Annotated in this window: 51 protein-coding genes and 1 riboswitch; of the genes, 28 read left to right on the forward strand and 23 right to left on the reverse strand. The window is 60.9% G+C overall.

Annotation, left to right across the window (positions count from 1 at the left end):
- Positions 1–204: 204 nt before the first annotated feature.
- From glgA to rsmC, 3 genes are all read right to left on the reverse strand, one after another.
- Complete coding sequence (gene glgA, locus G5315_RS10825) at positions 205–1,665, reverse strand: glycogen synthase GlgA (protein ID WP_216979571.1); 1,461 nt, start codon at positions 1,663–1,665, stop codon at positions 205–207.
- Positions 1,655–2,872, reverse strand: a complete 1,218-nt coding sequence (gene glgC, locus G5315_RS10830; protein ID WP_216952148.1) for a glucose-1-phosphate adenylyltransferase — start codon at positions 2,870–2,872, stop codon at positions 1,655–1,657. The genes glgA and glgC overlap by 11 nt, the downstream gene beginning before the upstream one ends.
- Positions 2,873–3,023: 151 nt before the next feature.
- The gene (gene rsmC, locus G5315_RS10835) at positions 3,024–4,052 is read right to left on the reverse strand and encodes a 16S rRNA (guanine(1207)-N(2))-methyltransferase RsmC (RefSeq protein ID WP_421333021.1); all 1,029 of its coding nucleotides are present in this window, start codon (positions 4,050–4,052) and stop codon (positions 3,024–3,026) included.
- Between the two features lie 280 nt (positions 4,053–4,332).
- On the opposite strand from rsmC, the gene dapA reads away from it, so the two are divergent.
- Positions 4,333–5,205: a 4-hydroxy-tetrahydrodipicolinate synthase gene (gene dapA / locus G5315_RS10840; protein ID WP_421333022.1), complete on the forward strand. Its 873-nt coding sequence runs from the start codon at positions 4,333–4,335 to the stop codon at positions 5,203–5,205.
- Between the two features lie 78 nt (positions 5,206–5,283).
- On the opposite strand, the gene G5315_RS10845 is transcribed toward dapA, so the two are convergent.
- Positions 5,284–6,252 (reverse strand): inorganic triphosphatase, encoded by a 969-nt coding sequence (locus tag G5315_RS10845; protein WP_421333023.1) that lies wholly within the window; start codon positions 6,250–6,252, stop codon positions 5,284–5,286.
- A 169-nt stretch (positions 6,253–6,421) separates the two neighbouring features.
- Between G5315_RS10845 and G5315_RS10850 the strand changes: the two genes are divergently transcribed.
- Entirely contained in the window at positions 6,422–7,102 is a 681-nt protein-coding gene (locus G5315_RS10850; RefSeq protein ID WP_005340244.1) for a TIGR00153 family protein, read from the forward strand.
- A 25-nt stretch (positions 7,103–7,127) separates the two neighbouring features.
- Positions 7,128–8,393: an inorganic phosphate transporter gene (locus tag G5315_RS10855; protein WP_421333024.1), complete on the forward strand. Its 1,266-nt coding sequence runs from the start codon at positions 7,128–7,130 to the stop codon at positions 8,391–8,393.
- Positions 8,394–8,485: 92 nt separating this feature from the next.
- Here the strand turns inward: G5315_RS10855 and G5315_RS10860 are convergent, their stop codons facing one another.
- Positions 8,486–10,942 carry a bifunctional aspartate kinase/homoserine dehydrogenase II gene (locus tag G5315_RS10860; RefSeq protein ID WP_421333025.1) on the reverse strand — a complete coding sequence of 819 codons (2,457 nt, stop codon included), beginning with the start codon at positions 10,940–10,942 and terminating at the stop codon, positions 8,486–8,488.
- Positions 10,942–12,114 carry a cystathionine gamma-synthase gene (gene metB, locus G5315_RS10865; RefSeq protein ID WP_421333026.1) on the reverse strand — a complete coding sequence of 391 codons (1,173 nt, stop codon included), beginning with the start codon at positions 12,112–12,114 and terminating at the stop codon, positions 10,942–10,944. Before metB ends, G5315_RS10860 begins: the two co-directional genes overlap by 1 nt.
- Before the next feature lie 205 nt (positions 12,115–12,319).
- Between metB and metJ the strand changes: the two genes are divergently transcribed.
- From metJ to G5315_RS10880, 3 genes are all read left to right on the forward strand, one after another.
- Entirely contained in the window at positions 12,320–12,643 is a 324-nt protein-coding gene (gene metJ, locus G5315_RS10870) for a met regulon transcriptional regulator MetJ (protein ID WP_005340251.1), read from the forward strand.
- 41 nt (positions 12,644–12,684) lie between these two features.
- Entirely contained in the window at positions 12,685–13,419 is a 735-nt protein-coding gene (locus tag G5315_RS10875; RefSeq protein WP_421244434.1) for a helix-turn-helix domain-containing protein, read from the forward strand.
- Between the two features lie 72 nt (positions 13,420–13,491).
- A complete protein-coding gene (locus G5315_RS10880; protein ID WP_040067328.1) occupies positions 13,492–13,830 on the forward strand; it encodes a tRNA-binding protein in 339 nt (112 codons plus the stop codon).
- A gap of 70 nt (positions 13,831–13,900) precedes the next feature.
- Here G5315_RS10880 and G5315_RS10885 read toward each other — a convergent pair whose 3' ends face one another.
- The 3 genes from G5315_RS10885 to nudE form a co-directional block, all read right to left on the reverse strand.
- A complete protein-coding gene (locus G5315_RS10885; protein ID WP_421333027.1) occupies positions 13,901–15,172 on the reverse strand; it encodes an aromatic amino acid transport family protein in 1,272 nt (423 codons plus the stop codon).
- Between the two features lie 437 nt (positions 15,173–15,609).
- Complete coding sequence (gene cysQ, locus G5315_RS10890; RefSeq protein ID WP_421333028.1) at positions 15,610–16,422, reverse strand: 3'(2'),5'-bisphosphate nucleotidase CysQ; 813 nt, start codon at positions 16,420–16,422, stop codon at positions 15,610–15,612.
- Between the two features lie 37 nt (positions 16,423–16,459).
- Positions 16,460–17,068 (reverse strand): ADP compounds hydrolase NudE, encoded by a 609-nt coding sequence (gene nudE, locus G5315_RS10895; RefSeq protein WP_421333029.1) that lies wholly within the window; start codon positions 17,066–17,068, stop codon positions 16,460–16,462.
- A 146-nt stretch (positions 17,069–17,214) separates the two neighbouring features.
- Here nudE and yrfG point away from each other — a divergent pair, with 146 nt between their 5' ends.
- The gene (gene yrfG / locus G5315_RS10900; protein ID WP_421333030.1) at positions 17,215–17,895 is read left to right on the forward strand and encodes a GMP/IMP nucleotidase; all 681 of its coding nucleotides are present in this window, start codon (positions 17,215–17,217) and stop codon (positions 17,893–17,895) included.
- An 85-nt stretch (positions 17,896–17,980) separates the two neighbouring features.
- On the opposite strand, the gene G5315_RS10905 is transcribed toward yrfG, so the two are convergent.
- From G5315_RS10905 to G5315_RS10920, 4 genes are all read right to left on the reverse strand, one after another.
- Positions 17,981–18,193, reverse strand: coding sequence for a hypothetical protein (locus tag G5315_RS10905; protein ID WP_421333031.1), 213 nt, complete (start codon positions 18,191–18,193; stop codon positions 17,981–17,983).
- A gap of 163 nt (positions 18,194–18,356) precedes the next feature.
- The gene (locus G5315_RS10910; RefSeq protein WP_421333032.1) at positions 18,357–18,695 is read right to left on the reverse strand and encodes a DUF1294 domain-containing protein; all 339 of its coding nucleotides are present in this window, start codon (positions 18,693–18,695) and stop codon (positions 18,357–18,359) included.
- On the reverse strand, positions 18,692–19,282 hold the full coding sequence (locus G5315_RS10915) for a sugar O-acetyltransferase (protein WP_421276720.1): 591 nt from the start codon (positions 19,280–19,282) through the stop codon (positions 18,692–18,694). Before G5315_RS10915 ends, G5315_RS10910 begins: the two co-directional genes overlap by 4 nt.
- 86 nt (positions 19,283–19,368) lie before the next feature.
- A complete protein-coding gene (locus G5315_RS10920) occupies positions 19,369–20,631 on the reverse strand; it encodes an MgtC/SapB family protein (protein ID WP_421333033.1) in 1,263 nt (420 codons plus the stop codon).
- Positions 20,632–20,848: 217 nt separating this feature from the next.
- Between G5315_RS10920 and G5315_RS10925 the strand changes: the two genes are divergently transcribed.
- The 11 genes from G5315_RS10925 (at position 20,849) to G5315_RS10975 (ending at position 31,054) form a co-directional block, all read left to right on the forward strand.
- The gene (locus G5315_RS10925) at positions 20,849–21,850 is read left to right on the forward strand and encodes a sulfate ABC transporter substrate-binding protein (RefSeq protein ID WP_421333034.1); all 1,002 of its coding nucleotides are present in this window, start codon (positions 20,849–20,851) and stop codon (positions 21,848–21,850) included.
- 56 nt (positions 21,851–21,906) lie between these two features.
- Entirely contained in the window at positions 21,907–22,482 is a 576-nt protein-coding gene (locus G5315_RS10930) for an RBBP9/YdeN family alpha/beta hydrolase (RefSeq protein WP_139747033.1), read from the forward strand.
- Between the two features lie 271 nt (positions 22,483–22,753).
- Positions 22,754–23,593: a sulfate ABC transporter permease subunit CysT gene (gene cysT / locus G5315_RS10935; protein ID WP_257691843.1), complete on the forward strand. Its 840-nt coding sequence runs from the start codon at positions 22,754–22,756 to the stop codon at positions 23,591–23,593.
- Complete coding sequence (cysW, locus tag G5315_RS10940; protein ID WP_201986186.1) at positions 23,590–24,480, forward strand: sulfate ABC transporter permease subunit CysW; 891 nt, start codon at positions 23,590–23,592, stop codon at positions 24,478–24,480. The genes cysT and cysW overlap by 4 nt, the downstream gene beginning before the upstream one ends.
- 22 nt (positions 24,481–24,502) lie before the next feature.
- Entirely contained in the window at positions 24,503–25,570 is a 1,068-nt protein-coding gene (locus G5315_RS10945) for a sulfate/molybdate ABC transporter ATP-binding protein (RefSeq protein WP_058058577.1), read from the forward strand.
- Positions 25,571–25,692: 122 nt separating this feature from the next.
- Positions 25,693–26,640 (forward strand): HTH-type transcriptional regulator Cbl, encoded by a 948-nt coding sequence (gene cbl / locus G5315_RS10950; RefSeq protein ID WP_159157696.1) that lies wholly within the window; start codon positions 25,693–25,695, stop codon positions 26,638–26,640.
- A gap of 194 nt (positions 26,641–26,834) precedes the next feature.
- On the forward strand, positions 26,835–28,046 hold the full coding sequence (locus tag G5315_RS10955; protein ID WP_421333035.1) for a threonine synthase: 1,212 nt from the start codon (positions 26,835–26,837) through the stop codon (positions 28,044–28,046).
- A complete protein-coding gene (locus G5315_RS10960; RefSeq protein WP_043850026.1) occupies positions 28,043–28,708 on the forward strand; it encodes an amino acid ABC transporter permease in 666 nt (221 codons plus the stop codon). The genes G5315_RS10955 and G5315_RS10960 overlap by 4 nt, the downstream gene beginning before the upstream one ends.
- 92 nt (positions 28,709–28,800) lie before the next feature.
- The gene (locus G5315_RS10965) at positions 28,801–29,463 is read left to right on the forward strand and encodes an amino acid ABC transporter permease (RefSeq protein ID WP_159142968.1); all 663 of its coding nucleotides are present in this window, start codon (positions 28,801–28,803) and stop codon (positions 29,461–29,463) included.
- Positions 29,460–30,221, forward strand: coding sequence for an amino acid ABC transporter ATP-binding protein (locus G5315_RS10970; protein WP_040067361.1), 762 nt, complete (start codon positions 29,460–29,462; stop codon positions 30,219–30,221). Before G5315_RS10965 ends, G5315_RS10970 begins: the two co-directional genes overlap by 4 nt.
- A complete protein-coding gene (locus G5315_RS10975; protein WP_040067363.1) occupies positions 30,218–31,054 on the forward strand; it encodes a transporter substrate-binding domain-containing protein in 837 nt (278 codons plus the stop codon). Before G5315_RS10970 ends, G5315_RS10975 begins: the two co-directional genes overlap by 4 nt.
- A gap of 150 nt (positions 31,055–31,204) precedes the next feature.
- Here the strand turns inward: G5315_RS10975 and gbpA are convergent, their stop codons facing one another.
- Together gbpA and G5315_RS10985 are read right to left on the reverse strand one after the other, a co-directional pair.
- Positions 31,205–32,626: an N-acetylglucosamine-binding protein GbpA gene (gbpA, locus tag G5315_RS10980; RefSeq protein ID WP_421333036.1), complete on the reverse strand. Its 1,422-nt coding sequence runs from the start codon at positions 32,624–32,626 to the stop codon at positions 31,205–31,207.
- Positions 32,627–32,691: 65 nt separating this feature from the next.
- Positions 32,692–32,777, reverse strand: a riboswitch (cyclic di-GMP riboswitch).
- A gap of 265 nt (positions 32,778–33,042) precedes the next feature.
- The gene (locus G5315_RS10985) at positions 33,043–34,725 is read right to left on the reverse strand and encodes a methyl-accepting chemotaxis protein (RefSeq protein ID WP_216952126.1); all 1,683 of its coding nucleotides are present in this window, start codon (positions 34,723–34,725) and stop codon (positions 33,043–33,045) included.
- Positions 34,726–34,998: 273 nt separating this feature from the next.
- Between G5315_RS10985 and G5315_RS10990 the strand changes: the two genes are divergently transcribed.
- The 4 genes from G5315_RS10990 (at position 34,999) to G5315_RS11005 (ending at position 41,190) form a co-directional block, all read left to right on the forward strand.
- Complete coding sequence (locus G5315_RS10990; RefSeq protein WP_421333037.1) at positions 34,999–36,843, forward strand: M3 family metallopeptidase; 1,845 nt, start codon at positions 34,999–35,001, stop codon at positions 36,841–36,843.
- A 621-nt stretch (positions 36,844–37,464) separates the two neighbouring features.
- Positions 37,465–38,808, forward strand: a complete 1,344-nt coding sequence (locus tag G5315_RS10995; RefSeq protein ID WP_227341458.1) for a diguanylate cyclase domain-containing protein — start codon at positions 37,465–37,467, stop codon at positions 38,806–38,808.
- A complete protein-coding gene (locus tag G5315_RS11000) occupies positions 38,801–40,141 on the forward strand; it encodes a glycosyltransferase family 2 protein (protein ID WP_323912496.1) in 1,341 nt (446 codons plus the stop codon). The genes G5315_RS10995 and G5315_RS11000 overlap by 8 nt, the downstream gene beginning before the upstream one ends.
- Positions 40,141–41,190 (forward strand): HlyD family secretion protein, encoded by a 1,050-nt coding sequence (locus G5315_RS11005; protein ID WP_216952122.1) that lies wholly within the window; start codon positions 40,141–40,143, stop codon positions 41,188–41,190. Before G5315_RS11000 ends, G5315_RS11005 begins: the two co-directional genes overlap by 1 nt.
- Before the next feature lie 99 nt (positions 41,191–41,289).
- On the opposite strand, the gene G5315_RS11010 is transcribed toward G5315_RS11005, so the two are convergent.
- On the reverse strand, positions 41,290–41,523 hold the full coding sequence (locus G5315_RS11010) for a hypothetical protein (RefSeq protein ID WP_421333038.1): 234 nt from the start codon (positions 41,521–41,523) through the stop codon (positions 41,290–41,292).
- 309 nt (positions 41,524–41,832) lie between these two features.
- Between G5315_RS11010 and G5315_RS11015 the strand changes: the two genes are divergently transcribed.
- Positions 41,833–43,125 (forward strand): ferric reductase-like transmembrane domain-containing protein, encoded by a 1,293-nt coding sequence (locus G5315_RS11015; RefSeq protein ID WP_421333039.1) that lies wholly within the window; start codon positions 41,833–41,835, stop codon positions 43,123–43,125.
- Between the two features lie 15 nt (positions 43,126–43,140).
- On the opposite strand, the gene G5315_RS11020 is transcribed toward G5315_RS11015, so the two are convergent.
- Positions 43,141–46,320, reverse strand: coding sequence for a S41 family peptidase (locus G5315_RS11020; RefSeq protein WP_421333040.1), 3,180 nt, complete (start codon positions 46,318–46,320; stop codon positions 43,141–43,143).
- 281 nt (positions 46,321–46,601) lie between these two features.
- On the opposite strand from G5315_RS11020, the gene G5315_RS11025 reads away from it, so the two are divergent.
- From G5315_RS11025 to G5315_RS11040, 4 genes are all read left to right on the forward strand, one after another.
- The gene (locus tag G5315_RS11025) at positions 46,602–47,081 is read left to right on the forward strand and encodes a L,D-transpeptidase family protein (protein WP_227341454.1); all 480 of its coding nucleotides are present in this window, start codon (positions 46,602–46,604) and stop codon (positions 47,079–47,081) included.
- A 164-nt stretch (positions 47,082–47,245) separates the two neighbouring features.
- Positions 47,246–48,772 carry a YjjI family glycine radical enzyme gene (locus tag G5315_RS11030; RefSeq protein WP_323936353.1) on the forward strand — a complete coding sequence of 509 codons (1,527 nt, stop codon included), beginning with the start codon at positions 47,246–47,248 and terminating at the stop codon, positions 48,770–48,772.
- A 10-nt stretch (positions 48,773–48,782) separates the two neighbouring features.
- On the forward strand, positions 48,783–49,667 hold the full coding sequence (locus tag G5315_RS11035; protein WP_216952119.1) for a YjjW family glycine radical enzyme activase: 885 nt from the start codon (positions 48,783–48,785) through the stop codon (positions 49,665–49,667).
- Positions 49,668–49,791: 124 nt separating this feature from the next.
- Complete coding sequence (locus G5315_RS11040; protein ID WP_216952118.1) at positions 49,792–50,115, forward strand: DUF1820 family protein; 324 nt, start codon at positions 49,792–49,794, stop codon at positions 50,113–50,115.
- A gap of 63 nt (positions 50,116–50,178) precedes the next feature.
- Here G5315_RS11040 and G5315_RS11045 read toward each other — a convergent pair whose 3' ends face one another.
- The 3 genes from G5315_RS11045 to G5315_RS11055 all read right to left on the reverse strand — a co-directional run bounded on the left by G5315_RS11045 (position 50,179) and on the right by G5315_RS11055 (position 52,777).
- The gene (locus tag G5315_RS11045; RefSeq protein WP_421333041.1) at positions 50,179–51,111 is read right to left on the reverse strand and encodes a LysR family transcriptional regulator; all 933 of its coding nucleotides are present in this window, start codon (positions 51,109–51,111) and stop codon (positions 50,179–50,181) included.
- A gap of 66 nt (positions 51,112–51,177) precedes the next feature.
- Entirely contained in the window at positions 51,178–52,374 is a 1,197-nt protein-coding gene (locus G5315_RS11050; RefSeq protein ID WP_421333042.1) for an aromatic amino acid transaminase, read from the reverse strand.
- Between the two features lie 127 nt (positions 52,375–52,501).
- The gene (locus G5315_RS11055; protein WP_421333043.1) at positions 52,502–52,777 is read right to left on the reverse strand and encodes a metal/formaldehyde-sensitive transcriptional repressor; all 276 of its coding nucleotides are present in this window, start codon (positions 52,775–52,777) and stop codon (positions 52,502–52,504) included.
- 71 nt (positions 52,778–52,848) lie between these two features.
- On the opposite strand from G5315_RS11055, the gene dmeF reads away from it, so the two are divergent.
- On the forward strand, positions 52,849–53,808 hold the full coding sequence (dmeF, locus tag G5315_RS11060; protein ID WP_421333044.1) for a CDF family Co(II)/Ni(II) efflux transporter DmeF: 960 nt from the start codon (positions 52,849–52,851) through the stop codon (positions 53,806–53,808).
- A gap of 160 nt (positions 53,809–53,968) precedes the next feature.
- On the opposite strand, the gene G5315_RS11065 is transcribed toward dmeF, so the two are convergent.
- The 3 genes from G5315_RS11065 to G5315_RS11075 all read right to left on the reverse strand — a co-directional run bounded on the left by G5315_RS11065 (position 53,969) and on the right by G5315_RS11075 (position 56,640).
- Positions 53,969–54,217 (reverse strand): hypothetical protein, encoded by a 249-nt coding sequence (locus tag G5315_RS11065; RefSeq protein WP_266135317.1) that lies wholly within the window; start codon positions 54,215–54,217, stop codon positions 53,969–53,971.
- 66 nt (positions 54,218–54,283) lie between these two features.
- Positions 54,284–54,856 (reverse strand): DNA-J related domain-containing protein, encoded by a 573-nt coding sequence (locus G5315_RS11070; RefSeq protein WP_421333045.1) that lies wholly within the window; start codon positions 54,854–54,856, stop codon positions 54,284–54,286.
- Entirely contained in the window at positions 54,853–56,640 is a 1,788-nt protein-coding gene (locus tag G5315_RS11075; protein WP_106844051.1) for a cation:proton antiporter, read from the reverse strand. The genes G5315_RS11070 and G5315_RS11075 overlap by 4 nt, the downstream gene beginning before the upstream one ends.
- Positions 56,641–56,683: the final 43 nt, after the last annotated feature.

Raw genomic sequence — 56,683 nt, forward strand, 5'->3', positions numbered from 1 at the left:
AGAGGGACTCGAACCCTCACATCCGTGGGACACTAACACCTGAAGCTAGCGCGTCTACCAATTCCGCCACCTTCGCATCACTGCGGAGGGGGATTCTATAGAGTTTTGGGGGAGCGTCAACAGCCAAAGGGGACTTTTTTCGCTGTTGACGCCCAAAGTGGCGCCAAGGGTACAAAACTTCAGCAATTAGCCGACGTCTGGCATTCAGTAACGGCCCAATGCGTTCTGATACATCCGTTCATACTGGGTGACCGAGTCAGGCCAGTTGAAGCGGGTGTTCATGGCATTGCGCTGCACCTTGGCAAAACGCTCCTTGTCCTGCAGGAAATAGAGCAGGCTGCGGCGCATGGTATCGAGCAGGATGGCGGCAGTCGGATCGTTGAAGCAGAAGCCGGTAGCATGCTCGGGATCCGCATCCCAATCCACCACGGTATCTTTCAGACCCCCCACGGCGCGCACCAGTGGCAGGGTGCCATAGGCGAGACTGTACATCTGGTTGAGGCCGCAAGGCTCGAACAGAGAGGGCATCAGGAAGAAGTCGGCACCGGCTTCGACCAGATGAGCCAGCCGATCGTCATAGGTGTTGATGAAGGCGAGCTTGCCCGGATAATCCCGGGCCATGGTTTGCAGTTGCGTGGCGAGCGCAGGATCGCCAGAGCCGACGATCACCACTTGTACCTGATGGTGGAGGAATTTCTCCAGCGCAGGGAGCAGCAGGGGAACGCCCTTCTGCTCGGTCAGGCGGCAAACCATGCCGTAGATGGGCAAGTCCGCCACGGCCAGCCCCGCCTCCTGCTGCAGGCTCTCTTTGCAGATCTGTTTGCCAGCCATGTTGTCGATGCTGTAGGTCGCAGGCAGGAATTCGTCGAACTCAGGATCCCAGTCCTTGTAGTCGCAGCCGTTGAGGATGCCGCAGAGATCTGCCGCCCGCTGCTGGAAGATATGCGCCATGCCGTGGGCGCCGAGGTGAGTCAACAGCTCCTGGGCATAGTTGGGACTGACCGCATTGATCTTGTCGGCGTAGAGCACCCCGCATTTGAGCAGATTGACGTGGCCGTAGTCGTAGTTGATGCGGCGTTCGTAGTCGGCGATCTCGGGCATGGCCCAGAACTGCTCCCGCCCGAATACTCCCTGAAACGCCGCATTGTGAATGCTGATCACGCTGCGAGTCTGCTGGAAGAAGGGGTTGTGGGCGTGACGGGTTTTCAGCAGCAGTGGCAGCAGGCCGGTGTGCCAGTCATTGCAGTGGGCGATATCCGGGGCAAAGCCGAGCTGCTCGCAGGCATGGAGGGCCGCGGCAGAGAAGAAGGCAAAGCGCTCGCCATTATCCGGATAGGCCTGATTGTTCTCGGCGTAGAGCTGGGGACGATCGAAATATTGCGGGCAATCGAGCAGATAGACGCAGACGCCATCCAGCTCCATCTGGTAGATGCGATAACCGATATCCGGCAGCCCGGGGTGGGTTGGCAACCAGCGAGAAGCGACCAGTCTGGCCTCATCCCGTCGCTTTATCGTCTTGTAGAAGGGGAGCATGATCCTGACATCATGCCCCTTCTGGGCCAGGTACATCGGCAGGGCTCTGGCGACATCCGCTAGGCCCCCGGTCTTGACCAGCCCCTCAACTTCCGAGGCAACAAACAGGATTTTCAGTGGGTTAATAGCCAACTCTTGCTCCCTTAGGTACCACCACGATACCGCCTTCGGATACGGTAAATCGCTCTCTATCGTGGTCCAGATTTTCACCGATAACGGTGCCGGGCGCAATTTCAACATTTTTATCTATAATCGCGCGCCGGATGGAGCACCCCTCACCAATCTTGATATCCCCCAGTAACACCGACTCACTGATGTGGCTGCAGGGGCCAATATTGCAGCGGAAACCGAGGATGGAGCGCTGGATCTGGCTGCCCTGAATGAAACAACCGGCGGAGATCAGGGAGTTGGCTATCTTCACCTTGCACTCGTCGCTGTCGATGAAGGTAGCTGGTGGCAGCGCCGGATAGTGGGTGTGCAGTGGCCACTTGCGGTTATAGAGGGAGAAGGGGGGATTGTCGGCCACCAGGTCCATGTGCGCTTGCCAATAAGAGTCGAGAGTGCCCACATCCCGCCAGTAGACGTGCGGTTTCTCGCCGGGGATGACGTTGGTGCTGTAGTCATAGACATAGACGGGGGCGCGCGGGTAGAGGCTCGGGATCACATCCTTGCCAAAGTCGTGGCTGGAGTTCTCCTCGGCGGCATCCCGCTTCAACTCACGGCAGAGGGCATCGGTCTCGAAGATGTAGTTGCCCATGGAGACCAGCGCCTGGGTCGGATCGCCGGGAATGTGCTTGGGCTGCTTCGGTTTCTCCTGAAAGCCGATCATCCGTCCTTCGGTATCTACCTCGATCACCCCGAAGGCGCTCGCCTCTTCGATGGGCATGCGCAGGGCCGCGACTGTCATGGCAGCATTTTTTTGTTTGTGGAAAGTGACCATCTGGCTCACATCCATCTTGTAGATGTGGTCGGAGCCGAAGATGCAGACGTGATCCGGTTCGGCCCGCTCGATAAAGCCGAGGTTCTGGTAGATGGCATCGGCGGTGCCGTCATACCAGCGTTTGCCCATCCGCATCTGGGCCGGGATGGGATCGATAAAGCGGTCGGTGATACCGACGATATTCCACCCCTTCTTCATGTGCAGATAGAGGGACTGGGATTTGAATTGGGTTAGTACATAGATGCGTAGAAAGTCTGCGTTGACGAAGTTGTTGAGGACAAAATCGATCAGCCGGTAGCTGCCACCGAAGGGGACGGAAGGCTTGCTGCGGGTGGTGGTCAGAGGCTGCAGGCGAGTACCTTCGCCACCAGCCAGGATCATGGTCAAAATGCCAGCCATCGTATTTCTCTCCCTGAATGAACAACATGAAAAGGTTTTCAAAGCTTGGTATAAAAACACCCCTAAAGGGGTGGTTTTTATCGTGCTCTTAGTACCTTACCAGATCCCGTATGGGGCTCTCTAGCTGTTTTCTTGTACTGCTTACACTTAATTACACTTTGCTCAGATAGACCTTGAATTTGGCATCACTGCTGATCACTTCAGTCCGTTTGAAGTGTGTCTCCAGTATAGGCTGGTAGCGCAAGAAGGCGTTGGCAACAATGGTCAGCGAACCATTTGGCAGCAAAAATTCCGGCGCCTTGGCCAGGAACTGCTCGGTCGCCGCATAGAAGGTTTTGAGACCCGCATGGAATGGCGGGTTGGAGACTATGTGCTGGAAACGGGTGGAGAGATCCGAATAGACATCGGAAGCGGTGACCTTGCCCTGCAGACCGTTGATCGCCAGGGTGCGGCGGCTCGATTCGAGCGCCAGCGCGCTGATATCCACCATGTTGACCCGCAGATCCGGATTGCGCTTGGCCAGCACAGACCCAATTACCCCGGCGCCGCAGCCAAAATCGAGCAGCTCGCCCTTCATCGGTGGCACGGCGGCCAGCAGCATCTGGGTGCCGAGATCCAGCTCGGCGGCGCTGAAGACGCCGGGCAGCGCCAGCACGGTCAGCTCGGTATCACCCGCCTTGCACTGATAGCGGCCAAACCAGCTATCCAGATTGAAAGGTTCAACCGGCTTGCTCAGCTCACCGTGATAGAGCGAGCAGCGGCGCGCCGAATCGCGCTTTATCGGCTTTTCGCCATAGGGGGCCAGCAGCTTGTCGGCGCCATTGATGCCGCCGCGGTTTTCACCGGCCAGGAACAGATCGGCACCCGCTTCCAGCAAGGGGGTCATCATGGCCAGCAGATATTGTGCCTCGGCCTTGGCCTTGGGCATCAGCAGCAACAGGGCATCGAAGCGGGGGGCACCACCTAGCTGGTGGTCAAACAGGATCGCCTCGCCGAGGGCGGCCTGCTGGCTGCGGTAGTAGCAGTAATCGGTGGTAAAGACGGTCAGGGGCCGGGCCAGGCTCGCCAGCTGGCGGGGGTAGTCATCCTCCAGCGCGCCACAGACAAGTAGCCGCTTGCCGACAAAGAGGGCTTGGTTTCGTTCCAGCATCTGGCTGACGGCACTGATAGGGCTGCTCATCGGGTCTCTCCACGCAATTTTGGGCGGCCATTATACATAGCCCCTTTCGCCTTGACATTTATGCCGTGTTCCCGAAATATGCCCAGACACCATTTTTTGACCAGAGATGACGAAATGCGGTTCAACGGGTTGAAACGAAAGCACAAAAAAAGCCTGAATTTCGGGCCTGCCGACGTTCGCGCGTAACCTCTCATCCCTGAGAAGCTTCAAACCCCGGTTGCGCACATCGTACCGGGGTTTTTTATTGCCATATGCGCGTCATTTAGGAGAAGGAGATCCCATGTTTCAAGGTTCAATCGTTGCGTTGATCACCCCGTTTCGACAGGGAAAGCTGGATGAAGAGGCGCTGCTGCGTCTGGTGGAGTGGCATATCGAACAGGGCACTCACGGCATTGTGCCGGTGGGTACCACGGGTGAGAGCCCGACCCTGACCCACGACGAGCACTGCCGGGTGGTGGAGCTGGTGGTCAAGCAGGTCGCTGGTCGCATTCCGGTGATTGCCGGAGCGGGCTCCAACAATCCGGTCGAAGCCATCGAGTACACCCTCCATGCCGAGCGGGTGGGCGCCGATGCCACCCTGCATGTGGCCGGTTACTATAACCGTCCCAATCAGGAGGGGCTCTACCACCACTTCAAGGCGGTACACGACTCCACCGCCAAGCCGATCATCGTTTACAACATTCCGCCGCGCGCCATCGTTGACGTGCAACCGGCGACCCTGGCCCGTCTGGCCGAACTGCCGCGCATTGCCGGGGTGAAAGATGCCACCGGCGACTTGGCCCGCCCCTGGACCGAGCGCCAGCTGATCAAAAAGCCCTTCGCCTGGCTCTCCGGTGAAGATGCCACTGCCGTGGCCTACAACATCGGCGGTGGTCAGGGCTGTATCTCTGTGACCGCCAATGTGGCCCCCAAGCTGGTAGCCGAGGTGCAGAACCTCACGCTGGCTGGCAAGTGGCAAGAAGCGCGTGAGCTGCAAGACAAGCTGATTCCGCTCCATCAGGCGATGTTTGCCGAGCCGAGCCCGGCTGGTGCCAAATATGCCGCTTCCCTGCTCGGTTTCTGCAGCGAGGAGTGCCGCCTGCCGGTGATGCCGCTGTCGGAGGCGACTCGCGAGCGCATTCGCAGCGCCATGCAGCAGCTCAACCTGCTGTAATGCAAAACGGGTGAGCCAAGGCTCACCCGTTTTGTTTTTGGCTTTTGTTTCTGGCCTTTATTTACGACATCGCCCCACTCAGGCTGCGTGATGCAGCCAGGCGGCGATGGCCAGCTGCAACTCGACATACGCCGGATAGAGGAAGAGATCGGCCAGTTCGGCAGGCCACTCGTTTTGCTCGTCCGATTGGGCTTGCAGATGGGCGTGCAGGCTGGTCAGAGCTGGCAGCCAGGGTGCGGGTTGTGGCAGCGCGGCCGCACTGCGGGCGACCAGATCGATCCCCTGGCACAGGGCTGCGAGTGCCTGCTGTTGAATGCCTTTATCCTGAGGATGCTCCAGCCTGAGCTGCTCGTGATGCTGCCAGTGGCGCAGCCCCTCGCTTACCCCCGTTATGCGATCCATACCTTCATGTTCGACCAGCGCCTGCAGGGCCAGCGGTTTGCCAAGACCAGCCAGTCGATAGCCGCGCTGGGCCTTGGATTGGGCGCCAAGGCGCAGCCCGCCGCTCCTGGCGAGGCGTTGGGCCAGTGCAAACAGCGCCACGGTGGCACCGGATTTGAGCTCCAGTTCCAGCTCGTTGATGGTGGTGCTGCCCTGACTGCCGACTATCTCTCCCTGATCCCAGGCCAGCTCAATCTCGGCCCCCTCGAAGGCGATCAGCCAGTGGCGGCGCAGGAAGTCGGTGCGAAACTGGGCGACCAGCTGCTGCTGAATGTGGTCGCGCTCGGTCAGGGTCGGCCAAATCTCATCGGGAAAGGCCGCGAGGGTCGGCAGATCGCCGCTCACGGGGGCGTTGTACTCGGGTCTGGCGTGCAGGCCGCCCACCACCTGACCGCGGCATTTGATGGTCTGCTCGGCGAAGGTGTCGCAGCGGCGAATGCGCAGTCCCATCTCCAGCTGGCGTAGAGCCAGGGTCGGCGTATCGAAATAGACGTTGCCGAGCTGCTGTTGTGATGATTCTTTAATCTCAAGAGAATTCAGCAGGTTGGATAACTCGGGTTGAATGTCGCGGGCGACAAAAAACTTTATCTCGATCTCAGTTTGCATAGTCATTCCGGGCTGGCAGGCAACTTTGGGGGGCAGGATTCGGGTCGCGGGGATATAATGCCCGCGAGACGACTAGATTAATTCGCGGTTTAATTGAGGGCGCAGTTCGGTTACCATGCGCGCCTCATAAAATCGTATCGAGTGTTTTTTCACCGACACAGGTTTGGCCATGCCAGTAAATACTATTTTGGGGCTTTTTGCCAAGTCCCCCATCAAGCCGCTGCAGAAGCATATCGTCAAGGTTCACCAGTGCTCCCAGCAGTTGGTTCCTTTCTTTGACGCCGTTGCCGAAGACCGTTGGGAAGATGCCGAGAAGATCCGGCAGCAGATCGCCCAGCTGGAAAAAGAGGCAGATACCCTCAAGCGTGAAATCCGTCTGAAACTGCCTCGCGGCCTGTTCCTGCCGGTTGCACGTACCGACCTGCTGGAGCTGTTGACCCAGCAAGACAAGATTGCCAACCGTGCCAAGGATATTTCCGGCCGCATGCTTGGCCGTCGCATGGAGTTCCCCGCCGAAATGCGGACGGATTTCATGGCTTACCTCAAACGTTGTATTGATGCGACCGCTCAGGCCGAGAAAGCGATCGGGGAGCTCGACGAGCTGCTCGAGACCGGCTTCAAAGGACGGGAAGTGGAAATGGTTGCCGAGATGATCCACCAGCTGGATCTGATCGAGGACGATACAGATACCATGCAGATCGGACTGCGCCAACAGCTGCAAGCGGTTGAGCACAATTACAATCCGATCGATGTGATGTTCCTTTACAAGATCCTCGAATGGGTAGGTGACCTGGCAGATCAGGCCGAGCGCGTAGGCGCCCGTCTGGAACTGATGCTGGCTCGTTCGTAATCGACTGATTGGGTAAACACTATTAATGGACATTATCGCGAATTACGGCACCACTCTGGTGCTCGTGGCGGCCTTGTTCGGCTTTTTGATGGCTTGGGGTATTGGCGCGAATGACGTGGCCAACGCTATGGGGACATCGGTCGGCACCAAATCCCTGACCATCCGTCAGGCGATCATCATTGCCATGATCTTCGAATTTGCCGGTGCCTATCTGGCCGGTGGCGAAGTGACGGCCACTATCCGTAACGGCATCATCGACAGCAACGCCTTTGCCGATACGCCGGATCTGCTGGTGCTCGGCATGATCGCCTCCCTGCTGGCGGCAGGCACCTGGTTGATCCTCGCCTCCTACTTCGGCTGGCCCGTCTCTACCACTCACTCCATCATCGGCGCCATCGTCGGTTTTGCGGTGGTGAGCATTGGCCCTGAAGCGGTGCAGTGGAGCAAGTTTGGCGGCATCGTCGGCTCCTGGGTCATCACCCCGGCCATCTCAGGTGTTATCGCCTACTTCATGTTCATCAGCGTGCAGAAGCTTATCTTCAACACCGATGATCCCCTGAACAACGCCAAGCGCTATGTGCCGTTCTACATGTTCCTGACTGCGCTGGTGATCTGTCTGGTGACCATCAAGAAGGGGCTGACCCACGTCGGTCTGCACCTGAGCGATGGCGAGGGCATTCTGCTCTCCATCGCCATCTCCATCGCAGTGGCGTTTGCCGGCTGGATCTACATTCGCGGCCAGAAGTACAACCCGCAGGATGACAGCAAGATGCACTTCGCCAACGTGGAGAAGGTGTTCGGCATCCTGATGGTGATCACTGCCTGTGCCATGGCCTTTGCCCACGGCTCCAACGACGTGGCCAACGCCATTGGCCCGCTCTCTGCGGTGGCCTCTATCGTGGCTTCCGGTGGCGAGATTTCCAGTCAGGCAGCCATTGCCTGGTGGATCCTGCCCCTCGGCGGTATCGGTATCGTGATCGGTCTGGCGACCATGGGCGAGAAGGTGATGGCGACGGTCGGTACAGGCATCACTCACCTGACCCCGAGCCGTGGTTTTGCTGCCCAGCTGGCCACTGCCGCGACTGTGGTGATTGCCTCCGGTACCGGTCTGCCCATCTCCACCACCCAGACCCTGGTCGGTGCTGTGATGGGGGTCGGTCTGGCGCGCGGTATTGCGGCGCTGAATCTGGGGGTACTGCGCAACATCGTGGTCTCCTGGATCATCACCCTGCCTGCCGGTGCCATTCTGGCTATCGCGATCTTCTACGTGCTGCAGGCCTGCTTCTCCTAATCGAAGCGACATTCAGCAAAAAGCCCGAGTCATCGACTCGGGCTTTTTTATTGCGCGCGGGAGAGAGGTGCTGCTCCCTTTGCACATCAGCCTTAGAGGCTGGCGCAGATCTGCCACAGATCGTACTGGATAGCGGCGGCGGTCACTTCCCGACCCGCCCCCGGTCCCTGGATCACCAGCGGGTTGGTGCGGTAGCTGTCGCTCTCGATGGCGAAGATGTTGTCGCATGGCAACAGGTTGGCAAACGGGTGGTGGGGCTCCAGCGCCTCCAGTCCGACCCGCGCCTTGCCGTCATGCTCGAAGCGGGCCACGTAGCGCAGCACCTTGCCGAGGCGCCTGGCCCCTTCGAAGGCGGTCTGGATCGGGCCATCCAGCTCTTTCAGTCTGTCCATGAACTGATCGGCGGTCACCTTGCGCAGCGTAACGGGCACCAGATTCTCCAGCTCGATATCGGCGGAGTCGAGCTCGAAGCCCGCCTCCCGCGCCAGGATGAGCAGCTTGCGGCGCACATCCTGACCGGAGAGATCCTCCCGGGGATCCGGCTCGGTCAGGCCGTGTTGCCACGCCTCGTCCACCAGTTCGGAGAAGGGGCGAGTGCCATCATACTGCTGGAACAGCCAGGAGAGGGTGCCGGAGAAGATGCCGGAAACCCCCTGGATGCGGTCACCGCTCTGGCGCAGCATCTGGATGCTGGACTGGATGGGCAGCCCGGCCCCCACGGTGGCGTTGTAGCGCCATTGCACCTGGTGGTCGCGACAGGTCTGCTTGATGCGCTGGTAAAACTCGCTGTCGGCGGCACCGGCAAACTTGTTGGCGGCGATGATGTGGATGCCGAGCTGGGCAAAGTCCGGGTAGTAGCGGCTCACCGTCTCGCTGGCGGTCATGTCCAGCGCAATCAGCGCATCGAAGCCGTGCTGTTCAAGCTGGGAGAGCAACTCCGGCCAGATCAGCGGCTTGGGATTGAAGTTGTCCTGTACCTTGAGGGGGTTGAGCCCCTCTTCATCCAGCAGGCCCCCTTCCGAGCTGAACACCCCGTAGAGGGTGAGCGCCAGATTGAGTTCATGTTCCAGCCGTGCCTTTTCGCGGGCGTAGAGGCTCAGCCAGTGGCCGCCGATATTGCCCTTGCCGAACACAACCAGTCCGACCCGGGTCGGGCGGCTGAAGAGGGCGCTGTGCAGGGCGATGAGCAGCGGCTCCAGCACCACTTGGCGCAGCACCGCCACCAGACTCAGGCCATCTCTGGCCACCTGTACGAACTCCAGCGGTTGATCTGCCAGTAGCTGATAGAAGCGGTGGCACTGCTCCGCGTTATCGGTGACACCGGCCCCCACCAGCGCCACCAGACTGTACCCCTCCTTCTGGATCAGGCCAGTGAAGCTCCCTTGCAGCTGGAAGTCGCGCAGCAGCTCGAACGCGCCTTGTGCCACCTCGAGGGTGTAGGCGAGGCGCAGGATCCGACGATCCGGCTGGCGCTGCAGGGTGAGCGGGTTAAGGCGGTGACGGGCCAGATGGGCCTCGATGGTGGCGACCGTCTGTTCATAGTTGGTTTGCGGCAGCACCTTCAGCTCGATGAGGGCGATTTGATCCACCGAGGAGACGATGCGGGCGCCACCGGAGCGGGGGGCGCGGCGCAGGATATGGGTACAGCCCTCGTCCGGGTTGTAGCTGCAGCGCAAAGTGAGGCGCTGGCGGCTGTCGGCCACCGGTTGCAGGGTGCGCGAGTGCAATACCGAAGAACCAAGGCGGGCCAGCTCGTTCGCTTCCGCGAGGCTCAGGCGTTCCAGCAGACGCGCTTCTTTCACCCGGCGCGGGTCGGCGCTATAGACACCGGCCACGTCGCTCCAGATGGTGGTGGATTCGCCGTCCGCCAGCAGGGCCAACAGGCTGGCGCTGTAGTCGGATCCATTGCGACCGAGCAGCAGGGAGCGCCCCTCCATGTCGGCGGCGATAAAGCCGGTTACCACGATGCGACCGGCATGCTCCGCCAGCCGCGCCTTGAGCAGTTCGCTGGAGAGGGCGGTATCCACCTTGACCAGAGCGCCATCCTCGGCGCGCAGGAAACTGCGGGCATCGAGCCAGATAGCCTTGTCGCCGCGGCTGGTGAGCAGGGCCGCCAGCAGGCGCGCCGACCACACTTCGCCAAAGGCGAGCAGTCCGTTGCGGGCGAAGCGGTCAAACTGTCCCTCCAGGGTTTTGGCGATGAGCTGCATGTCGTCGGCCAGCTGCTTGCTCAGATCAAGCTGTAGCTCGCCCTCCAGCAGGCCGTCGATCAGGCTCTGCTGATAGGCCTGCAGGGCCGAGATGGCTTCACCGGCGGCTTCGTCCCCCGCTTCGGCCAGCTCCACCAGCTGGATCAGCCGGTTGGTGGTCTTGCCGGCGGCGGAGACCACGATCAGTTCATCCCCGCCCACCTGTTGTTCAACGATACTGGCTACCCGGCGATAACAGACCGGATCCGCCAGACTGCTGCCACCAAATTTGTGGACGTGACGCCGCTTCAATCCTGCTTCTGTGGCCACCGCGATCTCTCCTTGTTGCTGCTGTTCCATTACTTCGCTACCTGTTCTGCCTGCTGCGCCTGTTCAAAAGCCTGAGCCAGATCGGCCACCAGGTCTTCACCGTGTTCAATACCGACCGACAACCGCAGCAGTTGGGCGCTGATGCCTGCTGCCTGCTGCGCCGCCGGGGTCATGGCCCTGTGGGTCATGCTGGCTGGATGGGCCACCAGACTCTCCACTCCGCCGAGGGACTCGGCCACCGAGAAGAGGGTGAGGGCCGTGAGGAAGGCGCGAATGCCGACCTCGCTGCAATCGAGTTCAAAACTTAGCATGGCGCCGAAGCCGGACTGTTGACTGCGCGCAATATCATGGCCCGGATGGCTCGGCAGGCTGGGGTGATAGATGCGTTTCACCAGTGGCTGCTGTTGCAGGAAGGCGAGGATGCGATCGGTGTTCTCCTGATGGGTGCGCAATCTGGGGGCCAGAGTGCGCAGGCCGCGCAGGGTGAGGTAGGAGTCGAACGCCCCGGAGGTGAGCCCCAGACAGTTGGCCCACCACACCAGCGACTCGGCCAGTGCTGCCTCCTTGGCAATCGCCACTCCGCCCACCACGTCGGAGTGACCGTTGATGTACTTGGTGGTGGAGTGCACCACCACGTCGGCACCAAGTACGAGCGGCTGTTGCAGCAGGGGGGAGAGGAAGGTGTTGTCCACCACTACCTGTGCACCCACCTCGTGGGCGGCGCTGGCAATGGCGCTGATATCCACCACCCGCAGCAGCGGGTTGGAGGGGGTCTCGACCCATACCAGCGCAGGCTTCTGTGCCAGCGCGGCGGCCAGTGCGGCCTCATCCCCCTGATCGACAAACTGCACTCGGTAGTGGCCCTTGGCCGCCAGATACTCGAACAGGCGCCAGGTGCCGCCGTAGCAGTCGTGAGGGGCGAGCAGCAGATCCCCCGCCTTGAGCAGTGCTGTGGTGACCAGATGGACGGCCCCCATGCCGGTGCTGGTGACCACGGCGCCTACGCCCCCTTCCAGCGCCGCCAGCGCGTCCGCCAGATTGGTGCGGGTCGGGTTGCCGGAGCGGGCATAATCGTATTGACGGGGCTCGCCAAAGTCGGCAAAGGTGTAGTTGCTGGAGAGGTAGATGGGGGGCACCACGGCACCGTGTTGCTGGTCTGTCTCAATCCCGGTGCGAACCGCCAGGGTAGCCTTGTGGGTCATATCACTCTCCTTGATGTCTCTTCACACGCCGGCATCTTGCTGCCACGCGCCATCCCGCCATTGCGGGCTCATGGTCAACCACACTACGCCAGCTTAAAAAAGCCGTCAACACTTCCAGACGTCTAAATGGCTTTGCTGTTGGATTGCCATTAATTTCCTTAAGGGTTAAAATCCGCGCTCACGGCTAAATGAGAACAGGTGAGTCATGGGAACAGAGTGGAACGGCGACTACGTCAGCCCCTACGCGGAACACGGTAAGAAGAGCGAACAGGTCAAGAAGATTACCGTCTCGATCCCGCTCAAGGTGTTGAAAGTGTTGACCGATGAGCGCACCCGCCGTCAGGTGAACAACCTGCGTCATGCGACCAACAGCGAGCTGCTCTGTGAAGCCTTCCTGCACGCTTTCACCGGCCAGCCGCTCCCTTGCGACGAAGACTTGCGCAAGGATCAACCGGACAGTGTCCCGGCCGAAGCGCGCGCCATCATGGAAGCGCTGGGCAAAGAGATCGAAGATTTCGACAAGGAATAACCCCCAATGACGCGGCCCTGGCCGCGTCATTGCTATCTGCTATGTCCCGCTTCAGCCTGCGCCACTATCACCACCACGTCTGCAGCCATAGCCACGACTTTGCCCAACTGGTGATCCCCCTCGATGGCCCCCTCGAGATCGAGGTGCAGGGCCATGGGCGCCGGCTTGCCCCCGGTTCTGCCTGCGTCATCGCCCCCGGCGAGCGGCACGACTACGCCGCCGATCCTGCGCTTTCGTTTTTGGTGCAGGAGAGCGACTGGCTGCCCGGAGATCTGGCAGCTCACCCCTTTATCGAGCTGGATGAACCCCAGCGCCACTACCTCGCGTTTCTGCACCGCATGGTGGCCGAAGGGCGGCAGGTGGCGGGCATGGAGCAGGTGTGGCTCTCCCTGCTGGCTGAAGGGCAGGGGATGCAGAGCGCTGTCATCCCACGCCTTGCCGCCCGCATCCTCAAGGTGCAACGCCATATCGATGCCAACCTCGCCGCCCCGCTGACCAATCAGCAACTCGCCGCCATCGCCTGTCTTGGCCAGAGCCAGTTCAAGCTCGCTTTTCGCCAGCAGTTGGGGGTGAGCGTCTCCCACTACATTCGCAGTCGGCGCATGGCGCGGGCGCGCACCCTGCTTGCCGGTACGCAACTGCCCGTTGGCGAGATTGCCAGCCGCTGCGGTTACCAGAATCAGGGGGCCTTCGGCGAGCGCTTCCTGGCCGAGACCGGGCTTACTCCGTCCCTCTGGCGCCAGCAAAACAGCCACCTGCCGCAACGAAACGGCTGATCGCCGAAGACAGGTTTCTCTCTTTGGGCCATGCTGCGGGTCATGCAAGGTGCACGATAAACAGGAGCAGAAATGGAGACGATTAGCTGGCAGGATTTCGAGATGGTGGAGCTGAGGGTGGGCACTCTGGTGCGGGTCGAGCCGTTTCCCGAGGCGCGCAAACCGGCCTACAAGGTGTGGGCGGATTTTGGCCCTGAACTGGGGATTCGCAAGAGCAGCGCCCAGATCACCGCACTCTACCAGCCAGAGCAGCTGGTGGGCCGCCAGATCATCGCCGTAGTCAACTTCCCGACCAAACAGATAGGGCCGTTTCAGTCTGAATTTCTGCTGACCGGTTTCTATCGGCCGGATGGCGCCGTAGTGATGGCCATTCCCGAGCGGGCGGTGGAGAACGGCGCCAAGCTGGGCTGAGTTCACACCCGAACAGAGACAAGAGAGGCGACCCAAGGTCGCCTCTCTTTTTGTTTTCTGCTGCGAGTCGTTACTTCAACAGGCTGAAGATCAGCGCCGATACCGCCAGCGAACCGGTCAGCAGGATAAAGCCGTTGGTCCAGCCGTGATGGAAGCGGGCCAGCGCCTCCACCTTGTAGATGGCAATTACCGGCATGATGAACAGGATCATGGCGATAACCGGGCCGGAGAGGGTCTCCATCAGCCCCAGAATGCCCGGGTTGATGACTGCAGCACCCCAGATAGAGAAGAACATCAGGGCGATACCGACTTTGTCCGCCTTGGCAAGCGGCAGGCCGGTGGGCTTGGCGATCAAGCTTTTGAGGCTTTCGCGGGCACCGAGGAAGTGACCGAGGAAGGAGGAGCTGATGGCGATAAAGGCGATGAGCGGCCCCAGAGTCACGATCACCGGGTTGTCGGTGATGTTGGCGAGATAGGAGAGCACAGAGACGTTCTGGGCCTTGGCTTCGGCCAGCTGGGCTGGCGAGAGGCTCAGCACGCAGGAGAAGACGAAGAACAGCACGAAGCCCACCAGCATTACTGTGGTGTTGCGCAGGATCAGGCCGCTCTTGGCTTCTGCCTGCTCGCCATATTCACGGCGCTGCACGTTGGCAAAGCCGGAGATGGCGGCGGCGTGGCTGAAGGCGAACACGGTGACCGGCAGCGCCAGCCAGACGGTGTTGAGGAAGCTGACTCCTTCAAACGCGGTCACTTCCGGCCACTGCCACTGAGGGATCAGGTAGCAGGAGAGAGCCGCCAGAATGGCCGCCAGCGGATAGACCATAAAGGCGAAGGCGCGCAGCATCGCTTTCTCACCCGCCAGCATCACGGCGATCATGGCAAACACCAGTACGCCGGAGAGCATCACCCGATCCGGGGTTGCCATGCCGAGCTGGTTGATCATAAAGCTCTCCACCGTGTTGGTCAGCCCGACCCCGTAGATGAGCAGGATCGGGAAGATGGAGAGGAAGTAGAGCGCCGAGATAAGGCGACCGGCCATCTTGCCGAAGTGCTCCTCCGCCACTTCGGTGAAGTCGGCGTGGGAGCGTGACGAGGAGAGCACGAAGCGCGCCAGCCCGCGGTGGGCGAGGAAGGTCATGGGCCCTGCCAGTACCGCGACGATGACGAGGGGCCAGATGCCGCCCAGACCCAGATTGATGGGCAGGAACAGGATGCCGGCGCCAACGGCGGTGCCAAACAGGCTGATGACCCAGTGGGTGTCGTGACGGCGCCAGCGGGTGGTGCTGGACGTGGTGGAGCAGGAACCGGATAGCTCCTTGGTAGCCTCTACAGATAAACTCATTACTAATTCACTTTTTGTTAGTGTTTTAATCTGAGTTCATTGTGGTTTATCGGGATTTAATTCTCAAAAAGCGAGGCTGAAACATATCACTGCCGTTGCGGGGTTTAGCCAGCGAGATTGGGAATGGAATCTGGTTCACAGAATGGAACAAAACTGATATTGGTGATTTTTGTGAAATATAAAACCAAAATTTGATCTACTATCATTTTTTTATTTTGGCTAATCAGGTGTTTTCAGGATTACGTGAAAAATTGCACTATTTCTCGCCGACCGATTGTGATGTTTCACTATCATTATGCCGCTTTGCCAGCGTATCACGCTGTTCAAGAGCGCCTTGACCAGCGGATCACACCGGCCATCACCCGGGGCAACTTCCCTGAAAAAGCAGGCGGCCATCGGGCCGCCTGCTTGTCTGGTGTGATGATATTGCTATCCGTCTAGTGGGCCAGAATGTTGTCCCAGGCGAGATCCGGATCTCCCATCACGATAAAGTCAGGGTTCTCCAGCGACTCGGTTTCGTTGTAACTGAGCGGCTGCAACGCCAGGCTGAGGATACGGCCACCGGCCGCCTCGACGATGCACTGGGCGGCGGCGGTGTCCCACTCGCCGGTGGGGCCGAGTCGCACGTAGCAATCGGCCGCCCCTTCCGCCACCAGACAGGATTTGAGGGAGCTGGAACCAAGCGGGATCAGCTCGTAGTTGATGGCCGGGTTGAGGCGGCGGGTGAGGTTTTCCAGCTTCTGGCGACGGCTGATGGCCACCACCAGCGAGTCAGGCTGGTCATGCTCGTGGTGCATGGCGCTGATGGGCAGTACCTCGCCATTCACCTCCTTGAAGGCGCCGTAGCCGCGCACCGCCCAGTAGAGCACGTTGGACTCGGGAGCATAGATGACCCCGAGCACCGGCACATTATCCCGCACCAGGGCGATCAGGGTGGCGAAGTCGCCGCTGCCCGCGATAAATTCGCCAGTGCCATCAAGGGGATCCACCAGCCAGTACTGCCGCCAGTTGGATCGCTGGCTGAAGGGGATGTCGGCTGCCTCTTCGGTCAGCACGGGAACGTGGGGAGTGAGCGCCGAGAGCGCCTGTTTGAGGTAGGCATCGGCAGCAAGATCGGCACTGGTGACCGGGGTCGCATCCTCCTTCAGCTGACGCTCGAACTGACCGCCGTGATAGATGTCGTGAAGGATCCTTCCGGCTTCGCGGGCAATCTCCTTGACCCCCGGCACCCAGGCCAACAACTCCTGCATCTCGTTATCCTCTGTCTGTTAACTGCCCGTCTGCGGGCTACTCTGCCTGCTCCGCCAGCCACTTCTGGGCCAAGAGCAGGGCACTGATGCTGCGCGACTCGGTGAAGTCGGGCCGTGCCAGCAATTCGTCGATCCGGTTTAGCGGCCAGGGGATTACCTCCAGCGGTTCGGGTTCGTCGCCGATCCGCTGCTCGGGTAAGAGATCCCGGGCCAGCAAAATATCCATCCGGCTGGAGAAGTACCCCGGCGCCAGCGACACCTGCTTGAGCAGGGTCAGGCTGTTGGCGCCAAAGCCCGCCTCCTCCATCAGCTCCCGGTTGCCCGCCTCGAAGGCATCTTCACCGGGGTCGATCAGCCCCTTGGGAAAGCCCAGCTCGTAGGAGTGGGTGCCGGCGGCATATTCGCGCACCAGCAGCAGGGTCTGCTCATCGAACAGCGGCACCACCATGACGGCGCCACGATTGCCGCCGCGCATCCGCTCGTAGACCCGCTCTTCGCCGTTGGAGAATTTGAGGTGTAGCGATTCCACCTTGAACAGTCGGCTCTCGGCTACGATATCGGCCTTGAGGATCTCCGGCTTGCTCTTGGGGTGATCCAGTTGGTCGGCAGAGATGTGCTCGGGTTTGCTCTTGTGGGGATCGCTCATCAGACGCTGGCTGCTCGTTAAAAAATCGTGCTTCAAGAGTAAACGACTCTCACAACGAACACCACGGGCCAGGGAGGGCAAAGGGGGAGGAAAATCCGCTATACTGCCGCTCCATTTCTTCCGCGACACCGAGATCAAGAGACCCGATGCCACACTCCCGCTCTACCACCTTGCCCTGGCACCAGATTGATACCGTCTTGCTCGATATGGATGGCACCCTGATCGATCTCCATTTTGACAACCACCTCTGGCAGCAGCTGGTGCCGGAGCGTTACGCCGAGCGGCTCGGCCTGCCGCTGGATGAAGCCAAAGCGCAGATCGATGTCCACTATCACGCCGTCAACGGCACCCTCAACTGGTACTGCGTGGATTACTGGAGCGAGACCCTGGGGCTCGATATTCGTGCCCTCAAGCAGGAGCTGCTGGCGAAGATCCAGTGGCGTCCCCATGCCATCCCTTTTCTGGCCGAGTTGCGTGCCGCGGGCAAGCAGCTGGTGCTTTTCACCAATGCCCACCCCGCCAGCCTGTCGGTGAAGGATGCGCAGTTGGGGCTGAGCGACCATCTGGATCTGATGGTGAGTACCCACGAACTGGGCTGGTCGAAGGAGAGCCAGCACTGCTGGCAGGCGCTGGCCGAGCGGCTGGCGTTCGATCCGGTCCGTACCCTGTTTGTGGATGACAGCGAGCGGATCCTGCGGGCCGCCGCCGACTATGGCATCGGCTATCAGCTGGCGATCCAGAATCCGGATAGCTGCAAGCCGGAGCAGAGCATCACCGCTTTTCCGGCGATCCGCGACTATGCCGAGTTGCTGCCGCTGGCAATCTGAGTCTGCTGAAACGACAGAGGGCTGCATCATGCAGCCCTCTTTCTTTGATTTGAATTTTGGTTATCTGACGCCTGATGGCGAAAAATCACAGCTCCCGAAACGGGCGCCGTTTCTCCTCTTCGATGACGATCGCCTCCAGATTGGCGATCCGCTCCTGCAGCTCCCGAATGACCAGATCCTGCTTGCCGAGGCGGTCGGTAATGCGGACATCCCCCATCTGATAGCGAGCCCGTTTGCCGAAATATCCGAACAATAGGCTGATAAATACGATCAGGACTATGCCTGTCCACATGGTCATGTCACGACTCCTTGTCGTCTATAAACGGCGAAAACGCTGATGGATCAGCCCTGTTTTCTCATAGCCGCCAATTGGCCGCAATGGGGCCCGTTTCGCCTTTGTGATGCAGTTGGCTATTGCTGCCAGAGAGGGCGGCCAAGCCACCACCTAGTTACCCGGGTTGCTATTGCTGCCAGAGGGGGCGGCCAAGCCAGAGTCCCCACAGGGTGAGGTGCAGCAGCACGATAAACCAGAAGACCAGCCGGTAGCTGCGCTTCTGGGTCTTGAGGCGCAGCCACTGGCGTGCCACCAATGCGCCCGGCCAGCCGCCGCACAGCTCCAGCAGATGGAGCCTCGATTCGGGAATGCGCCACTCACCGCGCACTGCCTGCCACTTGTCCCAGGCGTAGGCGGCCACCGTGAGCAGGCTCATGGTCAGCAGTGCAGCCAGCGGCCACCATTGCTGCTCGCCGAGGCCGAGCCAGAGGGCGGCGCCCAGTGGCAGCAGCGCCAGCGCCATCACTGGGCCAGCTCCCAGCAGCGCTCCTCATCCTGCTTGAGAGTGCGGATCACCTTGGCCGGATTTCCCACCGCCACCGAGTCGGCCGGGATGTCGCGGGTCACCACGGCGCCTGCGCCAATGATGGAGCGCGGCCCTATAGTGACGCCGGGGCAGATGATGGCACCACCGCCAATCCAGCAGTCGTCACCGATCCGCACCGGCTTGTTGTAGGCGGTCCAGTTACGTCGCTCCAGATAGTTCATGGTGTGGGTGGCGGTGTAGATCTGGACGTTGGGGGCCAGCAGCACATGGCTGCCGATGTGCACTTCGCCCACGTCGAGAATGGTGACGTTGAAGTTGAAGAAGGTCTTCTCGCCGATATGGATGTTGCGGCCGAATTCGCAGGTAAATGGCGTGCTGATCCAGCAGGAGTCGGGGCAGTGGCCAAAGAGCTCGCGGCAGATCTGCTGGCGCAGAGGGGCATCGCCTGCAGGTGAACCATTAAGCTGGGCCAGCAGCGCCTGACCGCGGATCCGGTCGTTCGCTATCTCCTCGCTCTGGCCATCCAGCGCCCCGCCTGCCAGTACCTTGTCCCAGTCGCTCGCCATTGCTACCTCCTCATGCTGCAAGAGCAGGCAGTATACGTGACTGTCAGGGGCGCCGTCAGTCTGTCACTTGTTGCAGGTGATCCCCGTCAACCTGTGGGCCAGATCAGCGGCAGGATCAGCAGGGCCGAGACGAAGTAGGGGAGCAGCACCCGCAGTCCCAGCCGGCGGCCGCCTATCCCCAGGGCCAGCAGCCCCTTCACCAGCGAGTTGACCAGCCCGGCCAGCAGGATGCCACGGGCCGCCACCTCCAGCGCCAGCTCTTTATGGGAGAGCTGGGAGAGCGACAGCGTGATGGCGTCCACATCGGTGATCCCCGACACCAGCGACAGCAGATAGACCCCGGAGTTGCCCACCTTGTCTTGCAGCAGAGTTGCCATAAAGCCGATCAGCGCCAGCAGCAGGCCGAACTTGATGGCGGTGGCAAGATCGAGCGGGTTGCTGGTTTCCGGTTTTACCGGGCCGTCGGTCAGCTCCTCGCGCTGACGCCAGAACCAGAAGGCAAAGCCGTACACCGTGGTCGCCAGCAACACGAACGGGGCGACGAGGCGCATCGCCAGCTCGCTGTGAATCAGCAGTACCAGTACCAGCAGCCGCAGCCACATGGTGGCCCCTGCCAGCAGGATGCCGGTAGCCAGCAGTCGCTCCAGCCCTCCTTGTTCCTTGTTGAGGCGGGCAAACTGCAGGGTGAGGGCGGTGGAGGAGGCCAATCCCGCCAGTATGCTGGTGAGCACCAGCCCGGCGCGGGTGCCGAGCAGCCGCACCGCGAAGTGGCCACAAAACGAGATGCCGGCGATAACCACCACCATCAGCCAGATCTTGAAGGGGTTGAAGGCATCGAGGGGCCCCATCTCCTCGTTGGGCAGCACCGGCAACAGCACCAGCGAGATAAGCAGAAAGCGCAGGGTGGCGTGAAACTCGGTCTCGCTGAGAAACAGCATCCCTTGCTGGATCTGCCCCTTCAAGCCCATCAGCAGGGCGGCCAGCACGGCGCAGGCCACCGCTTCGCTCGGGCTCAGCAGCACCGACATCAGGCCCAGCAGGTAGGTGAGCAGCATGGCCACCGAGCTGGTGAGACCGAACTCCCCCTGCCAGCGCTGGGCCAGCCAGACCGATAGGCCGCAACCGATCACCACCGCCAGCAGGCCGAGCAGCGGCAGCCAGGGGCCCAGGGTCGGCAGCAGCAAGCCGCAGACCCCGCCAAGCAGACCGATGAGGCCGTAGGTCCGCATCCCGGCGATGCGCTGGTTGTCCCCCAGCTGGCGCACCTGCCAGCCCCGCTCCAGCCCGATGATAAGGCCGATGGCCAACGAGACCAGGGCTCCGTTGACCGGTTCTGCATTGATCCACATAACGACTTCCTTTTCGTCATCTGCCTGCCTTGTTCCCATGATGGCACAGCGAGCAAGGGGCCAGAGGGGCATGGCTCACAGAGTCTGCGTCCGGCTCCCGGTGCGGGTGGCTGAGTTGATATGAGAAAAAGAGATAAGCAAAGAGTTATTTCTTTCTTCTGGGCATAACAACTCCACGGCATGCTGTTCTCAACCCAACAAGATATGGAGAATCACCATGAAACTGCGAATGACCGCCCTGACCCTGCTCTCTCTGCTGGCATTTGGTCAGGCCAATGCCGCCGAGATCCGCCTGCTCAACGTCTCTTACGATCCGACCCGCGAGCTGTTTCAGGAGTACAACGCCGCCTTTGCCAAGGAGTGGAAGGCCAAAACCGGCGACGACGTGGTGGTGAGCCAGTCTCACGGTGGCTCCGGCAAGCAGGCCCGCGCTGTGGTGGATGGACTGGAGGCCGACGTGGTATCGCTGGCGCTGGCCTACGATGTCAACGCCATCGCCAAGGAGGGGCTGACCGCTGCCGACTGGCAGAGTCGCCTCGGCAACAACGCCTCGCCCTATACCTCCACCATTGTCTTCCTGGTGCGCAAGGGCAATCCCAAGCAGATCAAGGATTGGGATGATCTGGTGCGCAAGGATGTCGCCATCGTGACTCCCAACCCCAAGACCTCTGGCGGGGCACGCTGGAACTATCTGGCCGCCTGGGGCTATGCCCTGAAGAAGAGCGGCAGTGAAGAGGGGGCCAAGCAGTTTGTTGGCGATCTATTCAAGAACGTGAAGGTGCTGGACTCAGGCGCTCGCGGTGCCACCACCAGCTTTACCGAGCGTGGTCTCGGTGACGTGCTGCTGGCGTGGGAGAACGAAGCCCTGCTGGTGCTTGGTCAGGCGGGTGCCAGCGACAAGTTCGAGCTGGTGGTGCCTTCGGTCTCCATTCTGGCGGAGCCGCCGGTCGCGGTGGTGGACAAGGTGGCCAGGAAGCACGGTACCGAAGCGGTGGCCAAGGCCTATCTCGATTATCTCTACTCTGACGAGGGGCAGCATATCGTCGCCAAACATCACTATCGCCCCAGCAACCCGGCGATCCTGAAGGAGACGGCAACCCAGTTCCCGCAGCTTGCCTTCTTTACCGTCAAGGATCTGGAAGGGGATTGGGAGAAAGCCCAGAAGAAACACTTCGCCCAGGGCGGTCTGTTTGACCAGATCTATCAGCCGGGTCGTTGATAGCTTCGTTATCCATCACTGAACTGGCCCCTGTGCCAGCCGATAGGAGCACCAAGATGAACAAGATCCTCCTGGTTCCCGGTCTGCACAACAGTGGGCCGGATCACTGGCAGAGCCGCTGGCACGATCATTTTCCCCAATGGCAGCGGATGACCGGGCTACCGTGGGACAAGCCGGACCTCAGGGTCTGGAGTGCCAAGCTGGCGAGCAAGCTGAAACGTCGCCGCAGCCGGGTCCATCTGGTGGCTCACTCCTTCGGCGCCCTGACCGCCATCGCGGCGGCCCGCTTGCAGCCGGAGAAGGTGGCCTCGATCTTTCTGGTGGCGCCCGCCGATCCCGCCCGTTTTGGCATTGCGGATGAGGCCTTGGCCGGGCCGCTGCAGGTGTCGGCCCAGCTGGTGGCCAGCCGCAATGATCCCTGGATGAGCTTTGAACGGGCCGAATACTGGAGCCGTCAATGGCAGGTGCCGCTGTTCGATGCCGGTGAGGCGGGCCATATCAATGCCCAGTCAGGTCATGGGGACTGGCATCAGGGGCTGCATTTGCTGGGGGCACTCTACCGCCGTGGTGAGCTGGTAGTCGCACCGGTCAAGACCGCATCGACCCGGCCGGTCGTATTGGGCTTTCGCTAGGTATCTGTGAAGTGGTTGGAGGGTTGTCGGGCGCGCTGTTCGCTGGCTACTCCATGCCCCCGTTCTTTGAATGCTCCGCTCCGTATTGCTCCATTTCTTAGGTCTTTTATTTATATAAAAGACCTTTTTTTATTTGGATCGCTCTAAAAGCCTTGTCCCACCGTTGTTAGATAAAAAAGTAATTAGCAAAGTCGCAAATGGTGTTTGTTGCCGATGAGGGGAGTGAGCAGAATCACCATATCGAAAATTCTTCATAACAGATGGATGTGTTATGCGATTTGGTTCTTATTCTGTCCTGCCCGGTTTTGGCCCCACCTTGGGGTTCAGCCTGCTCTATCTGGGCCTGCTGGTGCTGTTGCCGCTCTCGGCCCTGGTACTGTTTGCGATCAACAACCTGACCGCCGCCGAGTTCTGGCAGGTGATCGGTTCACCCCGGGTGCTCGCCTCCTTTCGCCTGAGCTTCGGTGCGGCCTTTGTCGCGGCGCTGCTCAACAGCCTGTTTGGCCTGATCCTGGCCTGGATCCTGGTGCGCTACACCTTCCCCGGTCGTCGTCTGGTGGATGCGCTGATCGACCTGCCATTTGCCATGCCGACCGCCGTTTCCGGCATCGCCCTGTGCGCCATCTTCGCCCCCAACGGCTGGATCGGCCAGTTGCTGGCGCCGCTCGGCATCCAGCTCGCCTACAACCCTATCGGGGTGGTCATCGCACTCACCTTTATCGGATTGCCGTTTGTGGTGCGTACCCTGCAGCCGGTGCTGCGGGAGGCTGAGAGCGAGCAGGAGGAGGCCGCCGCCAGCCTCGGCGCTGATCGCTGGCAGACCTTTCTGCGAGTGCTCTGGCCCACCCTGGTGCCTGCCCTGCTGACCGGTTTTGCGCTGGCGTTTGCCCGCGGGGTGGGGGAGTACGGCTCCGTCATCTTCATCGCCGGCAACCTGCCGATGGTCTCGGAAATCGCGCCGCTGATGATCATGAGCCACCTGGAGGAGTATGACTACGCCGGTGCCTCCGCCATCGCAGTGGTGATGCTGCTGATCTCATTCATTTTGTTACTGCTAATCAACAAGTTGCAGGCCTGGAGCTGGTCTCGCATCGGAGGGAGCCGGATATGAGTTCATCTGCTATCGCCATTGAGGCGGCCTCTGTGGAGGTTGCTCCCGTGCGCAAGGCTCCGACCGTGATCCGCGAGCCCCAGTGGGTCAAATGGCTGCTCATCACGGTGGGTCTCGGCTGGTTTGCCGCCCTGTTGCTGCTGCCGTTGGCCACCGTCTTTATTCAGGCGCTGACGCCGGGGCTCGCCTTCTTCTGGCACGCCATCAGCGAGCCGGATGCCCTGAGCGCCCTCGGTCTCACCGCGTTGGTGACCCTCTGTGCGGTTCCACTCAATCTGCTGTTCGGGATTGCTGCGGCCTGGGCCATCGCCCGCTTCCGCTTCCCCGGTCGGCAGCTGCTCATCACCATCATCGATCTGCCCTTCTCGGTGTCGCCGGTGATCGCCGGTCTGATGCTGGTGTTGATGTTCGGCAGCCGCGGCTGGTTTGGTGACTGGTTGAGCGAACATGACATCAAGATCATCTTCGCCACCCCGGGGATCATCCTGGCCACCACCTTCATTACCGTGCCCTTCGTAGTGCGCGAGCTGCTGCCCCAGATGGAGGCGCGCGGCCCGGAAGAGGAGGAGGCGGCCATCATGCTGGGGGCGAGCGGTCTGCAGATGTTCTGGCGCGTCACCCTGCCCGGCATTCGTTGGAGCCTGATGTACGGCCTGCTGCTCTGTACCGCCCGCGCGGTCGGGGAGTTTGGCGCGGTGTCGGTGGTTTCCGGCCATATTCGCGGCCAGACCAATACCCTGCCGCTGCATATCGAGATCCTCTACAACGAGTACCAGACCGGCGCCGCCTTTGCAGTGGCAAGCCTCTTGGCTCTGTTCGGGATCTTCACCCTGCTAGGTGAAACCCTGTTGGCCCGGCTGCGTGCCCAGCCCACCAAATCTCACTGATCACTGTTTTAAAGAGGCAGCCATGAGCATTCAGGTTCAACAACTCAACAAGCATTTCAATCAGTACGCGGCGCTGGCAGACATCAACCTCGACTTTCACGACGGTGAGCTGGTGGCGCTGCTCGGCCCCTCCGGTTGCGGCAAGACTACCCTGCTGCGGATCATCGCCGGGCTGGAGCAGGCCGACAGTGGCAGCGTCATCATCCGCGGTGAGGATGCCTCGGATCTCCATGTGCGCGAGCGTAACGTCGGCTTCGTGTTCCAGCACTACGCCCTGTTTCGCCACATGACGGTGTTCGAGAACGTGGCGTTTGGCCTTAGGGTCAAACCGCGCAGTGAACGCCCGGCCGAGGCGGCCATTCGTGCCCGGGTCAAAGAGCTGCTGGATCTGGTGCAGCTCAGCCACGTGGCCGAGCGCTATCCGACCCAGCTCTCGGGCGGTCAGCGTCAGCGGGTCGCGCTGGCCCGCGCGCTGGCGGTGCAGCCCAAGGTACTGCTCTTGGACGAGCCCTTCGGCGCCCTCGATGCGCAGGTGCGCAAGGAGCTGCGCCGCTGGCTGCGCGAGCTGCACGACGAGCTGCACGTCACCAGCCTGTTCGTCACCCACGATCAGGAGGAGGCGCTGGAGGTAGCAGATCGGGTGGTGCTGATGAACGCCGGACGGGTCGAGCAGATTGGCACCCCGGCCGAGGTCTATGACCAGCCCGCCAGCTCCTTCGTCCACAGCTTCCTTGGCAGCGTGAACCAGTTCCGCGGTCGGGTGGCGGAGCAGGGATTCGGTGTCGGCGAGCAGCTGCTCGGCGGGCCGTCGGCTTCTCATCTGGCCCACGGCAGTGCCGCCATCGCCTATGTCCGTCCCCATGAACTGGAGATTCTGCCAGCCGATGCGCCGGGCGGGATCCGTGCCACCATCACCCGTCTGCTGCCCATGGGGCCACGCATTCGGGTGGAGCTGCGTGGCGATGGCGAAACCAAAGGGGCCCACTATGAGGCGGAGCTGAGCAAGGAGGCGGCCAAGCAGTTTGCTCCGGGACAGGGGGTGCGGCTGGTGGCCAGACAGGCGCAGTTCTATCCCGATTACCAGATTTGATGTTTTGTTGCGGGTGGCATGGCCGCCCGGTTCAGGCTGTCAGCCGGGCATGATCCGGCCAAATAACAAAAATGAGAGGGGCGAGCAGATTGTGTCGCCCACTCTTCGCAGGAGGCGACAAGGTGAATTTTCAGCAGTTACGCATTATCCGGGAGGCAGCGCGGCGGGATTACAACCTGACCGAGGTGGCCAATGCCCTTTTTACCTCGCAATCCGGGGTGAGTCGCCATATCCGCGAGCTGGAAGAGGAGCTCGGTATCGAGCTCTTTATCCGCTACGGTAAGCGGCTGCTCGGTATGACCGAGCCTGGCAAGGAGCTGCTGGTGATTGCCGAGCGCATTCTCAATGACGCCAACAACATCCGCAAACTGGCCAGCACCTTTGCCAACCGCGACTCGGGCCGTTTGCTGGTGGCGACCACCCATACCCAGGCGCGCTATGCCTTGCCGCGGGTGGTGAAGGCGTTTCGCGAGCAGTTCCCGCTGGTACAGCTGGAGCTGCGTCAGGGCAGCCCGGAGGAGATAGTGCGGCTGGTGCAGACCGGCGAGGTGGATATCGGCATCAGCAGCGAGCAGCTCGACAAGAGCGAAGGGGTGGTGGCATTCCCCTACTACCGCTGGCACCACAATATCGTGGTGCCTGAGCAACATCCGCTTACTGGCGAGCGGGATCTGACGCTGGCGGCGCTGGCCAACTGGCCCATCGTCACCTATCAAGCCGGGTTGACCGGGCGGGTGCGGGTGGATGAGGCGTTTGCTGCGGCTGGCATCGAGCCGCAGATCCTGCTGACGGCGCAGGACTCCGATGTCATCAAGACCTATGTCGAGCTGGAGATGGGGGTCGGCATACTGGCCGATATGGCGTTCGACACCCAGCGCGATCAGGGGCTGGTGCAGCTTGATGGCAGCCATCTGTTTGCCCCCCACACCGCCTGGATTGGCCTCAAGCAGGGGCAGTTCCAGCACAATTTTGCCTGGCAGTTTATCCAGCTCTGCAACCCCGAGCTGGCGCTGGCGGATATTCAGGCCCGCGCCATGGGCAGCGAGCCCGCCCTCGACTTCCAGATTTGAATCGGAAGAGACGACAGAAGGGGAGCCAATGGCTCCCCTTCCTTATTGCTGGCAGATGAGATTGCCAGCGAAAACAGACGGCTTCATATGAATTTTTTCACTTAGGTTTGCCAGTTAATTTTGTTTGTTATCAGGTACTTGGGTTGCAGGATGGAATAAGTGACTGACCAAAGTCGATCCATTCAGGATAAAGCATGCCGTATAGCTACCTATCACATCTGCGTTGCAGCAAGAGTGGCGAGATCCATGAGGCTGACCAGCCCTGGCAACTGAGCCGGGCAGGTGCGCCACTGCTGGCCAGCTACGATCTCGATGCGCTGAAGCGAGCATGGCACCCGGCGGCATTGCTGGGGCGCCCGGCCAGCCTGTGGCGTTATCACGAGTTGCTGCCGGTACGGGATCCCGCCCACGTTGTGACGCTGGGGGAGGGATTCACCCCACTGCTACGGCTGCCTACGCTGGGCAAGCAGATCGGTATTCCGGATCTCTGGATGAAGGATGAGAGCGTCATCCCCACCGGCTCCTTCAAGGCTCGTGGTGCAGCGGTGGGCATCTCCCGCGCGCGTGAACTCGGCGTCACTCACTTCGCCATGCCGACCAACGGCAACGCAGGGGCTGCATGGGCGCTCTACGGTGCCCGTGCCGGACTGCGCAGCACCATCGTTATGCCGCAGGCAGCTCCCGCCATCACCCGACTGGAGACCTCCCTCGCCGGTTCCCGCCTCTATCTGGTGGATGGCCTGATCAGCGATGCCGGTCGTCAGGTGGCGCAGGCGGTGGCGGAGCAATCCCTGTTTGACGCCTCAACCCTGAAGGAGCCCTACCGGATTGAGGGCAAGAAGACCATGGGGCTGGAGATTGCCGAACAGCTGGGCTGGACCCTGCCGGATGTGATCATCTATCCGACCGGTGGCGGGGTCGGCCTCATCGGTATCTACAAGGCGCTGCGCGAGCTGCAGGAGCTGGGCTGGGTCAAGGGCGCGTTGCCCAGACTGGTCGCGGTACAGGCGAGTGGCTGCGCGCCCATCGTAGAGGCGTGGCAACAGAGAGCCACCGAATCGAGCTTCTGGCCCGACTCCCAAACGCTGGCGTTCGGCATCAATGTACCCAAGGCGCTGGGGGATTTTCTGGTGCTGGACGCCCTTTATCGCACCGAGGGTTGCGGCATCGCGGTGGATGACAAGGCCATCCAGAGCGAGATCCGCCAGCTTGCCTCTCGCGAGGGCCGTTTTGTCTGCCCTGAGGGGGCCGCTGCGTTTGCTGCTGCTCGTCAACTGCGCGAGGCTGGCTGGATCCGTGGGGGAGAGCAGGTCGTGGTGCTCAATACCGGTACCGGCATCAAGTACCCGGATGCGATCACTGTGCTGCCCCAGCGTCTGCAGCGTGACGGGAGGATCCCGGCATGAATCTGGATCTGCCCTTTATCGTCACAACGCTGCCCGCCTTCGGCAAGGCGGTCTGGGTCACCTTGCAGCTGGGAACCATAGTGATCCTCACTTCGCTGGCGGTCGCCTTGCTCAACGTCGCCCTGCTGAGCCTGCACAAGCGGCCGCTCAGCGCCCTGATCCGCGGATATGTCGAGCTGGCCCGCAACACGCCGCTGCTGATCCAGCTCTTCTTCCTCTATTTCGGGCTGCCTGCGCTCGGCTTGTCGCTCTCCGGGTTTACTACCGCGGTGATTGCCATGACCTTCCTCGGCGGTGGTTATCTGACCGAGGCGCTGCGGGCGGGCATTCAGGCGGTGCCCGCCAGTCAGCTGGAGGCTGGCAGGGCTATCGGCCTCTCCCGCTGGCAACTGCTGCGCCACGTGCAGTTGCCCCAGGCCTGGCTCGCCAGCCTGCCGGCGCTGTTTGCCAACTTCATCTTTCTGCTCAAAGAGACAACTGTGGCTTCGGCGGTGGCGGTGCCAGAGCTGCTCTACACCACCAAGAATTACATCGCCCTCTACTACAAGACCTACGAGATGCTGGCGGTACTGACCTTGATGTGCGTGCTGATCTTTCTGCCGCTCTCCCTCGCTCTGCGCGTCGTTGAAAGGAGGCTGCAACATGGTCAGTTCGGTCACTGAATCGCTAATGCAGGCGAGGATCCCGATGTGGGCACTTATCTTCCAGCTGCCGCAGTCATTCGCCACCGAGGCGCAGGAAAGGAGGACTCAATATGGTCAACTCCGTTACTGAGCAGCTGACGCAGGCGTTGCCACTGCTGGCGGTGGGCGCAGGCCAGACCCTCGCCATCTCGCTGCTGGCCATCCTGTTTGCCACCCTCGGCGGTATCGCTTACGGCGTGTTGGCACAACAGGGCGGCCGGTTGGTGCGGGGTCTGCTGCGGCTTTATCTCGAGCTGTTTCGGGTAGTGCCGGTGCTGGTGTGGCTCTATCTCTTTTTCTTCGGGTTGCCGATCTTTTTCGGCCTCGATATTCCGGCCTTCTGGTGCGCCGTGCTGGTACTCGCCCTCTGGGGCGCCAGCGAGGTGGGAGAGGTGGTGCGCGGTGGCCTCAACTCCCTCGCCCGTGGTCAGCAGGAGGCCGGGTTGGCGCTCGGGCTCTCGACCTGGCAGCTCTATCGCCATGTGTTGCTGCCGCAGGCGTTGCAGCGGCTGACACCGCCGACCATCAACATCTACACCCGCATCATCAAGACCAGTTCGCTGGCGGTGCTGATCGGGGTGGTGGAGGTGATCAAGGTGGGCCAGCAGATCATCGAGCGCACCTATGGCTCGCTGCTTATTTACGGTCTGCTGTTTCTGTTCTTTTTTCTGGTCTGCTATCCGCTCTCGCTCGCCTCGCGCCGGCTGGAGCAACAATGGGGTAATGCGGTATGACACCTCTGCTTGAACTCGGTTCTGTCAGTAAACAGTTCGGCCCGAATCTGGTGCTCGATCGGATCAGCCTCAGCGTGCGCGCCGGGGAGGTGATCGTCATCCTGGGGCCAAGTGGTTGTGGCAAGAGCACCTTGCTGCGCACTCTCAACGGGCTCGAGCCCATTCAGGGGGGCGAGATCCGCTTCGATGGTGTGTTGCTGGACGGCGCTACCGACTGGCAGCGGGTGCGCCAGCGGATCGGCATGGTGTTCCAGAGCTATCACCTCTTCCCCAACCTGACGGTGCTGGAAAACGTGCTGCTTGGCCCCCTGCAGGTGCAAAAGCGGGAGCGGGCAGAGGCGCTGCTGCAAGCCGAGCAGCTGCTGACCCGCATCGGCCTGTGGGAGCGGCGCCATGACTATCCGCGCCAGCTCTCCGGTGGTCAGCAGCAGCGTATCGCCATCGTGCGGGCGCTGTGCATGAACCCGCAGGTGATGCTGTTTGACGAGGTAACCGCTGCGCTGGATCCCGAGATGGTGCAGGAGGTGCTGGAGGTGATCCGCGATCTCGCCGGCAGCGGCATGACCCTGCTTATCGTCACCCACGAGCTGGCCTTCGCCCGGGCGGTGGCGGATCGCATCGTCTTCATGGATGGTGGCCACATTCTGGAGCAGGCCGCGCCCCACCAATTTTTCGACAATCCCAGGAGCCAGCGTGCGCGCCAGTTCCTCGCCAAGTTTTCTTATACAAATGTCATCAAACGAAAGGAGTCAGCATGAAAAAAATCACTTCGGTTCTGCTTAGTGCCTTATTGGGACTGGGTATCGCCAGCGGCGCTGCCCATGCGGCGGACGGTTCTCTCGACAAGATCAAGGCGCGGGACAAGCTCATCGTCGGCGTATTCACCGATAAGCCGCCGTTTGGCTACGTGGACGAGAAGGGCAACTACGTCGGTTTTGACACTGATCTCGGCCGCCGCTTCGCCAAGGATCTGCTGGGGGACGAGAACAAGATCGAGTTCGTGGCGGTGGAGCCAGCCAGTCGCATCCCCTTCCTGCAGAGCGACAAGGTGGATCTGATCCTCGCCAATATGACGGTGACCCCGGAGCGGCGCGAGGTGGTGGATTTCACCAACCCGAACCTGCGAGTGGCGGTACAGGTGCTGGTGCCGGAAGGGAGTCCGGCCAAGAAGCTCGACGATCTGGCCAGCAAGACCCTGATCGTGACCACCGGCACCACGGCTGACATCTGGCTGACCCGTAACCACCCGGAGTGGAAGGTGCTCAAGTTCGAGAAGAATACTGAATCCCTGCAGGCGCTGGCGCAGGGTCGTGGCGACGCCTATGCCCAGGACAACCTAGTGCTGTTCAGCTGGGCCAAGGAGAATCCGGGATATCGGGTACTGCCCGAAAAACTGGGCTCGGAAGATCCCATCGCCCCGGCGGTGAAGAAGGGCAATATCGAGCTGCGTGACTGGGTCAACGACCGTCTCGCCAAGCTGGGTGAGGAGAAGTACCTGCTGAAACTCTATGACCAGTATGTGCGTGACAAGCTGAGCCCTGATACCGATCCGAATGATGTGATTGTCGAAGGAGGAAAATGGCAGGGTTAATGGACAAACCCTGTTTTGAAGAGTGTGTTGAGTGTGTGAAGTAAGTGAAGAGTGAGGTCTTGGTTCTGTTGGTATGCAAACCGCAAGGTTTGATTTTTCCGGGCGTCCCCTGCTAGAGAGGACGCCCTTTTTTATGTGGCCAAGCGTGGGTTAGTGCACTTCATCCCACGCCATCTGCCAGTGGGAGCCGATGCCTGGCTCGTACTGGGTGGCGGTGGTGGTCCACTGCTGGCAGTAGCCGCTGTAGGGGAAGGGCTTGCACTGATAGACCTTGCCATTTTTCGGCTGCTGCACCTTGGTGCCAGCGGCATAGGATTTGAGCGAGTTCGGGAAGACGAAGTCGTATTCGCCGCTGCTCTGCTCCTTGAACATCAGGTCCATGGTCTGCTGGATGGTCTCGCCACCCGCTTTCGGGGTGGCCTTGATCACCAGCTGGTGGTGACCGGCCTTGAGCCCTTCCAGCGCCATGGTGAAGGTGTGGCTGCTGTCCTTGATGTCAGCGCTGCTTTCACCCTTGGCGACGCCGCCGTGGTCATAGAGGGTGTTGGTGACGGCCAGATCGCCCTGTGCGGTGACGGTGAAATCGAGGGTTGCCTTGCCGTTGTCCAGCACATAGTCGCTGGCCAGACCGCTGACGCTGATGCTGTCCACCAACGGCGGTTGCTGCTGTTGCAGGTCAATCTCGACTCGATCCAGTTTGCTGTCTCGATGCAGATAGACGGGGTTCATGCCGTAGATCGGATTGAACTGGCCATCGGCTCCTTGCTGACCGGCGCGGATCAGGCTCTGCTCGGCGTTGAGCTTGCCGGCGAGGGCATGGGCCCAGTTGTTCTTCTGGCCCTGCTCGGCATTGGTGATGGTCAGCACGGTCTGCAGATCGGGGCGCTCGCCGTTGGCATCGAATACTCGGGTCATCGCCTTGTCACCCACCGCGAGGTCGATGGAGGGGTAGATGGTGCCGGCCTGGCTCCACTCCAGCGGCGGCTGGCTACCATCTTTGAACTTGGCATCGATGATGTTGTAGAAGCTGTTGCTGGTGTCGCCCACTTCCCACACGCCGAGGATCACCTGATAACCGGTTCGCTCCGGCAGGACACAGTTATGGGTCACCTGCTTGGGCGGCTGCACCATGTTGCCGTCGATGACGCAGAAGGGGGTCAGGTCGAACGAGTCGCGAGTGAGCGGTTGATTGGGGTTCCAGTCCTGCTTGGTGAGGTAGTAGCGCCAGTTGCGGGTGACGTGGTTGGCGGTGAAGGTCCAGCTGATGGCGAAGGGGCCGGGCTGTATTTCACGCTTGGTCCAGCGGTCGCTGGTCTGGATGTTCAGCTCGCTCCAGCGCGGGCTGCCCGCCGAGGCGATTTGACCATCCTGCGGGCCGGTTTGCGGGAAGCCTGATGGCCCCTCCACGCTCTGGGGTTCCCACTGTACGCCTCCACACTGGCTGTTGCCGCCGGTTTTGCACAGGTAGTTGCGGCTCTCGGGCTGGCTGATGTAGCCATGAGCCAGGGCGCTGCCGCTGGCCAGCAGGGCCAGCACCGCCGCGATGTGATTGAGTTGGATTTTTGCTGCCATACATTCCTCTGTTCGATAGATGTGGGCAGTCAGTTGGCCAGGGAGTTCCCCGATGCACACTTGCGTGTGGCAACCCCGCTATCCTGGACAAAACGTCTGTAGACCGGAGGCTTTGCGTCCCGACCTTTCGGTCAGTTTGCCAAATGACTAGATGGTTAGTGATGGGCCAAATGTTCGGCCATCAGCATTGTGCACCGCATTGATTAATTATTTGAAGTTGAATGTTTAAATGCATAATCCGGTGGCACAAAAAACGTTCTAACTGGCTGTTTTTAAATTGTTCTCTTGTTTATGAATGGCGTCGAATGCCGTTGAATATGCCGATAAGATGCATGCTTGCTGCGCGTTTTTCGGCTTAAAAAAACCTGCCAGCCGAGCTGGCAGGTCGAGTGACAAGGCGACACGGATTGACGCCATCAATGGCGGGCGCGCTGCTCGCTATTGGAGTGATGTAGAGTTGGCATCATAGGAGTCTTGCTGGACTCCTTGCCCAGTTTGAACACCGCAAGCCGCTCATCCAGGCTGCGGGAGAGACCGGCCAGCAGTTCGCTCTCCTGCGCCAGTTGCGAGGCGGACTGGGACATCTCGAGCGCCGAGTCGTTGATGCCGCTGACGTTGCGATTCATATCCTCGGCCACCATGCTCTGCTGTTCGGCGGCGGTAGCGATCTGGGTCGCCATGTCGCTCACATGCTGGATATGGTTGACGATCAGAGTGAGATCCTGACCCGCTTGTTGTGACTGGTTGACGCTGCTTTCGGCCAGTTTTCGGCTGGCATCCATGGCATTGGCAGCAGTGACGGCCCGTTGCTGCAACTGGGCGATGGTGCTCTGGATCTCTTCGGTGGACTGGCGGGTACGACTGGCCAGCTGGCGCACTTCATCGGCGACTACGGCAAAGCCACGCCCCTGCTCGCCAGCACGGGCGGCCTCTATGGCGGCGTTGAGAGCCAGCAGATTGGTCTGATCCGAGATGGAGCTGATGACGGCGGTCACTTCACCGATCTGCATCACCCCCTCTTTGAGCTGGTTGACCTGCAGGGTGGCCTGCTCCACCTCGGTAGCCAGCGCCTTGATGCCGTGCACACTGGCGTGAACGTCACGGTTGCCGAGGCCAGCTTCTCCGGTCGCTTCCTGGGTATCCCGCGCGGTATTTTCGGCATGCCCGGCCACATCGGAGATGGTGGCGCTCATCTCGTTCATGGCTGTGGCGAGCTGGGCCAGCTGATCCCGCTGGCTGCTCACCGCCTGATTGGTTTGCTCGGCGGAGGCGGCGATGCGCAGGGCTGCATCGGCCACGTTGCGGGCACCCAGACTGGCCTCCAGCAGGGCGTGACGAATGGCATCGAGACTCTGATTGGTACAGCGGGCGACCATGCCCAGCTCATCCTTGCCATGTACCGGGATGCTCACCACCAGATCCCCCTGGGCGACCCGTTGCATGGCGTTGTTGATCTGGTTGAGGGGGGAGACGATGGAGCGGGTGATGCGCCAGCCCAGCAGCCCCATCAGCAGGGTCACAATGGCGGTGGCGCTACCCATCTTCATGTACTGGGCCCAGATGGTCTGCTGGATATCCTGCAGCAGCATGCCGGAACCGAGGATCCAGCCCCAGGGTTGATAGCCTGACACCATGGAGAGCTTGTCAGCAGTTTCGCCCGATGGGCCGCTCCAGACATATTGCAGGGTGCCCTGTTTGCCTCCCTTGGCAATATCGACCATCTGCAGCCAGAACTGCCCGGCGGTGGCACCTGTTCCTTCCCCCATGGTCTGGCCGACCAGCTCCGGCCGGATGGGGTGCACCAGCATCTGGCGGTTCTCATTGATCACGAACAGATAGTTGTTGTCGTCAAAGCGCATATTGGTCAGCAGCTTGCGTGCCTCTTGCTGCGCCTGCTCCATAGGCAGGGTGCTGGCCAGAAACTGGATCTGGCTCATGGCCTGGCTTAATACCGCATTGAGCCGCGCCTCTCGCTCACTCATCAGATTGCGCTGGAGCGCGTTGGCCGAGATGAACAGCAGCGAGACAAAACCGACAAACGCCAACGTGAGCAGCAAAAACAATTTGCGGCTCACGGTGATATCACCGAGCTTGAACATGACGAAACCCTCATTCCCTGTTGATTTTCTATGGCTCGTTACTGCGGCAGCCAATTGCTTGATGTAACAACTTATTTACTATTAACCAGTGGTCGCGCGCCCTTAAATGAGCGTTTTGACAACAGTATAGCCAGCAGACAGCACTCCCCATTTTTTGGTAGCGTGTTCAGGCGCATCCCTGCGCAATTTTTGCCAAAGAGTGTGAATCATTTGGCATTTCACTAAAAAAGGAGTGGGCCCCGCTGCGGGTGACCCCATAACAAGAGGGAATTTATGAGTTCCATTGCCAGGAATTACTTCAACCAGCTCAACGCCGACTATCTGCAGGTACACAGGCGCAAGGAGGATCTCTTCTGGTCCACCTATATGGGTACCAGCGACGATCAGGCCGGTTTTACCGCGGCCGAGCAGGCCTACAAGGCTTTTTGCGCCAATCCGGCCCGTCTGCCCGAATTGCGGGAGATGCTGGCGCAGGCCGACGAGGATGATATCAAGCGCGGTCTGCAAGGCTGGATCGCCTTCTTCGAGTGCAATGTGATTGAAGATCCCGCCGCTGCCGCCCTGATGGATGAGCTGGTGGCTGCCGAGGCGGCGCTGTTCGCCCGCCGCAAGGGGCTGAAACTGACCCTGCTGGATGAGCATGGCCAGCAGGTGGCTGGTAGCCTACCCGCCGCCAGTACCTCCCTTGCCGCCAGCCCGAGCGAGGCGGTGCGCCAGAGCGCGCTCGCCATGTTCCACACCCTGGAGCAGTGGGTGGTCGGCAATGGTTTTCTCGAGGTGGTGGCGCTGCGCAACCGCTTTGCCAGCGCCATGGGCTATCGCGACTACTTCGATTACAAGGTGCGCAAGAACGAGCAGATGAGCCCGGAGCAGTTGTTCGCCATCCTCGACGACTTCATTTCCCGCACCGACGCCCGGCTGCAGCAAAGCCTTGCCGAGCTGAAAGCGGCCAAGGGGGAGGCGGCCCTGCTGCCCCATAACCTGCGCTACGCCATCAGTGGTGATGTAACCCGCCAGCTCGATCCTTATGTGCCCTTCTCGCGGGCGCTGAAGGATTGGGTCGAGAGCTTCCGTCGTCTCGGCATCCAGTATCGCGGGGCGACCCTCACCCTGGACTTGCTGACCCGGGAGGGGAAATACGAGAACGGCTTCTGCCACGGCCCGGTGCCGAGCTTCTTCCAGCAGGGGGAGTGGATACCTGCGGTGGTCAATTTCACCAGCCTGGCCGATCCGGCGCAGGTGGGCAGCGGCTGGAGCGGGCTCAACACCCTGTTCCACGAGGGGGGCCACGCCGCGCATTTTGCCAATGTCACCGGCAACGCCCCCTGCTTCTCACAGGAGTTTCCGCCCACCTCTATGGCTTATGCCGAGACCCAGTCGATGTTCTGCGACAGCCTGCTGGACGATGCCGACTGGCTCAAACGCTACGCCAGAAATGCGGCAGGAGAGGCGATCCCCGATGCGCTTATCAAGGAGATGATCGAAGCGCGTCAGCCGTTTCGCGCTTTTAACGAACGTCAGATCGCGCTGGTGGCCTACTTCGAGCGGGATCTCTACGCCATGGATGAGGCTGAACGTACTCCCAAGGCTGTGCTGGCGCTGGCCCGCAAGTGGGAGCGCAAGATCCTCGGTGTCGAGAGCCCGCGCCCGCTGCTGGCCATTCCGCACCTCCTTAATCAGGAGTCGGCCTGCGCCTATCACGGCTACCTGCTGGCGCTGATGGCGGTGGAGCAGACCCGCGCTTACTTCCTCAAGCGCGATGGCTACCTCACCGACAACCCGCGCATCGGGCCGGATCTGGCCGCCCACTACTGGGGGCCGGGCAACGGCATGACTCATGATGAGACCCTGCGCAGCCTGACTGGTGAAGGCTTCAGTGCCGTGCCGCTGGCCGAGGCGTGCAACCTGAGCGCCGCTGAGGCGTGGCAACAGGCGCAAGCCTGCATGGCCACCGCCCAGCAGCGCCCCGCGGCGGGTGAGGGTTCCCCGCTCGATGCCCATATCCGGGTGGTACACGGCGCCGAACTTATCGCCGACAACAGCGAGTCGGAAACCCGCATGCTGACCGATTTCGAGGCGTGGATCGTCAACCATTACCAACCGGTTTCAGCCGAATAATCCGCACAGCTCCCGGTGATCAGGCCGGGAGCTGTGCTTTTCATGGTTATTCGTTGTCGTAACCGTGGCAGTCGCTGCCATATTATTGGCAGGTGCGCGACACATTTTGTCGCCTTGCCGATTGGGTCCGCATTTTGCCATCAGATATGTATTCATATGAGCATGAATAGGAATTGCAGGCTGCAAGATAGTAGATTCACTGAGTTACGCTCTTTTGTCTTTTCTGTTAATAGTGCTTTTTGTAGTCATCTTTGTGCATAAAGATTGATCCATTCAACTATCTGCTAGTTATTCTCATCTTTCCGGGTTGACTAAATTGTCCACAACTGCAAAATCGCCCACCTTGCCACCCCCGATGTGAGTCGGGCTCGGAAAGCTTCAGATCTCTTCCCCCCGAGATGGCTGAGCCGCACATGAAAATGGCGTCAGCTCTCAACTCTTTCTGCGCGTTCGCCTGCTTCATGCTATCCGTCGATAACGTTGACACTGCTGTTGTGCTGTCCGTGCAGGGCAATGCGCATCTCGCGACATTTCCTGAGTCTGCCGATGCATGGCAACAGGCGGGTCCGTTTTATTGGCTTGGTATCTATTTGTCAGTGAATGGAAAGAGGTTATTTCCCCATGATGAGCACGAGTGAACACCCCGGTCAGATTGCGCTGCTGGGAGGCTCGGTGGATCGTGTTGCCTTGCCACTTCTCGATCTGTCCTGCTGGGATCCATTGCAGCAGCCGGTATTACTGCTCAACCTGCCTGCAGATGAGCAGGACAGGGTATTGCAGGCTGTGCGGCGTGACCCGATACGCTATTTGCAGCCGGTATTTTGTGTTGTGAAGAGCCCGCTCTCTCCCATGTTGGCCGACGGTCTCCTGACACAGCTGGATGAACGGGCCTCTGACATGCTTGAACGGTTGGCGTTGTTGACCCCTCGAGAGCATCCGGATGACATGGAAAAGCTGGCTTGGTACAGCTGGCCTCGCTCCCATTTTCGCTTGTTGCCACGTTGGCAGGCTGGTTGCCGTCAGGGGTACAGCTATCCCCTGCTGGATTGCCTGCTGGGCAGCGAAGCAGGGGATGCCCTCCCGCAGCTGGTTGCAGAGCGTTTATTGCAGAGTGAGCAGCTGGTGGACCGGGTACGTCTTTGTCACAGTTGCAACTCGGCACATCTCAATTTTGTCGATGTGTGTCCCGAATGCGCTCATATCGCCATCCAGGCCAAGCCAGCTGTGCACTGCTTCACCTGCGGGCACGTGGATGATCAGGATGCATTCATGCGACAGGGTGTGCTGCGTTGTCCCAAGTGCGTCACGACTCTGCGTCACATCGGTGTTGACTATGACAGGCCCCTTGAGAAATTCCGTTGTTTGTCATGCCATGCCCGTTTTATGGAGGCTGCCGTCCAGGCGCGTTGCCATGAATGTGGCCAGGCGCACAAACCCGATGATCTGGTGGTTGCGCCCATCTATGAATATCGCATCGGCAAGCTGGCCCGCCACATCGCACGGGAAGGAACTCAACAACTGCATCTGCCGTTGACCTGGGGTACCCCTATGGCCATGGAGCACTTCCCCTGGTTGCTGCAATGGAACAACAGCTTGCTGCAACGCCATGGTGGCTGCCATACCTTGCTGGCTATTCGGGTTGAGCATCTGGCGGAGTTGCGTGCCGAGTTGGGCATGCTAAAGACTCAGCAGCGACTGGCCGCTCTGCTCAGCCGTTTGCAAGCTCTATTCCGTGATACCGATGTCGTTTGCCAGTATGCCGATGACCGATTGTTATTGCTGTTGCCGCATACGGATGCCGACGACTGGCGCATTCTGCAGGAGCGCATTCAGGCATTGAATCTCATCGAGGGACTGGATGCTCTGACGCTGGCGGTGAAAGTACAACCTTTGCCCGCCCTGTTGGGCGACGATACAGCGGTATGGCTCGGCCAGTGGCTGGATGGAGATAGCCCGGATGCATGAGTGGATGAATACGGTGCACTACATCCTGATAGAGATACTGGGTAGCCTCCAGTTTTCTCCCCGGATGATTCTGTTGCTGTTGCCCATGTTGCTGTTGATGGAGGTGCCACTGATGGCGCTGACGTTGACCGGGATCCTGAAATGGTATGCGCGCCAGCTTCCCATGGCATCTGAACTGCCGCGATCTCGGCGCTGTCCCAAAGTGTCTTGCATCATCACCTGTTATGGGGAAGGGGAGGCGATCCGCTCCACCATATTGACGCTCAAGGAACAGCTTTATCGCGGTCAAATGGAAATCATTGCTGTGATTGATGGCGCCAAGGCCAACGCGCATACCTATCAGGCTGCGCTCAATTGTGTTCGTGAATTCGAGGGGTGCGAGAACAGAAGTTTGGTCCTGCTACCGAAATGGCAGAGGGGAGGCCGGGTCTCCACTCTCAATGCCGGTCTCTCCGCTGCGACTGGCGAGATAGTGATGAACGCGGACGGAGATACCTCCTTTGACAACAACATGATCGATGAGATCGTGGCTTGTTTCGATGATCCTGATGTGCCTGCTGTGGGAGGGGCATTAAGGGTGCGAAATCTGAACGATGGCGTACTGACCCGGATGCAGAGCATTGAGTACATGATCTCCATGCAGGGGGGCAAGACGGGACTGAGCGAGTGGAACCTCATCAACAATATCTCGGGAGCCTTCGGTGCGTTTCGTCGTGATTTTTTGCGCCAGATTGGTGGGTGGGATACCCATACCGCAGAAGATCTGGATCTGACAGTCCGTATTAAGCATTACCTCAAACGCCATCCGGCTTTAAAGATAGGGTTCGCCCCTCGTGCCATCGGTCACACCGATGCGCCCGCAGACGTGATCACGCTTGCCAAGCAGCGTTTACGCTGGGATGGAGATCTGCTGTTTCTCTATCTGCGCAAGCACAAGCTCTCCCTGACGCCGCGTATTCTGGGCTGGAAGACCTTTTTGTTTACCTTGATCTACGGGGTGGCGCAAAACGTGGTGCTGCCCCTGCTGGTCATGGGTTATAGCTGGTGGTTGGTGCTTAGCTATCCGGGGCAGTTTGTCGCTGCGTTGATGATCTGTCTCTATCTGGTTTACCTGTTTCTTACCCTGGTTAATTTCGCCGTGTTTTTGCTGGCTATATCTGAACGCCCGGAGGCAGATCTACGTCTGCTGCCATGGTTGTGTCTTTACCCGGTGTACACCTTGCTGATGCGCTTGTGGTGCGCCATCGCACTGTTGAATGAGATGTTCCGGCGCGGTCATGAAGAGAGCAGCATGGCCCCCTGGTGGGTATTAAAACGAGGAAATAAATTCTGATGAAAGTCACATTCAATCCCCCCAAGAAGCAGGATGCCACGTCGGATGAAGGGATCCGGGTATTGTATGCCCCCGCCAAGCGTGTCGCCTTCAAGGCTCGCTGGTATCTCATCCTGTTACTGGCATTCAGTCCCGTTATTATTCTGCTGTGGTATCTGGGGCGCGAGTGGTGGCTGACCCAGGCGCCAGCCATCATTACCACCGAGCCGCAACTGGTTGTTGCCAATGGGGATGGCTTTATTCGACACATCTACACAGCTCCCGGCCAGGGGGTGTCACAAGGCGATGCCCTGATGCAGTTCGAATCTCCAACCCTCAAGGCCAACATGGCGGAACGAAAAGCGCGCAGAGCGGCCATCGAATTGAGCAAGGCTGAGGCTGAACAGGCTATCTTGCGCAATCTGGACGAACAGATTGGTATTGCCGAACGGGGGAGCCGGGAGCAGGAGGTCATCTATCAGGAGTATGCCGGTTATAAAAAAGAGAAGCTGGTATCCAGTGCAGAGTACGCAACGGCCCTGCTGAATTGGACTCAGTCACGCATAGCTCTGCAGAAGGCAAGGGCAGAGAAGATAGCGCAGGAACTGCAAATCAGTGAGGACCAACTGACCGGACCGCTAGCCAGTGCTCGTCACTTGCTCGATCAGGAGCTGACCGAGATGGAAGCGATGGCGTACCATCAACAGCCAAGAGCTCCGGCGACAGGCAAGGTTTCAGATGTGCTGGTACAGGAGGGGGACTGGGTATTCTCGGGGGCTCCTCTGGCACTTATCTCGAAGCGAGAAGACCCGCTGGTGATAGCCTATGTGCAGCCCAAATATCTCTCTTCAATGGCTCCTGGACACAAGGCTGTCGTCAAGCTGCCCAGCGGGGAGCGTCTGGCTGCCAGGGTCGCCAGACAGGTCGAGCTGGCGGACAAGTTGCCGGCTCAGTTAGCCGCTCCGTTTGAAGGGGAGAAAGCAACCCTCAAGGTCGCACTCTCGCTGGATGAAAAATTACCCCCGAACCTGCAAGTGGAAGGGTTGCCGGTGACCGTGTTGTTTGATTGACGTCTATGGCGTTGTGATCCTGAATCGCAACGCCTTCTTTTGGGTTTCGGCCATAAAAGGTGGCTGGTGTATGGAAGCCCGCGATTGCCTCTCCCTTTTTCATTCATCAATGACTTTATTTCCGCAATGCTCGCAGATGGCATGTCGTTCAAAGCGATCCATGTTGGCCAGAAAGGGGCCGGCGGCCCAGCCGGTAATGAAGTCCTTGATAAAGGCTTTGCGCTTTTGCTCCGGTGTCGGCTGTTGGCCAAAGGCTTTGTCGACCAGCACCACGACATGGTTGGTCTCGCGCTGACAACTCGGGCAGTAGCGTTGTTCGGTGGATGAAAGCAAGGGGGGATCTCCTTGTCCGGAAGAGTGGGCAGCAGGTTTTCCGCCGCAGACATGTAACGTCCCCATTTGATTCCTTTTGCAGGCGGGTCGTCAATCACAGCGAAGGTGGATTGTGCGCCATCTCCTATGAAGAGGGGCGAGCCAACAAGGGTGATCACGAGGGGCCGGTCGGCTCCTCTTTTGTTTCCGTTTGTCACACATTGCCACACAAGCTTCCCCCTCTGGCAAAGTCTTGTGACCGGACGGGTGTGCAATGGTGCCATGAGCAGGGAGATGAGGCCCTGCCGCGATGGAACCAGGGAGCATGTTATGACGAACAAATGGATGTGGTGGCTGTTGCCACTGCTGGCGGTCGGAGTCTGGTGGCTGGGTTATGCGGGGGATGCCAACGGGGTGTGGCCCTGGCGCCATGAGATGTTGTTACTGACCGGCCTGCTGGGGATGACCTATATGGCGATTTCGTTGTTGCTGGCATTGCGCCTGCCGCAACTGGAGGTGTGGTGTGGCGGTCTGGATCGGATGTTGCGATTGCACCGTCAGACGGCCATCGGCGGTGCGTTGGCGCTGACCGCCCACTGGCTGCTGGTGGAGGTGCCGAAGTGGGCGGTCTCGGCGGGTTGGCTGAGTCGTCCCGCGCGGCGTGGGGCCAGCGGTGCTGGGGCTGATGCAGGTAATGGCATCTCGCTCCATGCCCTTGGCAATACTCTGGGTGAGTGGAGTTTCTATCTGCTAATCGCGCTGGTGGTAGTGAGCTTGTTGGCGCTGGTGAGTTATGGCCGTTTTCGGCTGATCCACCGGCTGGCGCCAATCGTCTATTTGGCGGGGTGGGGACACGGGCTCTGTCTGTTGCCTCAGGTGGGAGCCATGACGCCGGTTGGGGTATCGATCTGGTTGATCGGCGGAATCGGCGCTATCGGGGCCCTCTACTCCCTGCTGGGACAAGTGGGAGCGCGGGATCGCCATCCGGGCCGGGTCATTGCGGTGCGGGCGCTGGCGGATCACACCTGCGAGCTGACCATGGAGCTGGAGCGGCCGCTCGCCCATTACCGCCCGGGCCAGTTTGCCTTCTTCGAGTTTGATGCCAAGGAGGGGCCGCACCCCTTTACCCTGGTGCGGGTGTCGGCGGATCGGCGCCAGCTGGTGATCGCGGTGCGGGCGCTCGGGGATCATACCCGTCAGCTGGTGGCAGAGGCGCGCGTCGGGGATGAGGTGGTGGTGACCGGCCCCTATGGTGCTTTTGTTGCCCCGCAAGGGGGAGGGCGAGCCCTCTGGCTGGGGGCCGGGATCGGTATCACGCCGTTTGTGGCCTGGCTGGAGGGGCTGGCTGCCCGTGGCGAGCGCGGCGAGGGGATCACCCTGATCCAGTGTGCGCCGGATCTGGCGGGGGCTGTCTACCACCAACGGTTGGCCGAGCTCTGTCATCGCACCGGTGTGCGTTATCAGTTGCATCTGGACAAGGCGGCCGGGCGGCTGGATCTGGCCCGCATCGCGCAGGATGCGCCCGAGCAGGTGTGGTTTTGCGGGCCGGAGGGGATGGCAGATGCCTTGACCCGGCTGTTGCCGGACGGGCATCTGCATCGCGAGCTGTTCCGCTTTCGTTGAGCTCGATGGGGGCCGTTATTTGGCGCTGGCTGGCAGCTGCTTGAGGGCGGCTTGTACCGCTGCCTCCAGTTGCGGGTCGCGTCCGGCCACCATGTCGGCGGGGGTGAGGGGCACCTGCAGATCCGGGATCAGCTCCTGATTCTCGTAGAAGGTGCCGTCCGGTTTGCGCAGCCCCAGGGTCGGAATGCCGTAGGAGAGCCCCGGGATAAGCCGGGAGTCGTGGCTGTAGACCATGGTGCCGGTGCCGGGCACCGGATCGCCGACGATGGGGCCGGCCTTGAGGGCACGGTAGTACTCGGGGAAGGCGGATCCTTCCGAGTAGCTGCCAGCGTTGACCAGCACCACCGAAGGCTTGGTCCACTGGCGAGTGGCGGCGTCGGTTTCACCCTTGCCCTGACGGGGCCAACTGCTGGCCATCCCCTTGGTGCTGCCGCTGCCGGTCAGAAACTCCACCAGGGTATTGGCGAGATAGCCGCCGCTGTTGAAGCGGACATCGACGATCAGCGCATCGCGATTGCGCTGTCTGCCGAGGGCATCCGCCACCACCGCATCGTAGACCTCGCTATTCATTGCCGGCAGATAGACGTAGCCGACCCGTCCTCCACTCAGCCTGGCCACCAGCTCCCGCCGTTTCTCAATCCAGCGATCCTGTTGCAGCTGGTACTCCTGCTGCTTGTCGATGGCGGTGAGCACCACCTCGTCAGTTTGCTTGTTGCCCGCCTGCTGGAAGGTGAGGGCAAGCCGGGCACCGGCCTGATGGTTGAGGGCTTGATCCAGCTTGGCCAGATTGGCAATCGGGACGCCGTTGATGGCGAGCAGGCGGGCGCCCGGGGCGATATCGCTCTCTTGATCCAGCGGGCCGCCAGAGAGCAGGGCGGTGAGCTCGACCCCTTGCTCGCCATCCTGCCAGTAGCCGCCCAGGCTGGCGGTCTCGTCCGCCATGCGCGGGAAGGGGGCGGGGCCGCTGCCCCAGGTGTGGGAGACATTGAGCTCGCCAGCCAGCTCCGCCAACAGGTTGCCAAAGTCCCGCGGGTTGCCGATGCCCGGCAGCAGGCGGCGATAAGCGGCGACATAGCTCTCCCAATCTACCCCGTTCATATCGTCCAGATAGAACTCGTCCCGGGTGAGCCGGGCGATCTGATCGAAGGCGGCGGTCATGCGCTCCTGCCAGCGGCTGGTGGGCTGCAAGGCGAAGGGGGCGCTGGTGGTCTCGCCGGAGTCGAGGTGGATCCGGGTGATCTCCCCATCCCGCACCAGGGTCGCTAGGGTGCCCTGCTGGTTGAAGCTTGCCAGCGCTGGGCCGGGCTGCTCGCCAAACAGTTCGCTGGTTTTGCCCTTGCGCAGATCCTGGCTGTAGCCCTTGATCTCGCTCTCGCCGTTGACCCCCATCTCCTCCACCAGATAGATCACTTGGTCGCCGATGATGCGGCTGGCGAGCAGGGTGCCGGTGGGTTGCAGCAGCAGCGCTTCGCGATGGTTGAGACGATCGCTCTCAAAGCCGTATCCCCCTTTCGGCGGTTCCAGTTCGGCAATCGCATCGGCTCTGGCGGCGCGGCTGCTGTAAATGCCGAGCAGGTTGGTGACGAGGGGCTCGCCATCGGGCCCCAGTGCGCCAAACCGGGTCGATTGCCAGTAGAGGATGGCGCCATCCAGACTCCAGCTTGGTTGCCCATCCTGATAGCCGTTGAGGCTGACATTGACCGGTTTGGCCTTGGGATTGGCCGTATCGATCACTGCGATCTCCTGTTCCGCCGCATCGGGGCGGAAGGTGAGCGCCAGATGGCGGGAGTCGGGGGCGAAGGCCAGATGCACCTCGTGGCGCGATGGGTTGAAGCTGGCAGGCACCAGCTCCCGCTGCTTGTTGTTCGCCAGATCGAGCTGGTGGATGGCCTGGCCATCCACCACGAAGGCGAGCTGCTTGCCGTCGGGGGAGAGCACCGGACGGCTGATCCCCTTGCCGGGAATGGCCAGCAGCAGACTCTCGGTCAGAGTGCCGGGATCGCTGAACAGCAGCTCCGGATCACCCTTGCGCAAGCGATAGAGGGCGGCGTGCCCCTGCTGCTCCGACAGATAGATGAGGGCGCGGCCCTGCTCGGCGAAGAGGGGGTTGGACTGCTCGCTCGGATCGCGGGTCAGCTGGCGCACCCGCTCCCGCTCGGGGTCGACGGCAAACAGGTTGCCCTCGCTCACCAGGATCAGCTCATCCGCCTTTTCGCTGACCAGCGCTTCGTCTGCCAGGGTCAGGGCCTCGCTCGCCTCATCCGGCGCGCTCGCCACTTGCGGGGTGAGGGTCAGCTTGCGTGGCTCGCTGCTACCGGCATCAAGGCGATAGAGTTCCCCCAGCCATGACCAGACCAGATCGCCATTGCGAGAGGCGCTGAGCCCCCGCACCGGATGGCCCTGATAGTGGGTCAGCTGTTGCTCCTTGCCGCTGGCGAGATCCCGGCGCCAGACGTTGAAATCGCCGCTGCGCTCGCTCAGGTAAAAGAGGGTATCTCCCTTGTCGCTCCAGACCGGATCGGTGGCCGCCACCCGATCTTCGGTCAGCTGCTTGTGCTGCTTGCCATCAAACAACCAGAGACGGGGCACCGCAAACGAGTGCTGATGCTTGCGAAAGGGTTGATTCGCCGCGGGCATCTGATAGGCGAGCCGCTCCCCATGGGGGCGGGCGAGAGTTGCAGGCAGCGGCAGATCGGCCTGCAAGGTGCCGCCGCTGATCGGGGTCCAGTAGAGCTCGCCCCATTGGTAGCCTTCCGCGACATAATGGTCGGCATCGGGCGCGCCCAAGCGCTGGCTGCTCAGCAGCAGCCGTTTGCCATCGGCGCTGAAGGCTTGCGGCAGATCGGTGCGCGAATCGCGAGTGAGGCGCACCATCTCGCCGCCGTTGGCGGGTACCACGAACACATCCTCGTTGCCGTAGAGATTGGCGGCAAAGGCGAGCTGTTTGCCATCCGGTGACCAGATTGGCCGCTGGCTCAGGTAGTCGCTGCCGCTGAGCGCCGTGGCGGGGCCACCCTCGGCACTGGCGACAAAAATGCGCCCCTGCCAGGTGAAGGCAAGCTGCTTGCCATCGGGGGAGAGGGCGGGCTCGCGCAGCCAGAGCGCATCGGCGGCGACACTGGCGGGTAGCCAGAGCAGTGCGCTGACCAGCAGCAGGCGGGCCAGCGAAGAGTTCGGCAAGAAGTGCAGAGGCATGATGTCATCCTGAATCAGGTTCAATTGTTACATATTTACCGATCTGCGGCATCATGGCTAGCCAGAAAATGTAAGCTATGTTTTTGTTTTTATTGTCAATTAGTCATGTTTGTGCAGGTCGTTCATGGACCATTCACCGTTCGCAGCCAAGATATGTTTTATTGGGTCTATTGAGTATTGATGGCGATCCAATATCATGGCGCTCGCTCGCCAACGGGCGAGCCTATTCAGATGATGTGACAACCATAAAAAGCCCTGCCAGAGGCTTGTCGAGGGATGGAATGAGAGCCGTATTGTTGTGTGTGCTGGGGCTGTGGCCCGCGCTGAGTTTTGCCTTTACCGAAAAAGCCGATTTGGTGGTGGTCAAGAAGTCTACCTACAGCCTCACCCTGATGAAGGATGGCAAGGAACTGAAGCGCTACTGGGTTGCACTGGGCCCGGCGCCCAAGGGGCACAAGCAGCGGGAAGGGGATCAACGTACCCCGGAGGGGCGCTACACCCTGGATTACAAGAAGAGCAACTCCGGCTTTTATAAAGCGATACATATCAACTACCCGAATCTGGACGATATCAAGCGCGCCAATGAGTTGGGGGTGAACCCGGGTGGCATGATCATGATCCATGGTCAGCTTAACCGGATGGGTAACCGTCGGGTACAGCCCTCCAACTGGACCAACGGTTGTATTGCGGTACTTAACCACGAGATGGATGAGCTCTGGAATGCCATTGACCCGGGTACGCCCATCATCATCGAGCCCTGATCCGCACAACGGGGGCCTTGTCGGCAGACAAGGCCCCCGTTCTGTTCTGGTTGTGATCCCCTTTAACGGATGTCTTTTTGAGACATTCGCATTGTTGTGAATGTCACTTCAAAAAAAGCCTGCAAATGGTGAGGATATGTGCTCTGTCCGTGAAGGAGTGTCCCATGTCTTTGACCGAAACCTGTCAGCGCATCGTGCGCGATCCCCATCTCTCCGCTGCTCAGAAGAGCCACGCACTGGCGCTGGCCGCCGAGAATGCGTTGCCCTACCCCGACCTGCCTGCCGCAGTCGCCGAGGCGATGGAGCAGGGATTTATCTGCGACATGTTCGAAGGGCACGCCCCCTACAAGCCGCGTTATGTGCTGCCGGACTATGAAAAATTTCTGACTCAGGGCTCTGCCTGGCTGGAGCTGGCGGCGCCGCAGGATTTCGACGAGGCGCTCAATGCCCTGCGCATCCTCTATCACCATGTCCCCTCCGTCACCGGCATGCCGGTCTGGCTGGGGCGGCTCGACCATCTGCTGTTGCCGTTTGTCGGCGAACTGGATGACGAGACCCTCTATCGCAAGCTGAAGGGGTTCTGGGTCTATCTGGATCGGGTGCTGCCGGACGCCTTCATGCACGTCAACATCGGGCCTGATGACAACCGCATCTGCCGCCTGATCCTGCGCATCGACAACGAGCTCAAGCAGGTGGCGCCGAACCTCACCTTCTTCCACGATCCGGAGCAGACCCCGGACAGCCTGCTGCTGCAGGCGGTGAAGAACATCGCCGAGTGCAGCAAGCCGCACATCGCCAACTACCCGATCCATCGCGATACCTTTGACCAGCGTGGTTTTGGCATCGTCAGCTGTTACAACGCCTTGCCGCAGGCCGGTGGCGCCAATACCCTGGTGCGCATCTCCCTCAAGCGGGTCGCCGAGCAGTGCCAGGGGATCGATGACTTCCTCGGCTGCCTGCTGCCCCACTACTGCCGTCTGGCCTCCCAGTTGATCGAAGCGCGGGCCGCTTTCTTGCATCAGGAGTCCGGCTTCTTCAACAGCTTCCTGGTGAAAGAGGGGCTGCTGGATGAGGATCGCTTCGTCCCCATGTTCGGCATCTACGGCATGGCGGAAGCGGTCAATATCCTGATGGATAAAGAGAATCTGCCGGATCGCTATGGTCACGGCGAGGAGGCGAACCAGCTTGGCTATCGCATCTCGGCCCAGCTCTCGGAATATGTCACTGCGACGCCGCAAACCCATGCCTGGGGTGGTCGCGCCCTGCTGCACTCGCAAGGTGGCCTCAGCATCGATGTGGCAGTCACCCCCGGGGTGCGCATCCCCTACGGGCAGGAGCCGGATCCGGCCAGCCATGTGCTGGCGCTGGCGCCGCACCACACTTATTACCATTCGGGGATCAGCGAGATCCTCACGCTGGATCCCACCATCCGCCAGAACCCGCAGGCGCTGCTGCAGCTTTGCAAGGGGGCGCTCGCCATCGGCATGCGCGAGTTCACCGCCAACGTGGCCGACAGCGATCTGGTGCGGGTGACCGGCTACATGATCCGCAAGAGCGACGTGGCTCGTTTTGCAGAAGAAGGCTCGCGCTTGCAGACCACCTGTCTCGGTGCCGAGGCGAGTGAAGTGACTGCCATTCGTCAGCGGGCTCCGCGAGTGGTCGCCCACGAATCGACTATCGGCGAGTATTGAGTTCGCACCGATGGCTGATGTTTTGCCAACACGCAGCGCCCTGGTAAGCAGGGTGCTGCCGTTCTCCTGTGTCGACGGGCCGGGCAACCGGCTGGTGCTGTTTCTGCAGGGCTGCAACTTTCGCTGCCCCGGCTGCCACAACCCTCACACCATCGGGCTGTGCGACGATTGTGGCGACTGCCTTGCGGTCTGTCCGAGCGGCGCCCTATCCATGAGCGAAGGCAAGGTTCATTGGCAGGCGATGCTCTGTACCGACTGCGACGCCTGTCTGGAGGCCTGCCCGCGCAGCGCCAACCCCAAGACGGCCACCATGACGGTGGCCGACGTGCTGGCTCTACTGCGACGCTACGGCCCCTTGCTGACCGGCATTACCGTCTCCGGTGGTGAGGCGACCACCCAGCTCCCCTTTGTGGTTGCGCTGTTTGCTGCCATCAAGGGCGCGCCGGATCTGACCCATCTCACTTGCCTGCTCGACAGCAACGGTTCTCTGGCCGAAACCGGCTGGCAGCGGCTGCTGCCGGTGCTCGACGGCGCCATGCTCGATCTCAAGGGCTGGCGCGACTCGGTCCATCACACCCTGACCGGCTATGGCCGCGAGCGGGTGCTGGGGTCGCTGCAACTACTGGCACGCCACGGCAAGCTGACCGAACTGCGGCTGCTCCATGTGCCGGGCAAAAGCGATTTTCTGGATGCGAGTGGTGAGCTGGACGTGGATCTCGCCGCCTTCTTGCAGCAGCTTGGGCCTGTGCCCATTCGCCTCAACGGTTTTCGCCACCACGGGGTGCGGGGGGAGGCGGCGCAATGGCCAGAGGCGACCCGCAGCGAGCTGGAGTGGCTGGCGAGTCGGTTGCGTGCTGCGGGAGTGGGGGCGGTGACCTTGCCACCGCTGATCTAAAGAGGTCTGATCGATTCCCTTGCTGTGTAGTAAAAGCACACAACTGTGACTTCTGTCTATTGGAGGGGGCCTTGGGGCTCGTTATGATATTGCCCATCCGTCCCTCCTCCATCACAGATAAATCATGAGTGAAAGCAAGGCGTTATATCGGGTTCAGTTTATTTGCCACAACGAGCGCTACGAGGTCTATGTGCGCCAGGTGAATCAGGGCCAACTGTTCGGTTTTATCGAGATCGCCGATTTTGTCTGGGACAACCACACGGCGCTTATCGTCGATCCCAGCCATGAAAAGCTCAAGAGCGAATTTGCCGATGTGCGTCACACCCTTATCCCCATGCATCAGGTGTTGCGCATCGATCAGGTGAAAAAGCAGGGGGCTGCCCGCATCACGGATCTGGGTAGCAATGTCGCCTCTTTCCCCAGTCCCATTTATACCAAACGTCCCTGATCCCTCATTGCCATGGATGTTTCGCCGTGGCGAAACATCCATCTCTTCTCGCTGTCACCTGGCTCAGGGCTCGACCAGCTCGCGACCCAGTTGCAGGATCCGCTGGCGGAACCAGTGGCGGGCCGAACCATCACCGGCCGGGCCATACCAGACCAGACTGTGACTCACCTTGCCGTAATCGAACGGTGCCGGGCGCATCACCAGATCCGGCTGACTGGCCATGCAGGCCGCCCAGCCACCGATGGCGGTGAGGATCAGATCAGTCTGGGGCAGCAGGGCTGCTGCGCTGGCAAAATCGGGCAGGGTGGCGCCAATCTGGCGACGCACCTGTTGCTGGGCAAGGCTCTGCTCGAAGAAGGGGTTGGCCAGCTCCTGATCCCGGATGGCGATATGGCGCCAGCTCAGGTAGGCATCGAGATCCCAGGGCTTGGCTAGCGCCGGGTGGTCTTTGCGCAGCAGACAGACCAGTTTCTCTTCCCGCAGGGTCTCCCACACCAGCCCGGGCTGGCGCGGTAACGGTTGGCTCTGGTCATGGGGCAGGATCACGAAGTCGAGTTTGCCCGCTGCCAGCGCCTCCAGCCCTTGTTCATCCTTGTTCCAGATCTCCGGCACCATGCCCGGGACTTCTTTCATCAGCTGACCCAGAATGGGGCCCACCGGCCAGGTCATCACGCTCTCGCGCAATCCCAGCCGCAAGCAGCCCTGCCACTGCTGGGGGTTGAAGGCATTCTGGCGAGTGAGGCCGTTCAGCTCCCCCAACAACCGGTGCAGGGTGGGAGCCAGTCGCTCGGCCATGGGGGTGAGCAGCAGCTGGTTGCCCTGGCGGTAGAGCAGTTGATCCCCCAGCAGACCCCGCAGCTGGTTGAGGGTCTTGCTAACGGTGGAAGGCGTGGTGCATAGCCGCTCGGCGGTGCGGGTGACGCTCTGGTTGTCGAGCAGCAGATGCAGGGTGACCAGATGGCGACCTCCCAGCCGAGAGAGTGCGATCAGATCCATAAGTACTCCACAAGCGAAGGGAAGAGACAAGACAAAAAAGCCCCGCCAAAGCGGGGCTGGTGCGGATTAGCCCTTGAGCACCGCGGCCATGGCGTCGGCTACGTAGTCGACGTTGCGACTGTTGAGGCCCGCCACGCACATGCGACCGGATCGCACCAGATAGACGGCGAACTCCTCGCGCAGCCTGTCCACCTGCTCCGGGGTGAAGCCGGTGTAGCTGAACATGCCGCGCTGGTTGATGAAGTAGCTGAAGTCGCGGCCCGGCACCTTGGCGCTCAGCACCTCGAACAGCTTCTGGCGCATGGCCTTGATGCGGGTGCGCATCTCGGTCACTTCGTCGACCCACATGGCGTGCAGCTCGGGCTGGCTCATCACAGCCGCGGTGATCTGGCCACCGTGGGTGGGCGGGCTGGAGTAGTTGCGACGCACGGTGGCCTTCATCTGACCCAGTACGCGGCTGGCTTCTTCGGCATCCTTGCAGATGACCGACAGGCCGCCGCACCGCTCGCCGTAGAAGGAGAGGTTCTTGGAAAAGGAGTTGCTGACGAAGAAGCTTACGCCGGCGGCCACCATGGCGCGAATGGCGTAGGCATCCTCTTCCAGCCCGTCGCCGAAGCCCTGATAGGCGATATCCATAAAGGGGATCAGGTGCTTCTCGACCACCAGCGCGATCACCCGATCCCACTGGGCACGGGAGAGATCCACCCCGGTCGGGTTGTGGCAGCAAGGGTGCAGCAGCACTATGCTCTTGGCCGGCAGGGTACTCAGGCAGTCGATCATCGCATCAAACTGCACGCCGCCAGTGGCCGCATCGTAGTAGGGGTAGTCGTGCACCTTGATGCCGGCGCCTTCGAACATCGCCTTGTGGTTATCCCAGGTGGGATTGCTGACCCATACCTCGGAGGTCGGGAAGTAGCGCTTGAGCAGATCGGCGCCGATCTTCAGCGCGCCCGAGCCGCCGATGGTCTGGATGGTGGCGATACGTCCCGCCTTGACCGCTTCATGGTCGGCACCAAACAGCAGGTGCTGCACCGCAGTGCGGTAGTTGGCGGCGCCTTCCATCGGCTGGTAGGGGCGCGGGGCTGGCGCGGCGGCGCGCTGGGCTTCGGCCTGCTGTACCGAGGCCAGCAGCGGAATGCGGCCCTGCTCGTCGTAATAGAGGCCGATCCCCAGGTTCACCTTCTGCTCGCGGGTGTCTTTGTGGAAGGTCTCGACTAGCGTCAGGATAGGGTCGCCAGCATAGGCATCGACGTGTTCAAACATGGGGGATCCTTGAAATTGACTGTCCAGTAAAACCGGCGGTCAGCCGGGCTGGACATCATGGCGCAAAGCTGGCGGTGGCTCAAGCCCGACGCTGGTCGAGCCTGAAGGGATGGCGCCGCCATCCTGCTTACTTCAAATAGGATCGCAGGACGCTGACCACCTGATCTAGATCCTCCAGCCGCTCGGCCGGGGTGGCATCGGGGGCGCCGAGATGCTCGCGCATGTGTCCCTCCAGTACCTCCAGCATCAAGCCGTTGACGGCGCCGCGGATGGCCGCGATCTGCTGCAAAATGGCGGCGCAGTCGCTCTCCTGCTCCAGCGCGTGCTCCAGCGCACCGGCCTGTCCCTTGATGCGACGTACCCGTGCCAGCAGCTTCTTTTTACCGTGAATGGTGTGTGACATGCAGGATCCTCTCGATCAATAAAACCATACTGGGGTATAGTATATTGCATTGTCGTCCTCAGGAGAAATCCATGTCATCCCTTGTCTCATCCCACTGCCACCAACCCGTCGTCCACGAAGGGAATCCGCTGGCTGAACAGAAAACCCGTTGGGCCGTGCTGCTGACAGTCATCATGATGGTGGTGGAGATCGGCGGCGGCTGGTTTTACAACTCCATGGCGCTGCTGGCCGACGGCTGGCACATGAGCTCCCACGCGCTGGCGCTCGGTCTCTCGGTGCTGGCCTACCGCGCCGCCCGCCACTTTGCCCGCGACCACAGATTCAGCTTCGGCACCTGGAAGATCGAGGTGCTAGGTGGCTTCACCAGTGCTCTCCTGCTGGTGGGGGTGGCCGGGCTGATGCTGTTCGAGTCGGTGTTAAGGCTACTGGATCCCAGCCCGATCCACTATCAACAGGCGATCGCCATCGCGCTGGTGGGGCTGCTGGTGAACCTGGTCTGTGCCTGGCTGCTCAAGGATGATCACGGCCATCATCACCACGGCCATGGGCATGACCACCATCATGGGCATCACGACCACGATCATCATGACCATGACGATCACCACGGCCATCAGGATCTCAACCTGCGTGCCGCCTATATCCACGTGCTGGCGGATGCGGCCACTTCCGTGCTGGCGATCCTGGCACTGGTGGGGGGCATGCTGTGGGGGGCCGACTGGCTGGATCCCCTGATGGGCATAGTGGGGGCCGTACTGGTGGCGGTGTGGGCCTGGGGTCTGCTGCGCGACTCCGGTCGGGTGCTGCTGGATGCCGAGATGGATACCCCGTTGGTGGGTGAGATCCGTGAGGTGATTGCCGACCTGCCGGATGCCGAGATCCGCGATCTGCACGTCTGGCGGGTGGGCCAGCAGCAGTATGCCTGCGTGCTCTCCCTGCTGATGACTGCGCCTGTCTCCGCCAGCGAGATCCGCGCGCGGTTGGCGATACATGAAGAGCTGGTCCATGTGACCATAGAGATAGCCACTCCATAGCCAGATTTATGGCTGTCTATGCCAGATAGCGTGCAACTTGTACTCTGCAACACGAGTAAATCGAAGCAGTTTTTTCTGGGGAGGCCTGTGGCAGGCACGTGCTGACTATGTGCCTGGTACAAGCCTCACCGGGGCTAGGGGTGAGATGTGACGGTTTGAGTTAACGTTCGAAGAAGCGATAGAGGTGTTCTACCTGCATCGGGCAGTCAGCTACCAGATGCACATGATCGCGGGCCTGCTCGACCGTATCGAAACTGACCGGGCAGCCGAGGGTGTCGGTCAGCTCGTAGAGAGCGCCATCATTGCCTCTGAATTCGATGAGCCAGCCGGGGATGGCCACGTCGTGGAGTATTTCGGCCTCTTGCAGGATCTGTTGTTGATAGAGCTTGCGAAGTTCACTGACTGTCATGATGCTCTCCTGTGAAGGGGGATTCAGCTCCAGTCTATGCCTCTCTTTGTGCGGACGGCAACCGGATCATCCCCGCAGGACCTCCCAGGCCCAGCGGATACGGATAAAGGTCTCGGCATTACCACCCCGATCCGGATGGTGCTGCAATGCCAGCTCCCGCCAGCGGCGGCGGATCGCCTCCTGACTCGCCCCCTCATCCAACCCCAACAGGGCCAGCGCCTCGGCTTTGTGCCCCTCACCGTCATAAGCGCGCCAGAAGCGGTTGAGCAGGGCTTCAACTTCGGCACGGTCGGTCTGCCAGAACACCTGCCAGTCGAGATAGTAGCTACGCAGATTTTCGCCAAGGGCAAAGCCGTGGTTGGCCTCCTGATTCCCGGCCAGCGGTTCGAGCCGGATATCCAGGGTGCTGATTACCAGCCACCATCCCTCTTGCCAGAGCTCGGCCTGCAACTGGTAGAGGGCGTTCATGATCAGGAAGTTGACCCGAAACAGCTGTAGTTGCTCATCGTCAGCCAGTACCGGAATTGCCCCCTGCTGGCGCAGGGAGGCCATTAGCTCGTGCACCTTGTAGCTGCCCGCCGCCTGTTGCAATAGCACCAGCAGAGGGGCGATCAGCGGATTATTGTTGGCTTCGCTCATTCGGCGCCCTGTTCTCTGGGCGGTTGCAGGGCGATCAGCAGCTCACCCGCCTGCGGGGTGACGGGGCCGGTAACGATCTGGGGCTTGCCCTTGCCATCCATGATGAACAGCGGGATGGCGCCGGGATTGGCGGTCTGATACTGGGCCCAGTCGAACGCCTCGCTCAGGCGGGTCGCCTTGATCTGGCCACCCCGGCTCAGCAGGCCGCTCAGCCTGGCATAGTTGATATCGGGCCCAAACAGGTTCTGGCGAGCGCGGAAGGTGGCGCTCTCCCGGTTCGCCTTGCCGTGCTGCTCGCTGGAGCGCAGGGAGTAGACCTGCTCCTCGCCATAGAGGTGGGCGAAGTGCAGCACCCCGAGGGCGTTGTTGTGGCGGTTGGGGGAGAGGGCCAGCACGGTACTGATGCTGGTGAGCGGTAGGTGCAGCTCGGCATGTTCCGACTGGGGGTTGCCGAAGTAGCAGGGGAGGTTGCTCATCCGTGCCTGTTTGCAGAACTCCCAGGCGGGATCGCAGAGCTGTACCGGCACCCCCTGATCCGCCAGCGCCTTGCCGATGGCCCTAGCCACCGAGTTGGCCCCTATGATGAGCCAGGTATTGGGGGCGCTCTGGCGCATCTTGAGCAGGCTGGCCAGCGGCGCCGAGGTGAGGCTCTGCAACACCACGGTGGAGATGATCACCGCAAATACCAGCGGTACCAGCTTGTCGGCATCGGGGATCTCGGCCTGATGCAGGCTGATGGCAAACGAGGCACTGACTGCCGCCGCGACTATGCCACGCGGGGCGATCCAGCTCAGCAGGGCGCGAGCTCGCCAGGAGAGATCCGAGCCCCAGGTCGAGACCAGAATACAGAGCGGGCGCGCCACAAATTGCACCACGCACAGCAGCGCCAGCACCATGGGGCCGAGCTGCCAGAGCTGCGCCAGATCGAGGCGGGCCGCCAGCAGGATAAACAGGCTGGAGATAAGGATGACCGCGAGATCCTCCTTGAACGCCAGCACCTCCTCCAGATCCAGCCCCTCCTGATTGGCGAGCCAGATGCCGAACACGGTCACCGCCAGCAGGCCGGACTCGTGGCTGAGCCAGTTGGAGAGGCTGAAGGTGACCAACACCAGCGCCAGCACGCCGAACTTGTGCAGGCTGACCGGTAGCCAGTCCTTGCGAATAAGCAGGGTGGTGAGCCAGCCTGCCACCACCCCGATCAGGGAACCGACCAGCACTGTCTTGCCCAGCGCCAGCAGGGTATGGCTGATGAGATCCCCCTGACTGCCGAGGCGCACCGCCTCGAACACCAGCACCGCAAACAGGGCGCCGATGGGGTCGATGACGATCCCCTCCCAGCGCAGAATGCGGTCCACCTCCCGGGTGGGGCGGATCACGTTGAGCATGGGGGCGATCACCGTCGGGCCCGTTACCACCAGCACAGCGCCGAGCATGGTGGCGACCCGCCAGTCCAGCCCCAGCAGGAAGTAACCGGCGCTGCCGATGACGGCGAAGCTGACCAGCATGCCGGTGGAGCAGAGATTGCGCACCACCTTGCCGATCCCCTTGAGCTCGGCCAGATGGAGGGTCAGCGCCCCCTCGAACAGGATGATGGCTACCGACAGGGAGACCAGCGGAAACAGCAGATCCCCGAGCAGGGCATCGGGGTCGAGCAGGCCGCTGACCGGGCCCAGAGTCAGGCCGGTGAGCAGCAGAAACAGGATGGCGGGTACCCGCAGCGACCAGGCAAGCCATTGGGCCAGCACGGAGACCAGGGCGATCCCGGCCAGAGATAGGGCAATCATGCAGACCTCGATTCAGGCAGTGAGTATGGAGCTAGTGTAGTGG

The organism is Aeromonas sp. 603607 (assembly GCF_049171595.1).
Lineage (GTDB): Bacteria > Pseudomonadota > Gammaproteobacteria > Enterobacterales > Aeromonadaceae > Aeromonas > Aeromonas veronii.

Coding starts and splice junctions, on each gene's coding strand:
- G5315_RS10860 (WP_421333025.1), bottom strand. CDS start 10,942: ATGGAACAGCAGCAACAAGGAGAGATCGCGGTGGCCACAGAAGCAGGA.
- G5315_RS10990 (WP_421333037.1), top strand. CDS start 34,999: ATGAGTTCCATTGCCAGGAATTACTTCAACCAGCTCAACGCCGACTAT.
- G5315_RS11035 (WP_216952119.1), top strand. CDS start 48,783: ATGGCTGATGTTTTGCCAACACGCAGCGCCCTGGTAAGCAGGGTGCTG.
- G5315_RS11000 (WP_323912496.1), top strand. CDS start 38,801: ATGCATGAGTGGATGAATACGGTGCACTACATCCTGATAGAGATACTG.
- G5315_RS10845 (WP_421333023.1), bottom strand. CDS start 6,252: ATGCAAACTGAGATCGAGATAAAGTTTTTTGTCGCCCGCGACATTCAA.
- yrfG (WP_421333030.1), top strand. CDS start 17,215: ATGCCACACTCCCGCTCTACCACCTTGCCCTGGCACCAGATTGATACC.
- G5315_RS11005 (WP_216952122.1), top strand. CDS start 40,141: ATGAAAGTCACATTCAATCCCCCCAAGAAGCAGGATGCCACGTCGGAT.
- G5315_RS11045 (WP_421333041.1), bottom strand. CDS start 51,111: ATGGATCTGATCGCACTCTCTCGGCTGGGAGGTCGCCATCTGGTCACC.
- G5315_RS10925 (WP_421333034.1), top strand. CDS start 20,849: ATGAAACTGCGAATGACCGCCCTGACCCTGCTCTCTCTGCTGGCATTT.
- G5315_RS10955 (WP_421333035.1), top strand. CDS start 26,835: ATGCCGTATAGCTACCTATCACATCTGCGTTGCAGCAAGAGTGGCGAG.
- G5315_RS11020 (WP_421333040.1), bottom strand. CDS start 46,320: ATGCCTCTGCACTTCTTGCCGAACTCTTCGCTGGCCCGCCTGCTGCTG.
- G5315_RS11075 (WP_106844051.1), bottom strand. CDS start 56,640: ATGATTGCCCTATCTCTGGCCGGGATCGCCCTGGTCTCCGTGCTGGCC.
- G5315_RS10885 (WP_421333027.1), bottom strand. CDS start 15,172: ATGAGTTTATCTGTAGAGGCTACCAAGGAGCTATCCGGTTCCTGCTCC.
- glgC (WP_216952148.1), bottom strand. CDS start 2,872: ATGGCTGGCATTTTGACCATGATCCTGGCTGGTGGCGAAGGTACTCGC.
- G5315_RS10995 (WP_227341458.1), top strand. CDS start 37,465: ATGATGAGCACGAGTGAACACCCCGGTCAGATTGCGCTGCTGGGAGGC.
- G5315_RS11025 (WP_227341454.1), top strand. CDS start 46,602: ATGAGAGCCGTATTGTTGTGTGTGCTGGGGCTGTGGCCCGCGCTGAGT.
- G5315_RS11050 (WP_421333042.1), bottom strand. CDS start 52,374: ATGTTTGAACACGTCGATGCCTATGCTGGCGACCCTATCCTGACGCTA.
- G5315_RS10960 (WP_043850026.1), top strand. CDS start 28,043: ATGAATCTGGATCTGCCCTTTATCGTCACAACGCTGCCCGCCTTCGGC.
- G5315_RS10945 (WP_058058577.1), top strand. CDS start 24,503: ATGAGCATTCAGGTTCAACAACTCAACAAGCATTTCAATCAGTACGCG.
- metB (WP_421333026.1), bottom strand. CDS start 12,114: ATGACCCACAAGGCTACCCTGGCGGTTCGCACCGGGATTGAGACAGAC.
- G5315_RS11070 (WP_421333045.1), bottom strand. CDS start 54,856: ATGAGCGAAGCCAACAATAATCCGCTGATCGCCCCTCTGCTGGTGCTA.
- G5315_RS11065 (WP_266135317.1), bottom strand. CDS start 54,217: ATGACAGTCAGTGAACTTCGCAAGCTCTATCAACAACAGATCCTGCAA.
- G5315_RS10965 (WP_159142968.1), top strand. CDS start 28,801: ATGGTCAACTCCGTTACTGAGCAGCTGACGCAGGCGTTGCCACTGCTG.
- G5315_RS10985 (WP_216952126.1), bottom strand. CDS start 34,725: ATGTTCAAGCTCGGTGATATCACCGTGAGCCGCAAATTGTTTTTGCTG.
- G5315_RS11030 (WP_323936353.1), top strand. CDS start 47,246: ATGTCTTTGACCGAAACCTGTCAGCGCATCGTGCGCGATCCCCATCTC.
- cysW (WP_201986186.1), top strand. CDS start 23,590: ATGAGTTCATCTGCTATCGCCATTGAGGCGGCCTCTGTGGAGGTTGCT.
- nudE (WP_421333029.1), bottom strand. CDS start 17,068: ATGAGCGATCCCCACAAGAGCAAACCCGAGCACATCTCTGCCGACCAA.
- dmeF (WP_421333044.1), top strand. CDS start 52,849: ATGTCATCCCTTGTCTCATCCCACTGCCACCAACCCGTCGTCCACGAA.
- gbpA (WP_421333036.1), bottom strand. CDS start 32,626: ATGGCAGCAAAAATCCAACTCAATCACATCGCGGCGGTGCTGGCCCTG.
- dapA (WP_421333022.1), top strand. CDS start 4,333: ATGTTTCAAGGTTCAATCGTTGCGTTGATCACCCCGTTTCGACAGGGA.
- G5315_RS10850 (WP_005340244.1), top strand. CDS start 6,422: ATGCCAGTAAATACTATTTTGGGGCTTTTTGCCAAGTCCCCCATCAAG.
- G5315_RS11055 (WP_421333043.1), bottom strand. CDS start 52,777: ATGTCACACACCATTCACGGTAAAAAGAAGCTGCTGGCACGGGTACGT.
- G5315_RS10915 (WP_421276720.1), bottom strand. CDS start 19,282: ATGGCGAGCGACTGGGACAAGGTACTGGCAGGCGGGGCGCTGGATGGC.
- G5315_RS11040 (WP_216952118.1), top strand. CDS start 49,792: ATGAGTGAAAGCAAGGCGTTATATCGGGTTCAGTTTATTTGCCACAAC.
- cysQ (WP_421333028.1), bottom strand. CDS start 16,422: ATGCAGGAGTTGTTGGCCTGGGTGCCGGGGGTCAAGGAGATTGCCCGC.
- G5315_RS10880 (WP_040067328.1), top strand. CDS start 13,492: ATGGAGACGATTAGCTGGCAGGATTTCGAGATGGTGGAGCTGAGGGTG.
- G5315_RS10855 (WP_421333024.1), top strand. CDS start 7,128: ATGGACATTATCGCGAATTACGGCACCACTCTGGTGCTCGTGGCGGCC.
- G5315_RS11015 (WP_421333039.1), top strand. CDS start 41,833: ATGACGAACAAATGGATGTGGTGGCTGTTGCCACTGCTGGCGGTCGGA.
- rsmC (WP_421333021.1), bottom strand. CDS start 4,052: ATGAGCAGCCCTATCAGTGCCGTCAGCCAGATGCTGGAACGAAACCAA.
- G5315_RS10970 (WP_040067361.1), top strand. CDS start 29,460: ATGACACCTCTGCTTGAACTCGGTTCTGTCAGTAAACAGTTCGGCCCG.
- G5315_RS10975 (WP_040067363.1), top strand. CDS start 30,218: ATGAAAAAAATCACTTCGGTTCTGCTTAGTGCCTTATTGGGACTGGGT.
- G5315_RS10905 (WP_421333031.1), bottom strand. CDS start 18,193: ATGACCATGTGGACAGGCATAGTCCTGATCGTATTTATCAGCCTATTG.
- cysT (WP_257691843.1), top strand. CDS start 22,754: ATGCGATTTGGTTCTTATTCTGTCCTGCCCGGTTTTGGCCCCACCTTG.
- G5315_RS10875 (WP_421244434.1), top strand. CDS start 12,685: ATGTCCCGCTTCAGCCTGCGCCACTATCACCACCACGTCTGCAGCCAT.
- G5315_RS10930 (WP_139747033.1), top strand. CDS start 21,907: ATGAACAAGATCCTCCTGGTTCCCGGTCTGCACAACAGTGGGCCGGAT.
- metJ (WP_005340251.1), top strand. CDS start 12,320: ATGGGAACAGAGTGGAACGGCGACTACGTCAGCCCCTACGCGGAACAC.
- G5315_RS10920 (WP_421333033.1), bottom strand. CDS start 20,631: ATGTGGATCAATGCAGAACCGGTCAACGGAGCCCTGGTCTCGTTGGCC.